This is a genomic window from Mesorhizobium sp. M0139, assembly GCF_040322455.1.
Taxonomy (GTDB): Bacteria; Pseudomonadota; Alphaproteobacteria; order Rhizobiales; family Rhizobiaceae; genus Mesorhizobium.
On sequence record NZ_JAMYTN010000009.1, the window covers coordinates 1 to 56,321 of the forward strand.

Consider the following 56,321-nt stretch of genomic DNA (forward strand, 5'->3'; position numbering starts at 1 on the left):
AAGCGGCTATTTTATGGTTTGTGTGTCAAATTGGGGTGTTGGTGGGGCCGGTATCCAAGGGCAACCCCTGGTCCTAATTCAACGGTTGCCCCGCGGGTTTTGTGTGCTCAACCCAGGCGGGCTACCTGTTTCTAAAAGTTGAGGTCGTTGACGAGTTCCCGGTCGGCCTTGTCGGCTCGAACCGACTCCATTTCCGAGTGGGTGCGCGGAAGGATGAACTGCCCGTCGAACCCCACACGAGGGGTCTTGATGCCCTTACGACCGTAGTCGACTACGAATGAAAGATCGTGCGTAATTGGCTGCGAATCCAGGCACCAAAGTGGGCGAGGTTTATAGCCTGAATAGCGGAACTGCTCGTGATGAAAATGGTCGTCGAGCGTCTGAGTCATGCGTGTGTCGGGAGGCATTACAGCGATGACGTGGATATGCCGCCCGTCATTGTTCACGATGGTGCGAAAGTTGTCTTTGTGGCGCTTAAAAACTGGATAGTCGGGCGTACAAATCCAAAACGGCATTTTGATCGTCGGTATGTTCTTAGGCTTCTTAAAACAGCGTGTCAGAATTTGCGAATAAACCTTCTCCACCGTTTCCTGCATCTTCTTGTTGACGGTCGATGTCGAGCCGCTGAGGTGGTTGAACTGGAAGGTAAGCAGCGTCGCTGTCGCGCCGCACACCATTCGCTCTTCTACCATTGAGGTGTATCCGTACGTTAGGTCCTCGATGATTTTCGGTGTCAGCTCTATAGCCATCGTCTCCTCCTTGGATTGGTTGGTTGTGTTGGGGTTGTCCTCCCGTGTGAGGTGTCTTCCCGTGGGTAGTGGGGGTCGGTGGCCTGCCTCCAATACCGTGTTGCCGTAGCCTCCTCAGGCAGCCCCAATCGCCTCCCACCGACAAACACAGCCATATGCGGGTCCAGTGGAACCGACATCCAAAAGGGTGAAGAACAGGTCGGCTATGCGTGGCGATTCCGCGCGTGGCGTGACTGTTCGATGTTCGACAATTGGGATTGGGCCGTGGCTGGCAATGAGCCTTTACCGGCGACCTCGGCGCGTTGCCAAGACATCGCGACGAGAGGCAGGTTAAAAAAAGGCCGGCGGAGCTTTAGCTCGACCGGCCTTTGAAGAACGTCTTAACTGCAATTTCGGACCGTCCGAAATGATCGACCTCCACAAGTTTGCCTGCGGAAAGACGGCTCGGCTGACCGTGATGACCTAGTCGCGAGGGTCTGGGTCAAGGAAGGCCTCGTTGATAGCAATCTTGAAGGGATTCCCAAGGCTGATAACCCGAGCCCGCAAAATGAAATCCTTGTTCCTTTCCAAACCAAGAAAGGGCTGCGTGTTGCCAACGAACTCCACCTTGATGGAGCCATCGTAGTGCGCCCGCGTCGTCGTCGGCGTATCGGCTTTTGATGCCTCTGGTTTGTTTGCAATCTTGCTATCCAGTTTGGATTGGCAGGTAGCTTTGTTAGATGGACTATTAGGCTTGCTCGGTCGCGTACGGTGGCCGACAATCTTCTTTTTTTCTCGCTTCGACGAGGCACCAGTTGCAGCGAGTTTCTTGAGTGTACTTCGCTTCAAATGCTCTTCAAGCTCCTCAACCTCGACGCCTTCGTTGAGCAGCGCCTGCACCGCGCGACTATAAAGGCTGGCATTCTTGGCCGCGGCGCCTCCCAGACCAAAAATCCAACGAAAAACATGGTAGAGATATTTCTTACCATTCGATGGTGGCGCGTTTTCGCCCCACTTCGGTTCGTTAATGAAATCCGCCCACGCACGCGGCCCCCCTTGTCTGATTTCTTGGGCCACAGACGTGGCCTGTACGATGCAGAGGCGAAGGCCGTCATTGCGGAGGTCCTCGTAGGTTCCGACAGCCCTTTCAATGCCGTTAAGTTGCTTTGCAACCGAACTCTCGGGAGGTTGATTGTGTCCGAGGACGGCTCGCGTATTGGATAATTGATTCGGTGCAGTCGGTACCATTGTTGCTGACTCCTTTGAACTTGGAGTCGAGCCGCCGACGAGCATCTAAATGCCGTTCGCCAGCCCGACTCATGCTGAGCTAGGACTTGACGAGACGGGCCGTTCGGTCATCCGGAGGCGGTGTGAACGCCGTTGGCCATGTTCCTGCTGACCGAGCAACTACAGAACAGGGATCGCTGTCTCTAAGCTGGGCCAAGGGAGCCCTGCTCACGCTCGTTGAGCGAGGCGGCATCTGCCGCGACCTTCCTCGTAAGTCAGAATCACGTAACTTTCAAGATGGGAACTGAGCGTTCTTGAGGCAGCAACGCATCCGAGGCGCAGGCTTATAGTAGACCTTTCTACACACCGGTGTTACACAGCGAGTGCAAATCGGTCAGCCGCGTCGTTGATTTTGTTGTCTTTTTTCAGCGATCTGCCCATTCCGCCTCTGGGCACCAGTTTTCTCTGAACATCAAGGGCTTGACTTCCTGGCGCCGCACCGACGGATTCCTGATTTCGGCCTGCCGGCTGTGCCGGCAAGCCTGCGCAACCGAGTTATGAACTTTCGGGGCGCACGGTCTCCACGCGCAGCGAGCCGGCTGGAAGCGGCTGCAGCAGTTCGGCTTCCGGCTTCGTCAGACTGAGCCAGGCGGACCAATTCTCAGGCCGAAGCACCACGACCTGCCGACTGTGATAGGGCGCAATATCCGGTCCAGGCTCGGTTGTCAGCATGGTGAAGGTTGGCGGCTTGTTGCCGGCAGCTTCACGCCAAAGCCCTGCGATGGCCATGAACGGCGAGCCGTTGAGCGTGAAGCGATGCTTTGCCTTCGGATACTTCGTGCCCGTGAACTCGAAGAAGGCGGATGCCGGCACGAGGCAGCGTTTGCTGCCGGCGAATTGCCGGCCTTCGGAGCGGAAGTTGAACACTGGTCCGCCTTTCGGGCCGGCCGGCGGAAATCCAAACGTCATCGACGTCAGTTCAACAACGCCAGTGTCGCCGGCGGCGCGCATGATCGGGGCTGGATCGTTGATATGGATGTCATCAACCCGCGGCAGGTCAAGTTCGGTCTGATGGGTCGGGATCTCGAGTGCCAGCGACTCCAGCATCCGGCAATATTCAGCCCAGAGAATATGCTGCTCATAGTCGTTGCACATGGAAGGCTCCCGACCGGTCTGCCAGTTTACCTCACGCCAAACAAAGAGGCGATGGACCGCTCAACCCTCGCGGTCGCGCTCGAGCAGTATATCGGCCTCGATCGCCGCGTTGACGAAGGCGGCGCGGGCATAGCGCGCCTCTTGAAGGCCTTCCAGAACGCCAAGGCAGGCTTTGCGGGCGGCGACGTGATAGCCGCCTGTCTTCACGGGCCATCGGTTCATGAGGATGTCAGCGGCCTGCGCGACACGCTCCACCTTGTAGATCGTGTTTCTGGACCTGCCGAGCGCCACGCGAACCGGCTCATCGAAATGCTGATCTTGCATGCTTCCCCTCCCGAACGCGATCGCGAGTCAATTCGGGGGAGGCAAGTTCGGTTCCACGGGAGCGATTTGCCAACGCAATAAACCCGCCTTCTGAAATCACTTTGCGCGCATCGGCCAAATGGCGGATTTGATTTACTTGGTGATCCCCTCTCCCTGGGGCAAACTGCCTGCCGGGGCTGCAGGAGGAGAAATGCGAGCACGCGCAGCTACGATCGGCGATCTCGAAAGTGTCTTCCGTGATCTGTCCACGCGGATGTCGGACGAGTATGTGGCCGCCGGCAAGGACAGCAAGGTCGCCTACGACAATCTGATGATGAATTTGAAGGAAGGCCGAGCGCACGCGCTGGTCGAGGGCGACAAGACGGTGGCGATCGTCGCCTGGCACGAGAACAGCGACGCCGCCGACACGCTGTTTGCCGCGCAGGAGGGTTTCTTCAGCGCCGCGACGGTCCGCTTCTGCAGGCGCCACATCCGCCACATTCAGGCGCTGGCCGGCAACCTTCCCATCCACTCGCGCAGCTGGCTGCAGCGGGCCGACGTCGGCAAATGGTTCCGTGTCATCGGTTATGTCGAACGCGGCCGAGAGAACGGCGCCACTGTGTTCGAATTGCCGCCGGCACGGGGAGCGTCAGCTGCGCGGGCTGCCTAGGGCTGCGCACCCACGGATGCCATCACGGAAAAGCCCCCGCCAGGATGGCGATGGGCCAATATCGCCTGCAATGGGCTCATATCGGGGGCTCAGATATCGGGCTGATCCAGCGCCTCGAAAATCACCCGTTCCAGCGGACCGAGATCCTCTTCGATCTCGCTGACCTCAAGGCCTAAATGCCGAGCATCCAGGGCAGCTCGCGTGGTTAGGGTTCGAGCCGTTGCCTTGTCGGCAGGCAGTTCGCCCGGCAGGTGCTCGTGGATCCAGCCCTGCAGGAAATCAACGCCGCGCTCGCTCATCGATTTATCCCTTCCGTTATCTGGGGGATCATTCCCCCAGAATGACCCCAGAAGCGACGATCTGAGCCGTCAGGCTGGTGAGCCTGCCTCGCTTCACGAGCGTCGGCTTTTGGTAGATTTTCTTCATGGCGGTGCCTTTCGCGACAAATCGCTCGTCGGCAACAACGTCCGTCGCGGGGCAGCGTTCCATGGCGGGCTGTTGAGCCCGACCCCCTGACACATCGTATTTGAGAACAGCCCCGCTCCCGCGACCCGTGATGTTGATGCCGCGGCAGGTTGCGAAGCCAATGCGGGGCGTGGCATTTGTCGATGCCGATCATTGGGATGGCAAGCAGGACATGGCACGGCCACCAGACACCGCCCAACACCAGACCGCGAGCGCAGGCGTCAGCCTGAACCGGGCGCTTTCCAAACTCGGCCTGTGTTCGCGCAAGCAGGCCGAGCTGCTGATCGCCGAAGGGCGCGTGCGGGTTGGCGGCAAGGTGGTGCGCGATCCGTCGCTGCGCGTCGATCTCGGCCGCGACCGCATCAACGTCGACGGCGAGCAGATCGTCGCCGAGGCAAAAGTCTACCTGATGATCAACAAGCCGCGCGGGCTGGTCACCACCCGCGACGACCCACAGGATCGCGGCACCGTCTATGACTGCCTCACCGGGCTCGAGCTGCCTTTCGTGTCGCCGGTCGGGCGCCTCGACAAGGCCAGCGAAGGTCTGTTGCTGATGACCAACGACACGCGCTGGGCGAACGGCCTGCTCGATCCGGCCTCGCATGTCGCCAAGACCTATCATGTGCAGATCGGTGCCGCGCCAGACGAAGCGATGCTGAAGCGGTTTCGCGACGGCGCGATCGTCGATGGCGAGCTGCTGGCCGCAAGTTCGATCGAGCTGCTGCGCAGCGGCGGCCGCACCGCATGGCTGGAAATCGTGCTCGACGAGGGCCGCAACCGCCAGATCCGCCGCCTGCTCGGCGCCTTCGATATCGAGGTGCTGAGGCTGGTCAGGGTGGCGATCGGCGGTTTGCAGCTCGGCGAGCTCGCCATGGGCAAGGCGCGGCATCTGACATCGGAGGAATTGGCGGTGCTCGCGCGTTAAGAGGCAGGCTTGCTGAGAAACACTACTTCTGGTTCCACCTGCGTATCACCGGCTCGCTCAGATCGTGCTCATAGCCGAGGATGCTGAGGCTCGCGGTATCAAGCACGAAGTGCGCACCGCCTTCGGGTGGCAGACCGAGCCAGCGCGCGGCCAGCACGCGCAGGAAATGCGAGCTTGAAAACACCAGCACATTGCCCTCGATTGCCCGCAGCCCGGCGATGATCCTGTCGGCCCTGGCACCAACATCCGCTACCGACTCGCCGTCGGGACAGCCGTCATGGAACAATTGCCAGCCGGGGCGCTGCACAAGAATCTCCTTGGTCTTAACGCCCTCATAGGCGCCATAGTCCCATTCCTGCAGGTCGTCCTTCTTGACGGCAGCAGCGCCGAAGCCGGCAAGCGTGCAGGTGCTGAAGGCTCGCTGCGACGGGCTCGACCACACCGCCTGGAAGGACAGATCCTTGAGCCGGTCCGCCACGCCGCGAGCTGCCGCCTCGCCCTTTGCCGTCAACGGTATGTCGGTGCGGCCGGTGTGTTTTCCCGAAGCGCTCCACTCCGTCTCGCCGTGACGGACGAGGTAGATTTCGGGGTACGGATTGCTCATGCGCCGGCCTTTCGGTTTTACGTCCGCACCCTACCCGGGAGGGCCCGGCCAGCGCCAGCCACGTGCAGGCGGAAAAGGAAAGGCCGCAACCGAATCGGCTGCGGCCTTGTGCTCAAACGTCAGTGCCCGGAGCGGTCAGGCGGGCTGCAGATCGCCCGACAGCGCCAGGTCGGCTTCCTCGGACAATGTGCCGGCCATGGCGGCGGCGAACTTGGTCTGGTCGAGTTCGCCTTCCCAGCGCGCCACGACGATCGTCGCCACTGCATTGCCGACGAAGTTGGTCAGCGCCCGGCATTCCGACATGAAGCGGTCGACGCCGAGGATCAGTGCCATGCCGGCGACCGGCACAGTAGGCACCACCGAGAGCGTGGCGGCCAGCGTGATAAAGCCGGCGCCGGTGATGCCGGCGGCACCCTTGGAGCTCAGCATGGCGACGAGCAGCAGCAGGATCTGGTCGCCATAGGTGAGCGGCGTATCGGTCGCCTGGGCGATGAACAGCGCCGCCAGCGTCATGTAGATGTTGGTGCCGTCGAGGTTGAAGGAATAGCCGGTCGGGATGACCAGGCCGACCACCGAGCGGTTGCAGCCTGCGCGCTCCATCTTGGCCATCAGGCCGGGAAGAGCGGCTTCCGAGGACGAGGTGCCGAGCACCAGCAGCAGCTCTTCCTTGATGTAGCGGATCAAGGCGAGGATCGAGAAGCCGTTGTACCAAGCGACAGCGCCGAGCACGACCAGCACGAAGAGCAGCGACGTCAGGTAGAAGGTGCCGATCAGAAAGGCGAGGTTGGCAATCGCGCCGATGCCGTATTTGCCGACGGTGAAGGCCATGGCGCCGAAGGCGCCGATGGGGGCGGCCTTCATCAGGATGGCGACCAGGCGGAAGATAGGCGAGGTCAGCGCCTGCAGGAAATCGACGACCGGGCGGCCGCGCTCGCCGACCAGAGCGAGAGAGATGCCGAACAGCACCGAGAAGAACAGCACCTGCAGGATGTCGCCTTGCGCGAAGGCGCCGGTGATGGTGTCGGGGATGATGTTGAGCAGGAAGGCGACGATGGTCGTGTCATGCGCCTTCTCGGTGAAGGTGGCGACCTTCGAGGGGTCGAGCGTCGCCGCATTGATGTGCATGCCGGCGCCCGGTTGGACGACGTTGGAGACGACCATGCCGACGACCAGCGCCAGGGTCGAAAAGACCAGGAAATAGATCATCGCCTTGCCGGCGACGCGGCCAACCTTTTTCAGGTCGGAGACGCCGGCAATGCCTGTGGTCACCGTCAGGAAGATGACCGGCGCGATCACCATCTTGACCAGCTTGATGAAGGCATCGCCGAGCGGCTTCAGCGAAGCACCGAGTTCGGGATAGAAATGACCGAGCAGGATGCCGGCCGCGATCGCCGTCAGGACCTGCACGTAGAGATGACGGTAAAAGGGTAGCTTGCCGCGCGGTTCGGCGGCAGCGAATGCTGGCTGCATGACGTCCTCCATGGCGCCCCGATCGAAAGCTCGACCTCCCGGGGCAAGTTGTTTCCGCAGCCTCGCGACTGCTGTACTGGTCACTGCAACTGCCGTGCCAGACTGAGCGGCATTACCGTATCCATTGATTTTGTTGGAGATCTTTGTCGACCGAGCTGGTGCGCCGCAACCGCAAGTGCGGACATCCGCATGACTGAATTGTGCTTTGTGCGAAATCATGCACAAATAGGGAATGCTGCAACGCCCTGCCGCGGTCCTGTCGCCGACGCCCGAGCAACTCGGCAAACGCGCGCGTCGCGCCTGGCTGCTGTTTGCGGCGATCGCGCTGGTGATCGTTGCCACGGCGCTCACCGGCGCCGGCCTCTACGCGCGCCGCGCCGAGGTCGCGGCACTGGCGGCGCAAGGCCGCACCGATGCCAATCTGAAGGTTGCGTTGCTGCGCGCCGTGCTGGAAAGCCCGCGGGCGCTGCCGCTGCTCTTGTCCGAGGACCAGCAGGTGCATGACGCCCTGCAGAACAAGGGCGCTGTCACGATCGACGTGCTCAACCGCAAGCTCGAAGGGCTGGTCTCCGGCACCAAGGCTTCGGTGCTTTACGTCACCGGCGTCGACGGGTTTGCGATCGCCTCCAGCAACTGGCGCGAAACAACCAGCTTCGTCGGCAACGACTATGGTTTCCGCGCCTATTTCTCCGGCGCCATGCAATCCGGAACGGCCGAATATTTTGCGCTGGGCAACATCAGCAAGCGCCCGGGCCTCTATATTTCGCGTCGCGTCGGCAATGCGGCGGCGCCGCTCGGCGTCGTCGTCGTCAAGATGGAATTCGACCAGCTTGAAGCCGACTGGCATGAGGCCAACCGGCCGGCCTATGTCAGCGACGACCACGGCGTCGTGCTGATCACCAGCGTGCCGTCCTGGCGCTTCATGACCACCGCGCCGCTGGCCGGCCCGGTGGCTGCCGCCATCCGGAGCAGCCAGCAATTCGGCAACGCGCCGCTGATCCCCTTGCCGATCACACGCCCCGAGGCATTGAGCCCTGACGTGTCGATGGTGCATGCGATAACACCGGGCGGCAGCGATGCCGAATATCTCAGGCTTTCGACACTGGTCCAATCGACGCCATGGCGGCTCGATTATCTCGTGCCGGTCGAAGCGCCGATCGCGGCTGCGGTGCGTGAGATGCGGCTGCTGGCGCTGGGCGTCGTGGTGCCGTTGCTGGCGCTGGCCGGCTATCTCCTGTGGCGCCGTCAGTCGGCGCAGATGCGCATCGCAGCCGAACAGGCAGCGCGCATCGAGCTCGAGCGCCGCGTCGTCGAGCGTACGCATGACCTCAGCCTGGCTCGCGACCGGCTGCAGGCCGAGATCACCGATCACCGCAGCACCGAAGCCAAGCTTCAGGTCATGCAGCAGGAACTGGTGCAGGCCAACCGTCTTGCTACCCTCGGCCAGGTTGCCGCCGGCGTCGCGCATGAGATCAACCAGCCGGTGGCAACGATCCGCGCCTATGCCGACAATGCGCGTGTGTTCCTGGAGCGCAAGCAGACCGCCTCGGCCGAGGAGAACCTTGGCGCGATTGCCGCGCTGACCGAGCGCATCGGCGGCATCACCGAAGAGTTGAAGGTCTTTGCCCGCAAGGGGCGCACGGCAGCCGAACCGGTCGAACTGCGCGGCGTCATCGAGGGCGCCGTGGTGCTGCTCAGAAGCCGCTTTGCCGGTCGGCTGGACGCACTCGATATCACGCTGCCGCCGGTAACGCTCAAGGTGATGGGCAACCGGCTGCGGCTCGAACAGGTGCTGATCAACCTGTTCCAGAATGCGCTGGAAGCGCTGGACGGCCGCGACGGCGCCAGGGTGGAGGTTTCGGCCCAGGAGACGGCCGAAGGCGTGGCGCTTGCCGTCGCCGACAATGGGCCGGGCATTTCGCCTGCCATCCTCAAGTCATTGTTCACGCCGTTCAACACCTCGAAGGAAAAAGGCCTCGGGCTCGGCCTCGTCATCTCGCAAGACATCGTCGCCGACTATGGCGGACGCATCGAGGTGGCGAGCGACCAGGCCGGCACGCGCTTTACCATTCACCTCGCCAGGGCAGCATGATGGACACCGCACCGGTCGTATTGATCGACGACGACAGCGAATTGCTGAGGGCCACGCGGCAGACGCTGGAACTCGCTGGTTTTTCCGTCTCGGCCTTTGCGGTGGCGAACGAGGCGCTGGCCGGGCTCGACGCCAATTTTCCCGGCGTGGTGGTGTCCGACATCCGCATGCCCGGCATTGACGGCCTGCAGCTCTTCGACCGCGTCTTGCAGCTTGATGCCGACATTCCGGTAATCCTGGTCACCGGGCATGGCGACATCGCGGTTGCGGTCAAGGCGATCAAGGATGGCGCCTACGACTTCATCACCAAGCCTTTCGCCGCCGACCGGCTGGCGCAAAGTGTGGCACGGGCGGCGGAAAAGCGCCGGCTGGTGATGGAGAACCGCGCCTTGCGCGAAAGCGCCGAACAGGCGCAGGACGGCCTGCCGCTGATCGGGCAGACGCTGGCGATGGAGCGATTGCGCCGGACGCTGCGGCAAATCGCCGATACCGATGTCGACGTTCTGGTGACCGGCGAGACCGGCTCCGGCAAGGAGGTGGTGGCGAGCCTGCTGCATCGCTGGAGCCGCCGCGCCAGGGGCAATTTCGTGGCGCTGAATTGCGGCGCGCTGCCGGACACGGTCATCGAAAGCGAGCTGTTCGGCCATGAGGCCGGCGCCTTCACCGGCGCACAGAAGAAGCGCATCGGCCGGATCGAGCATTCGAGCGGCGGCACGCTGTTCCTCGACGAGATCGAAAGCATGCCGGCCTCGACCCAGGTGCAGATGCTGCGGGTGCTGGAAATGCGCGAGGTGACGCCGCTCGGCACCAATGAAATCCGGCCGGTCGACCTGCGCGTCGTCGCCGCCGCCAAGGTCGATCTCGGCGACGCCAGCCGGCGCGGCGCCTTCCGCGAGGATCTCTACTACCGGCTCAATGTGGTGACGATCTCGATCCCGCCGCTGCGCGAACGCCGCGACGACGTCGCCCTGCTGTTCTTCTACTTCGCCGAGCGTGCAGCCGGCCGCTTCCGCCGGCAAATGCCAGCCGTGCCTGCCTCAGTGCACCGCCATCTGAGCCAGCACGACTGGCCGGGCAATGTGCGTGAACTCGCGCATTTCGCCGAGCGTTTCGTGCTGGGACTCGAGGAAGCGGCGCAAGCGCCACCTTCCGCCCCGGCGGAGCCGGATGACGCCAGCTCACTGCCGGAACGGCTGGAACGCTATGAAGCCAATGTCATCCGCGAGGCGCTTGGCCGCAATGACGGCGATGTCCGGCGCACGATTGAAGCGCTCGGCATTCCGCGCAAGACCTTCTACGACAAGCTGCAGCGGCACCGCATCGTGCGCAGCGATTTTTCCAGGTAATTCATTTTCCAGGTATTCAGGCGTGTGGACCCGAAAGCAGGGTAGATTTTGTGAACCGGCGCAAAAAAACCGTGGCAAGTCGGCATCAGAAAGTGTTGAAGACCGCATCGGCGGCCTTCGGCACGGCGCGATCCGGTTGCGCTCGGCAGATGTTGATGATTTGTTGCCGGTCAGCGGAGAATGAATGATGCGAGAACCTGTCGGTCAAGATGAATATGGATCGACCAACCCGTTCGATCCGGACGATCTGACGAATTTGAACGCGATCGGCCCGGCCATGGGCGGCGGCAACGACTTCGAGAAATACGCCGTTGCCGTGATCATCGTCTTCGGCGCGCTGATCATTGGCGGGCTGATGGCCGCTTCCATGACCTTTGGTCACCGGAACGGCTTCCTGTTTGCGCTTGGCGGCGCAACCGCGGCCTGGATATCGGGCAATGCGCTGCTCCTCGACCGTCCCCGCATCTACGCGGCGTTCGTCGTGATCGCGGCGCTGATGCTCGTCGGGTCGACGCTTACGCTCGTCCTCTGATCAATCTCTTGTTTTGATCAGTAGCCAATCGCCTCGCCGGATGCGGCGCGGCTGTCGATGGCGCCGTTGTAGCGGGCGCCGCCGCCCTTCTCGATTTCCGCCAGGCTCTTGCCGCCGACAAGAATGCCGGCCGCCTGACCCCAGGTAGAATCCGCGAGATCGAGGTGGTAGCCCATGCCGGCCAGCAGTTTTTCAGTGTCGGGCGACAGGCCGAACGGTTCGACATAGATCGTGTCGGGCAGCCATTGATGGTGGATGCGCGATGCGTCGATCGCCTCCTGGATGTTCATGCCGTGGTCGATGACGTTGACGATGGCTTCCAGCGTGATGGTGATGATGCGCGAGCCGCCGGGGCTGCCGATAACCATGAACGGCTTGCCGTCCTTGGCGACGATGGTCGGGCTCATCGATGACAGCGGCGTCTTCTTCGGCTGGATGGCATTGGCCTCTCCCTGCACGAGACCGTAGAGGTTGGGCACGCCAGGCTTCTGGGTGAAATCATCCATCTCGTTGTTGAGCAGGATGCCGGTGCCGTCGGCGACCACGCCGGCGCCGAACGAACCGTTCAGCGTATAGGTGACCGCGACCGCATTGCCGTCATCGTCGATGATTGAATAGTGCGTCGTTTCCTTCGACTCGCCGAAGCCCTTCGGCATCAAATCCTGCGAGACGCCGGCGCGGAACGGGTCGATCTTGTCGCGGATCTCCTTGGCGTAACCCTTGTCGAGCAGTTTCGAGACCGGATTGTCGACGAAATCGGGATCGCCGAGCGCCGAGTTGCGGTCCACATAGGCGTAGCGCATCGCCTCGACCATGACATGCACGGTCTCGGCCGAGCGGGCGCCGAGATAAGACAGCGGGTAGCCCTCCAGCACGTTGAGGATTTCGCAGATGATGACGCCGCCGGAGCTTGGCGGCGGCGAGGACGTGATCTCATAGCCCCGATAGGTGCAGCTCACCGGTTGCAGCTCGCGTACCTTATATTGCTCGAAGTCTGAGTTGGCCAGAATGCCGCCCTTGGCGCCGCTCGCCTTGACGATGGCGTCGGCGATGGCGCCTTTGTAGAAGGCGTCGGCGCCTTTTTCGGAGATGGCGGCGAGCGAGGCTGCAAGATCGGGCTGGAGGAGACGCTCGCCGGCGCCATAGGGTTTGCCGTCCGGCTTCAGGAAGATGGCGGCGGCGGCAGGGTCCTTCGCCAGCCGTGCGGCATTGCTCGCGAATGAAGCAGCGTCGCCCTGGTCGAGGATGAAGCCATCCTTGGCATAGGCAATTGCCGGCGCCATCAAATCCTGGCGTGGCAGCGTGCCATATTTTTCACGAGCCATCTCGAACCCTGCCACGGAACCCGGTACGCCGACCGCAAGGTAGCCATCAAGGCTGGCGCCCTTCACCGGATTGCCGTCCTTGTCGAGATACATGGTCTTGGTTGCCGCCAGCGGCGCGCGCTCGCGGAAATCGAGGAAGGTCGATTTGCCGTCCTTGAAGCGGATGGTCATGAACCCGCCACCGCCGATATTGCCGGCATTAGGGTAGACGACGGCGAGCGCATAGCCGACGGCGACCGCCGCATCGACGGCATTGCCGCCCTTCTTCAGCACCTCGACGCCGGCTTCCGACGCCAGATGCTGGGCGGTGACGACCATGCCGTGCTCGCCCTTCGCCGGTTGTGGCGAGGCGGCATGGAGCGCGCCGGATGGCGCGAGCGCAATTGCGAGCGAAAGGGTGACGCCAATCAGCGTCCGGCGGGTCAAGGGCATGGCGGTGCTCCAAGTGCGGTGCCTAGAAGAGCTACATGGAGCGGCCGAGTCCATCATCAATATGAGCGAACACATATTGATGTTCGCCTGCCGGCAGAGGCAAGCTGATCTCCCCCCTGTGGTGGAGATTAGCCAATCTCAAACAATCCCGCCTGAACCGCCCACAACCGCCGGCCGTTCCGCCGCGACCTTCGCCCGGTAGCCCGCCGCCCGATATGCGGCGACTGGATCGATGGCGCCGCCTGTGTTCAGCCGCGCCATGGCAAGGATCGGCTCGACATCGGTGCGGTAGGCAGCTTTCAGCGTCTGCGTCGCCATCAGCGCATCATTGCCGTCTTGGAAACCCTCGAGCGCCTTGCGGTCGACCAGCAGCGCCTGCGCATAGGCGCGCTGCACCTCGACCGCCGACAGCATCAGGCTTTCGATCGGATCGGTGACGTTGTGGCTCTGGTCGAGCATGTGGGCGGGATCGAAACCCTCGGCGCCGGACAGCTCGGCATCGACCAGTTCGTTGAAGACCAGGAACAGCCGATAGGGATCGATCGAGCCGGCATCGAGATCGTCGTCGCCATATTTGGAATCGTTGAAGTGGAAGCCGCCGAGTTTCTTGAACTGGATCAGCCGCGACACGATCATCTCGATGTTGACGTTGGGCGCATGGTGGCCGAGGTCGACCAGGCAGTAGGCCTTGTCGCCCAGCTCCTTGGATATGAGGTAGTTGGTGCCCCAGTCCTGCACGACCGTGGAGTAGAAAGCCGGCTCGTACATTTTGTGTTCGGTGAACAGTTTCCAGTCGGCGGGCAGTCCGGCATAGATCTCCTTCATCGCGTCGAGATAGCGCTCGAAGGCTTTGGCGAAATTGACCTGGCCGGGGAAATTCGAGCCGTCGCCGATCCACACTGTTAGCGCCCTGGACCCCAGCGTCTTGCCGATCTCGATGCATTCCAGATTGTGCTCGACCGCCTGGCGGCGCGTGCCGGCATCGGCATGCGACAGCGACCCGAACTTGTAGGACAGTTTTTGGTCCCTGGCATCCGAGAAGGTGTTGGAATTCATGGCGTCGAAGCCGAGGCCGAAGCGCGAGGCCGCCTGCTTCAGCCGGTTCGGATCGGCCTTGTCCCACGGTATATGCAGCGAGACGGTCGGCGTCGCCTGTGTCAGTTGGCTGATGACGGCGCAGTCCTCGATCTTGTCGAAAATGTCGCGCGGCTCGCCGGCGCCGGGAAAGCGGGCAAACCGCGTGCCGCCTGTGCCGACGCCCCAGGACGGAATGGCGACGGCGAATTTCTCGACCTTGTCGCGGATGGCATCGATGGCGATGCCGCGGCGGTCGAGGCGTTCGCCGAGCGACGCGTAGTCGCGCTCGAGGTCGGGTTTGCGCTGGGCGTTGTGGCTGGAGACGAGATCGGCGGCGATGATGGTTTCGGACAAGTGCTATTCCTCCCAATGCGTTCAGTCAGCGCTGCCCTTCATCCGGCCCTTCGGGCCACCTTCTCCCCGTATAGTGACGGGGAGAAGAGAAGCGCTCCGCCCTTAACTCAGCGCGTAAAGCTCTGCGCGTTGCCGGCGTCGACGTTGATGATGTTGCCGGTGGATTTGGCCGACATGTCGGACGCCAGGAAATAGATCGCTTCGGCGATGTCTTCGGGAAACACCGAGCGCTTCAGCATCGAGCGCGAGCGGTAGTGTTCTTCCAGATCGTCGGTCGACATCTTGTAGGCGGCGGCGCGCTGTTCCTTCCACTCGCCGGTCCAGATCTTCGAACCGCGCAGCACGGCGTCCGGATTGACGACGTTGACCCGGATCTGGGCTTCCGCGCCTTCCAGCGCCAGGCAGCGGGCGAGATGGATTTCGGCCGCCTTGGCGGTGCAATAGGCGGCGGCATTGGGTGACGCGGCAAGACCGTTCTTGGAGGCGACGAAGACGACATTGCCGCCGATCTTCTGGGCCCGGAACAGCCGGAAGGCTTCGCGCGAGACCAGGAAATAGCCGGTCGACAATATGTCCATGTTCTTGTTCCACAGCGCCAGCGTCGTCTCCTCGATCGGCGCCGAGGAGGCGAGGCCTGCGTTGGAGACGAGAATATCAATGCCGCCGAACTCGACGGCTGTCTGGGCGAAGCCGGAAATCACCTGCTCCTCCGCGGTGACGTTGATCAGCACCGGCCGGACGAAGTCCTTGCCATAGGCTTTCGCCAGTTCGTCGTTGGCGTTGGCAAGTGCGGTCTCGTCGATATCGGCCAGCACGACGCAGGCGCCTTCGCGCAGCAGGCGATTGGCGGTGGCGCGGCCGATGCCGCCGGCGCCGCCGGTGACCAGCGCGATTTGGCCGGCGAGCGACTTCGGCTTCGGCATGCGCTGCAGCTTCAAATCCTCGAGCAGCCAGTATTCGATGTCGAAGGCCTCCTGCGCCGGCAGGCCGACATAGGACGAAACGGTCGAGGCCCCGCGCATGACATTGATGGCGTTGACGTAGAATTCGCCAGAGATGCGGGCGGTGGCCTTGTCGCCGGCGAAGGTGAACATGCCGACGCCGGGCATCAGGTAGACCACGGCGTTGGGGTCACGGATCGGGGGCGAGTCCGGATGCTTGCAGCTGTCGTAATAGGCCTGGTAGCCGACACGGTACTCAGCAATATCGTCGGCGAGGCGCGCAATCACGGCTTCGACGTCGGGCTTCGCTGGGTCGAACTCGATAACCAGCGGGCGGATTTTTGTGCGTAGGAAATGATCCGGGCATGAGGTACCGAGTGCCGCCAGCGGGCGCAAATCCCTGGAGTTGACGAATTCGAGCACAGCGGCGGAATCGTCGAAATGGCCGAGCTTGTGGCTCTTCTCCGAAATCAGGCCGCGGATCCTCGGCATCAGTCTCGCCGCGATGGCGCGGCGCTCAGCGGCGTCTAGCGATTTGACGACTTCGCCGCCGAAGATGGCGAGACCCTCGGAGCGGCGCTCGAACCATTCGATCGCCTGGTTGATGACCGAGATCGTCGTCTCATAGCACTCCTTGGGTGTGTCGCCCCAGGTGAACAAGCCGTGGCTTTCGAGGATGACGCCCTTGGCCTCGGGGTGTTCGACGCAGAATTTCTCCAGCCAGAGGCCAAGTTCGAAGCCCGGCCGCTTCCACGGCAGCCAGCCGATGGCGTCACCGAATATCTCCTTGGTCAACGCCTTGGAATCCTTGGCCGCGGCAATCGCGATAATGGCATCGGGATGCATGTGATCGACGAACGGCTTCGGCACATAGGCGTGCAGCGGCGTGTCGATCGAGGCCGCGCGCGGGTTGAGATTGAAGGTGCAGTGGGGAAGATAGCCCACCATGTCGTCCTCATGCGCGACGCCGCGATAAAGGCCTTTCAGCGCCTGCAGTTTGTCCATGTAAAGCGTGGCGAAACCGTCCAGCTTGATCGAGGCGCTGTCGCCGCCCGAGCCCTTGACCCATAGCACTTCGACTTCGGCGCCAGAGAGCGGGTCCTTCTGCCGGATCTTGGACGAGGTGTTGCCGCCGCCATAATTGGTGACACGCTTGTCGGAGCCGAGCGTGTTGGAGCGATAGACCAGAAGCTCAGGCTCGCTCAGCCCCTTGGCTTTAGCATCGTCCCAAAGGTTGGCAAGGCGCGAGCCGGAGCGCTTGTCGAGCATGATTATCCTCCCTGGGACGCAAAAGGCGCGGTCCATTTTGCCGGAAATGTCTACGCAAGCATCTCGGTTGTCAATCATAAACGATCAAGATCGATCATATTGCACTGCACAATGAAATTATATGAGCGGAAATGATTGACACTGGTGGTTTTCTAGTGCCTCATGACCATGCAGGGAGGAACCATGCACGAAAAAGAGCGCCACAGGATCATTCTGTCCGCCGTCCAGGAAAAGCCTGTGGTGACGGTGCAGGAGATGGTCGACCTGACGGACTCCTCCGAGGCGACGATCCGGCGCGATATCGCGGCTCTTCATGTGCAAAAGCGCCTGCGTCGCGTGCGTGGCGGCGCCGAGGCGATCTCGCCACCGCAGTTCATCGGCCTCGCCGGCCGGCCCTTTTCCGTCAACGAAACGCTTAACGCTTCGCAGAAGCGCGCGATTGCGCGCGAAGCGGTGGAGCTGTGCAAGGACGGCGAACCGATCATCATCAATGGCGGCACCACCACCTTCCAGATGGTGCATTTCCTGACCGGACGCCGCATGCCGATCTTCACCAATTCGTTCCCCATCGCCGAGCACCTGCTCAAGCATTCGAAGAACACCGTCATGCTGTCGGGCGGCACCATCTACCGCGAGCAGAACATCATCCTCTCGCCCTTCGACAATGACGTGACGCGTAATTTCTACGCGCGCCGCATGTTCATGGGCGCTCAAGGGCTCGGGCCGCTTGGCCTGATGGAAGGCGACCCGCTGCTGATCCAGGCGGAGCAGAAACTGATCGACCAGGCCGACGAACTGGTGGTGCTGGTCGACTCATCGAAATTCCGCCAGCGCTCGAGCCTGATCCTGTGCGGGCTCAAGCGCATCGCCACCGTCATCACCGATGACGGCATCGAGGATCGCGAAGCCAACATGCTGGAGGCCGCGGGTGTGACGCTGATCGTCGCCCGCAAGTCGGCAAAGGAAGAATCCTCGCTGCAGGCCTGAGGCCAACCGCAGCGACGATGGAATGCAACGCTCAAGGGAGGAAATACGATGAGCTTTCTGAAGAAATTGATGGTGACGGCCGCGTTCTCGGCCGCCATGTTCGTGAATGCCGCCTATGCCGAGAACGTCAAGATCGCGCTGGTGGTGAAGTCGCTCGGCAACGGCTTCTTCGACGCTGCCAACAAGGGTGCCGAAGAGGCGGCCAAGGAACTCGGCGATGTCGACATCATCTACACCGGCCCGACCAAGGCGACCGCCGAAGCGCAGATCGAAGTGGTCAATTCGCTGATCGCGCAGAAGGTCAACGCCATTGCGATTTCGGCCAATGACGCCGACGCGCTGGTGCCGGTGCTGAAGAAGGCGATGGAGCGCGGCATCACCGTCATCTCGTGGGATTCGGGCGTCGCCAAGGAAGGCCGCCAGCTGCACCTCAACCCGTCCGACACCGGCCTGATCGGCGAGACCATCATCAAGCTTGCCGCCGACTATCTGCCGGAAGGCGGCGAAGTCGCCATTCTGTCGGCTTCGTCGACCGCGACCAACCAGAACGCCTGGATCGACGCGGCCAAGAAAATCCTGCCGGAAAAATTCCCCAAGATCAAACTCGTCGCCACCGTCTACGGCGATGACGATTCGGCCAAGAGCACCGACGAAGCCAAGGGCCTGCTGAAATCCTATCCGAACCTCAAGGCGATCATCGCGCCGACCACCGTCGGCGTCGTTGCCGCTGCCCAGGTCGTCACCGACGCGAACCTGATCGGCAAGGTCAATGTCACCGGTCTCGCGCTGCCGTCGGAGTTCAAGAAGTTCATCGACAACGGTTCCAGCCAGGCGGTTGCCCTCTGGAATCCGATCGACCTCGGCTACTCCGCCGTCTACCTCGCTCATGATCTGGCGGTGAAGAAGGAAGAGGCAAAGCCGGGCGCAACGCTGTCGATCGGCCGCGTCGGCAAGGTCACGCTCGATGACAGCAACTCGGCTGCGATGGCTCCGCCCTTCCAGTTCGACAAGTCCAACATCGAAAAGTTCTCCAAGATCTATTGATCTCGGACGTCTCGGACCAAGCGCGGCGGGACCAAAATCCCGCCGCGACTTTAAACGGACCTTGTTTCAGGGCTTGATACGGATATGGACACGACAGCCCAGCACGGCATTGCGAAGGAGGAGCCCACGGGTCCTGCCCCGCGCCTGACGCTGTCCGGCGTCTCCAAAAGCTTTCCCGGCGTGCGCGCGCTGCACAATGTCAGCCTGTCGCTTTACCCCGGCCAGGTTACGGCGCTGATCGGTGAAAACGGTGCCGGCAAGTCGACGCTGGTCAAGATCATGACCGGCATCTACCAGCCCGACGCCGGCACGATCAGCATTGACGGCCAGGCCGTCACCCTGCCCAGCGCGCATGCCGCCTTCGGCCACGGCGTCACCGCCATTCATCAGGAAACCGTGCTGTTCGACGATCTGAGCGTCGCCGAAAACATTTTTCTCGGCCATGCGCCGCGCACGCGGCTAGGCACCATCGACTGGCGCACCATGCGAAAACACGCGCGCGAAGTGCTCGACACCATGCATGCCGGCCATATCAACGCCGATGCGCGGCTGAAAGACCTCGGCATCGCCAACAAGCATCTGGTAGCGGTTGCTCGCGCGATGTCGATCGATGCGCAGATCGTCATCATGGATGAGCCGACCGCAGCCCTTTCGATGAAGGAGATCGAGGAGCTTTTCCTGCTGATCGAATTCCTCAAGGAGGAAGGCAAGGCGATCCTGTTCATCAGCCACAAGTTCGACGAGATCTATCGGGTCGCCGATCGCTACACCGTGTTCCGCGACGGCGAGATGGTTGGCGAGGGCCTTATCAAGGATACCGGCCAGAGCCAGATCGTGCGCATGATGGTCGGCCGCTCGGTCGATCACATCTTTCCGCAACGCAAGGCCGAGATCGGCGCGCCGGTGCTGTCGGTCGCTGGCCTTTCGCACCCGACCGAATTCAACGACATCGGGTTCGAACTGCACAAGGGCGAGATCCTCGGTTTCTACGGCCTTGTCGGCGCCGGGCGGTCAGAGGTGATGCAGGCGATATCGGGCATCACCCGCATATCGGGTGGAACGATCACGCTGGAAGGCAAGACGATCACGCCGAAATCGGCGGCGGATTCCATCGAAGCCGGCATCGTCTACGTGCCGGAGGAACGCGGCAAGCAGGGCGTGGTGATCGGCCTGCCGATCTTCCAAAACGTCTCGCTTCCCTCGCTCAAGCGCACCTCCAAATCCGGCCTGCTGCGATTGTCGGACGAATTCGCGCTCGCCCGCTCCTACACCGAGCGGCTAGACCTGCGCGCCTCGTCGCTGAGCCAGGATGTCGGCACGCTGTCGGGCGGCAACCAGCAGAAGATCGTCATCGCCAAATGGCTGGCGACAGCGCCCAAGGTGATCATCCTGGACGAGCCGACCAAGGGCATCGACATCGGCTCCAAGGCCGCCGTGCACGGCTTCATGGCGGAGCTCGTCGCGCAGGGCCTGTCGGTGATCATGGTGTCGTCGGAACTGCCGGAGATTCTGGGCATGTCCGACCGCGTCGTCGTCATGCGCGAAGGGCTGGTTGCGGCGGTCTACGATAGTAAGGGGCTGGACGCCGAAACGCTGGTCCGGACGGCAGCGGGGATCGCGGCATGAAGGCTCTCCTGAAATTCCGCGAGATCTGGCTGGCAGCGGCGATCGTCGTTTTGATTGCTCTGATCTCGACGCGCTTCCCGGCCTTTGCCGACCCCGGCAATCTCGCCCAGGTGTTCAACGACACCTCGATCCTGATGATCCTGGCGCTGGGACAGATGGTCGTCATCCTGACCCGCTCGATCGACCTGTCGATGGCCTCCAACCTGTGCTTCACCGGCATGGTGGTGGCGATGCTGAACGCCGCACATCCGGCGATCCCGATCCCGCTGCTGATCGTCATTGCGCTGGCCGTCGGACTGGTGCTCGGCGCCATCAACGGCCTGCTGGTGTGGCGGCTGAACATCCCTTCGATCGTGGTGACATTGGGCACGCTCACCATCTATCGCGGCGCCACCTTCGTCCTCTCCGGCGGCGCCTGGGTCAATGCCGACAAGATGAGCCCGGACTTCATCGGCTTCCAGCGCGCAGCTTTCCTGGGCATTCCGGTTCTGTCCTGGATCGCCATACTGGTCATCGCGCTGTTCTTCGTGGTGATGACGCGAACCGCGCTTGGCCGTTCGATCTATGCCATCGGCGTCAACCCGACGGCGTCGGTCTATGCCGGCATCGATGTCGGCCGAACCAAATTCATCGTCTTCTGCATTTCCGGCATGATCGGCGGGCTCGCCGGTTATCTCTGGATTTCTCGTTATGTCATCGCCTCGGTCGAGGTCGCCAATGGCTATGAACTCAATATCATCGCCGCCTGCGTCATCGGCGGCATTTCGATTGCCGGCGGCATCGGCTCGGTCGGGGGCGCGGTGTTAGGGGCGCTGTTCCTCGGCATCATCTCCAACGCACTGCCGGTGATCAACATCTCGCCCTTCTGGCAGATGGCGATTTCAGGCAGCGCCATCATCCTGGCCGTCGTGCTCAACGCGCGCGGCGAACGCCAGCAGGGGCGGATCATTCTGAGGAAGGCGGAGGCGGCATGACCGACACCCCCGCCCCGCGCCACATTCCCGACCGGCTCGACAAGCCGCTCTCTTCAGCGATCTTTTCCTGGGAAGCGCTGCTGGTCTTCGTGGCGGTCGCCATCTTCGCCATCAACAGCTTCGCATCTCCCTATTTCCTCGATGCCTATTCGCTGTCGGACCTGACCTTCAATTTCACCGAGAAAGGCCTGATCGCCTTCGCCATGGCGCTGCTGATCATTTCGGGCGAGATCGACCTGTCGGTCGCCGCCATCATCGCGCTCGCCTCGACCATGATGGGCATGGCGGTACAGGCCGGCGCCGACACGCCGGTGCTGGTGGCTATCGGCATCGTCGTCGGGCTCGGTTGCGGCGCCTTCAACGGCCTGTTGGTGACGAGGCTCGGCCTGCCGTCCATCGTCGTTACCATCGGCACGATGAGCCTGTTTCGCGGCATTGCCTTCATCATCCTCGGTGACCAGGCCTACAAGGGCTATCCCGAGAGCTTCGCCTTCTTCGGCCAGGGTTACGTCTGGTGGGTGGTGTCGTTCGAACTGGTGCTCTTCCTCATCGCGGCCGTCGCCTACTGGTTCCTGCTGCATCGCACCAGCTTCGGCCGCCGTGTCTTTGCCATCGGCAACAATCCGGTCGCGGCACAGTTTTCCGGCGTTCGCGTCGGCCGCATCAAATTCATCCTGTTTTGCCTGACAGGGCTGATGGCCGGCATCGCCTCGGTGCTGATCACCTCGCGGCTCGGCTCGACGCGACCGTCCATCGCGCAGGGTTACGAGCTTGAGGTCATCACGATGGTGGTGCTGGGCGGCGTCAGCATTCTGGGTGGCTCCGGCAGCATTGTTGGCGTCGTGCTCGCCGCCTTTATCATGGGGCTGGTGACCTTCGGCCTCGGCCTGCTGAACGTGCCCGGCATCGTCATGTCGATCTTCATCGGCCTGCTCTTGATCGTCGTCATCGCGCTGCCGATCGTCTGGCGACAGCTGCGTGGTAACAGCTGATGCCTGAGAAATACGCCTTCAAGATGCAGCTCAAACCCGGCATGAAAGCCGAGTACAAAAAGCGCCACGATGAGATCTGGCCGTCGCTGGTGGCGCTGCTGAGAGAGGCCGGCGTCGCCGATTATTCGATCCATCTCGATGAAGACACCAACATCCTGTTCGGCGTGCTGTGGCGGCGCGACGACCATGGCATGGCCGACCTGCCGAAGCACCCGGTGATGCAGCGCTGGTGGGCGTACATGGCCGACATCATGGAGACCAGGCCGGACAACCAACCGGTGGCCATCCCCCTGGAAACAATGTTCCATATGGCATGAGTGCGCTGCGCCACATCGCCGTCATCGACATCGGCAAGACCAACGCCAAGGTGGCGCTGGTCGATCTCGTCACGCTGAGCGAAGTGGGGTTGCGCCGCATGGCGAACGCGCCGCTGCGGCAAGCGCCCTACCCGCATCACGATGTCGAGTCGCTGTGGAGGTTCATCCTCAACAGCCTTGCCAGCCTCAACCGCGAACAGCGTATCGAAGCGATTTCGATCACCACGCATGGTGCGACCGGCGTGCTGGTCGACGCAGCGGGCGAACTGGTGCTGCCTGTCCTCGACTATGAGTTCGACGGCCCCGACAGGCTGGCTACAGAGTATAGTGCGATCCGTCCGCCCTTCATTGAGACTGGGACGCCGCGCCTGCCGCTCGGCCTCAATCTCGGTGCGCAATTCTTCTGGCTTGAGAAGCGTTTTCCCACCGAATTCGCCAGGGCCGCCGCGATGCTGATGTATCCGCAATACTGGGCGCTGCGCCTGACCGGCGTTGCCGCCAACGAGGTGACCTCGCTCGGCTGCCACACCGATCTGTGGAGCCCTTGGGAGGCGGACTTTTCCTCGATGGTCGACAGGCTGGATTGGCGCAGGCTGATGGCGCCGGTGCGGCCGGCCAGGGACCAGCTCGGCCCGATCCTGCCGGCGCTTGCCGCGCGCACCGGGCTCGATCCGCAGACCCCGGTTTTCTGCGGACTGCACGATTCCAACGCCTCCCTATTGCCGCATCTTCTGTCCGACGAGCCGCCCTTCTCGGTCGTCTCGACCGGCACCTGGGTGGTATCGATGGCGGTCGGCGGCAGAGAGATTGCGCTCGATGCTGCGCGCGACACGCTGGTCAATGTCAGCGCGCTGGGCGACCCCGTGCCCTCGGCGCGTTTCATGGGTGGCCGTGAGTTTTCCCAGCTGACCAAGGACAAGCCGCAGGACTGCAGCGGCAGCGAGGTGCTGGCCGTTCTGACAAAAAAGATGCTGCTTTTGCCTTCTACCCAGCAGGGATCAGGACCGTTCCCGCACCATGCCGCGGCATGGCTTGGTGCCGAGGGCATCAGCAAAGGCGAGCGGTTCGCCGCCATTTCCTTCTATCTAGCACTGATGACGGCGACCTGCCTCGAGCTGATCGGCGCCGACGGCCCGACCACCGTGGAAGGACCGTTTGCTCGCAACCGGCTCTTTGTCGGCATGCTGGCGGCAGCGACCGCGCGCATCGTCATCGCCTCCGAGGCGGCCACCGGCACCAGCATCGGCGCGGCACTGCTCGCATCCGATCAGCCAGTGACGCACGGCAAGGGCGAAAGAATTGAGCCGCAGACCGACCCGGTCTGGGCGGCCTATGTCACCGCGTGGCGCGCGGCAGTCGACGCGCAAGGCTGATCACAAAATCCGCTTGCCAAAGGCCGACATGACGAAGTTGATGGCGTCGGCGCCGATCCGCGGCTCCAGACCGGCGGTCAGCCCGGAAACATCCATCGACAGCAGACCGCCGGACAGCGAGATCGCCTCCATTGCCTGATGCGTCTCGCGCACCGTCAGCCCGCCCGAGCCCGCAGCCCAGCCGGCGAATTCGGTCGCCGTCGGCGAATAGCTGAGATGGAAGCCTTGCGTGCCCGAGGTGGCGATGCGGATCGCCTCGTGCATGAGGTCGCGCATGCCCATGGCGTCGATGTCGGTCATGGTGAAGGCCGAGACACGCGAATCCTTGAGCACCCTTGCCTCCGCCGGATCGGCATGGCGCAGGCCGACGATGACGACATTTTCCGGCGACAGCTGCGGCTGCAGCGCGCCGGGCTTGTGATCGAGACCGAGCGCGCGGGCCAGCACCGAGACTTCAGGCATGTCTTCGGCCTCCTCGTCCTCGGGCATCAGGGCGGCGAGGGAATCGACCCAGATCAGGCCGAAGGAATGCGTGGCGCGCGCCGTTGCGGTCAGCGCCTTGTGGGCGATACGGCGATCTGCGCCGGCGGCGAGACGGACGAGGCCCGAGGGCGGCCGCTCGACGTCGGCGAGTTCGACCACGTCGAAATTCATTGCCTCCAGCCGCGCGCCGGTTCCCTCGCGGGCGATAATCCCGCCGGCTTCCGGTTCGGCCGAGATCGACACCATCTTGCGGCCGGAGAAATCCGCGACGTCGTGCATCGGCGCCTTCTCGACATATTCCGAGGTCATCGCCAGAAGCATGGCGCCATAATTCATGCGGAAGGCGACACGGTCGCCGACGGTAGGCCGCGGATCGGCATCCTGCACATCGAGCAGCAGATGGTCGCTGGAAGCGCCGAGCACCCTCACCCCCTTGGCGATCGGCGTCAGCCCTTCGACCAGCACGTCCTCGCGGCCTATATTGGCGATGGCGCGCAGCCGGTCGCCCTCGTCGGCGAAGACCGGCTGGTTGCCGAAGGCGTCGTAGCCGGATGTGCCGATCGGCCGCGAAGGCTTGAGTTTGACCTCGATGATGTCGCTGGTCAGCCGGCAGGCATCGGGTTCGAGTTCGGGCCACGGCACGTCGCGAAAGGTTTCGACACCGCCTTGCAGGATCGCCTCGCCCACGCGCAGATTGTTGATGCCGGGCGGCAGCTTGCCTTCGAGCAGCAGCGTCAGCGATGACGAGGCGCCGCCGGAAATGAAGTCGAGGCTTTTGCCGGACAGGCGCTCGGTTTTGTAGGCATGGGCGACGAGTTGGCCAAGGTTCTCCGGCGTCGGCATTATGGCGCCGAAGCAGCCGAGATTGGTGCCGATGCCGGCGATGCGCACGCCCTTGAATTGTAGGATCTGCTCGACGGTGGGGATCAGGTCGCTTGGCCAGATGCCTTCGCGGAGATCGCCGAGATCGATCATCAGCATGATATCGTGGACGCGGCCCATGCGCTCGGCAATGCGCGATATCTCGCGGATGGTGGTCAGTTCCGACTGCAGGCTGATGTCGACGGTGCGCACGACCTCCTCTACGCGCGCCATGGGCGGGCTGCGCAGCAGCATGACCGGCGCATTGATGCCGCTGTCGCGCAGCCGGCGGATGTTTTCGAAGCGCGATTCCGCGATGCCGGCAACACCGCCGCGCAGCATGGCCCGCGCCACTTGCGGCATGCCGCATGTGCCCTTCGTAACTCCGAACACCTTGATGCCGGACAGCGCGCAGCGCTCGACGATGGTGCGGGCGTTGCGCTCGATGCGGCCAAGGTCGATAGCGACTTGCGGTCCCGACATTTCGTCACTCAGGGTTTGTAGAATCTGTCAGCCAGATGCATCTTCCAGATCGTCGTACGATATTTGTCAAACTTTGCGCAGTGACGGCCTCAATGTTGGAAACCAGAGCAATTGTATGTGGGCACGTCTTTCGATCGGAGAGGCCGGTGACGCTGGTCGTTCATCATTTCGATGGTGAGTGGCAACTGACCTGCGGCGAACATGATCATCCCGCGGACTGTGGAGATTTCGAAGTTATCGGTCTCGGCCATTTGACCTCCAGGCAGGAAAACTTGGCACAGATTGGCCAGCTTGAGCGCGGATGGCTTGCCGAATGGGTGCACGGCGAATGGACTCGATGCCAACACGACGACTAGAGCTCCCTCAGTTCCCGTAGACCAGCCCTTGCGGGTCGATCTCCGGCTTGCGGCCGGCGACGAGGTCGGCCAGGAACTTGCCCGAGCCGCAGGCCATGGTCCAGCCGACATGGCCGTGGCCGGTGTCGAGGTAAAGGTTCTTGTATTTCGCCTTGCCGATGACCGGCACCGAGTTGGGCATCATCGGCCGCAGACCTGCCCACAACAGCGCCTTCTTCTCGTCGAAAGCGCCAGGGAAAAGGTCTTTGCCGGTGCTCAGCATGGACTTGAAGTCGCTGGGCTTGAAGCTGCGGTCGAAGCCGGTGAACTCGGCTGTCGAGGACATGCGCAGGCGGTTTCCGAGCCTGGAGTAGCCAACCAGCCGGTCCTCGTCGGCGCCGCCCATGGTCGGTCCCTTGCTCTCGTCCTCCAGCGGGATGGTCGCGCTATAGCCTTTAACCGGATAGACGGGCAGGTCGATACCGTAGCGGCGGCCGATCAGGCCGCTCTCGGGGCCCATGGCGATGACGACGGCGTCGCCCGTCACCGGGCCGGCCGACGTCATGACCGCACGCACCCAGTCGCCCTCTATGTCGAGCCCCTCGACCGTGGTGTCGAACAGGAATCTGACGCCGAGCTTTTCGGCGGCATAGGCGGCGAGCCCGTCGACGAATATCCTGGAATCGCCGGTCTGGTCGATTGGCGAATAAACGCCGCCGGCGATCTTTTCCTTCACTCCGGCGAGCCCGGGCTCAAGTTCGACCAGCCGGTCGCGGCCGACGATCTCGATCGGCAGGCCATGCTTTGCCAGAAACTGGTAGTTGTCGGTGCCGGTGTCGAGACTGTGCTGCGAGCGGAAGAAATAAAGAATGCCCTTCTTGCGCTCGTCATAGTGGATGCCGGTGGCGTCGGAGAGCGCGTTGATGCAGTCGCGCGAATAGAGCGCCAGGCGCAGTTTGACCTGGCTGTTGGCGCGCAGCCGGGCCACGGTGCACTGGCGCAGGAAACGCAGGCTCCAGGCGAGGAAATAAGGATCGAAGCGCAGCCTGACCTTGATGCCGAGATCATGGTTCCAGAGAGCGCGCAGGAAGGTCTTCAGCGCCGCCGGCGAGGCCCAGGCGGTGGCGTCGCCCGGCGACACCAGACCGGCATTGGACTGGCTGGTGCCGCGCGCCGGCGCCGGATGGCGCTCGATCACGGTGACCTCATGGCCGTCGGCGGCCAGATAATAGGCGGCCGCGGTACCGACAACGCCGGCTCCAAGCACCGTTATCTTCATGCCACCCCCTCTTCGCGGCACAGCGCCTCCACGCCGCACCGCCATTGCTTCAATAGCGCTTCGCCGCGCGCCTTGCGAGCCCTCGGAAGTGCCCGGCTCAGCCCCGCGCGGAGTTCTTGCCGGTGAGGATACGCTCCCAGGCGAGTGCATCGGCGACGATCTGGTCGAGGTCGTCGCGTTGCGGGGTCCAGCCGAGTTCGGCGCGTGCAAGGTCCGAATTGGCAACCACGGCGGCGGCGTCACCGGGGCGCCGGTCGCCCATCTTGACCTCGAAATCCCGGCCGAAGGCGCGCCGCACGCTGTCGATGACCTCGAGCACCGAATAGCCGTGGCTGTAGCCGCAATTGGCGACGAGGCTGCCGCCGCCGGCGCGCAGCCGCTGCAGCGCCAGCCGGTGCGCCGCAGCCAGGTCGCTGACATGGATATAATCGCGCATGCAGGTGCCGTCCGGCGTCGGATAATCGGTGCCGAACACCTGCATGAAGGGGCGTTTGCCGAGCGCGGTCTCGCAGGCGACCTTGATCAGATGCGTGGCGCCAGGCGTCGACTGCCCCGTCCGGCCCCTGGGATCGGCGCCGGCGACGTTGAAGTAGCGCAGCGCCGTGTACCGCAAGGGATGCGCAAGCGCTGCATCGCGCAGCATCCATTCGCTCATCAGCTTGGACAGGCCGTAGGGCGATTCCGGCGCCAGGCGGGCATCCTCGCGCACCGGCTCCAGGCCGGCGCCGCCATAGACGGCGGCGGTCGAGGAGAAGATGAAATGCGGCACGCCCTCGCGCACGGCGGTTTCGATCAGCGTGCGGGTCTTGGAGGTGTTGTTCTCGTAATAGGCGAGCGGATCGGCAACCGATTCCGGCACCACGATGGAACCGGCGAAGTGGATGATCGCGTCGACCTTGTTATCCCGGATGATCTGGCCGACCAATTCCCTATCGGCGACATCGCCGACGACAAGCTTGGCTTCCGGCGCTACCGCCCATTCGAAGCCCGTGGAAAGGCGGTCGAGAACGACGACGCTCTCGCCGGCATCCAGCAGTTCCCAGACCATGTGGCTGCCGATATAGCCGGCGCCGCCCGTTACCAAAACCGTCATCCGCGTCCTCTTTTACTCATGATTTATCGGAAACTGTCTCAATCACCGACTTACTGGAAAGCCTGCGGCAAGGCCATTAGAAACGCCTGAATGTTAAATCCGTAACAGTCTCACCGGCCTGTGGCATCGTACGGAAACAAAATTGATCCACATCAAGGGAATAGGCCACGATCTGGCATCGTTAGGAACAGGCTTGGGGCGTGGCATTTTGACCAAAACGGCCCGGTGGACGACGAATGGCCCAACGATTATGATCCCGCGCAAAACTGGGAAGGCGACATGAACTATCAGCGGTTCTTCGAGGAAGCGATCGACCAGCTCCACGCCGAGCGGCGCTACCGGGTTTTCGCCGATCTCGAGCGCATTGTCGGCAAGTTTCCGCGCGCCATCTGGCGTTCAAACGGCCGCGCCGAGGAAATCACCGTCTGGTGCTCCAACGACTATCTCGGCATGGGCCAGAACCCCGATGTCATTGCCGCGTTCCAGAATGCAGCCGGCAAGATGGGTTCGGGCGCCGGCGGCACCCGCAACATTTCCGGCACCTCGAACCCGCTCGTCGAGCTCGAGCTGGAACTGGCCGACCTGCACGACAAGGAAGCGGCGCTGGTCTTCACCTCCGGCTTCGTCTCCAACGAGGCCTCGATCTCGACCATTGCGCGGCTTTTGCCCAATTGCCTGATCATTTCGGACGAGTTGAACCATGCCTCGATGATCGAAGGCGTACGGCGCTCGGGCGCCGAAAAGAAGATTTTCCGCCACAACGACGTCGCGCATCTCGAAAGCCTGCTGCAGGTGGCGGGCCGCGAACGCGCCAAGCTGATCGTGTTCGAGAGCGTCTATTCGATGGATGGCGACATCGCGCCGATCAAGCAGATCGTCGAACTGGCCGAACGCTACAACGCGATGACCTATATTGACGAGGTCCATGCCGTCGGCATGTACGGACCGCGCGGCGGCGGCATCACCGAGCGCGAGGGGCTGGCCGACCGTATCGACATCATCGAAGGCACGCTGGCCAAGGCGTTCGGCACGCTGGGCGGCTATATCGCCGGCAACAGCGCCGTCATCGACGCGGTGCGCTCCTATGCTCCGGGCTTCATCTTCACCACGGCGCTGCCGCCGGCGATCGCCGCCGCCGCCACCACGTCCATCCGTCACCTCAAGCGCTCGCAAGCCGAGCGCGATGCGCAGCAACAGCAGGCATCGCGGACCAAGGAGGTTCTTTCTGCAGCCGGCCTGCCGGTGATGGAATCACCGACGCATATCGTGCCGGTGCTGGTCGGTGACCCCGAACTCTGCAAGATGGCCAGCGACCGTCTGCTCGGCGTGCACGGCATCTACATCCAGCCGATCAACTATCCGACCGTGCCGCGCGGCACCGAGCGGCTGCGCATCACGCCGACGCCGTTCCATACCGATGCGCTGATTGCGGGACTTCAGGACGCGCTGGTCGAGACATGGGATGCGCTCGGCATTCCCTATGGCTCCGCAGGGCGGCCCACTGTCGCCAAGAGCGACCGGATTGTGCCGCTGCTTGTGCCGAAGTCGGGCGGCTGAAGCCGCCGCCCATTTATCTCAAACCGTCCTCATCCATCCCGCCAAGCGATGTGCCGCTTCCTCGAGCTGGTCGAGGCGGCGGTGGAAGCACAGGCGCAAAAACGCCTCTCCGCCAGGGCCGAAGGCGGTGCCCGGCGCCAGGCCGACATTGGCCTTGTCGACGATGTCGAAAGCAGCCCGGCGCGGATCGGTGATGCCGTCGACCGTGAAAAACAAATAGAACGCGCCTTGCGGCACGGTGAAGCGCGCTTTGCCGGTTGCGCCTAGAATATCGCAGACCAGGTCGCGCGCCTTTCGCGCCCGCTCAACCTGTTCGACGATGAACGCATCACCGTGGTCCAGCGCCGCGACGGCGCCGCGCTGCATGAACTGGGCGACGCCTGAGGTCGAATACTGGATCAGGTTCTCGAACACCTGCTGCAGCTCGGGATGGGTCTTGATCCAGCCGACGCGCCAGCCGGTCATCGCCCAGTTCTTGGAAAAGGAGTTGACGAACAGGATGCGGTCTTCCGCGGTCGAAATGTCGAGGAAGGACGGCGCACGGCCGTGGCCGTAGTGGAACAGCGAATAGATCTCGTCGGCGATGATCCACAGGCCCTTTTGGCGGGCGAGATTCAGGATCGCCTGCAGCGTTTCCTTATCGGCCGTCCAGCCGGTGGGGTTCGATGGCGTGTTGACGAACAGCGCCTTGGTGCGCGGCGTCACCGCAGCTGCAATCTTGTCGACATCGCAGGACCAGCCATTGCCCGACTGGTCGAGCGTGACCGCAACCGGGGTAGCGCCGGAAATACCGGCGGCGGCGGCGAAATTCGGCCAGGCCGGGGAGAGATAGACCACCTCGTCGCCGCTGCCGGCGACCGCGGCTAATGCCAACTGAATGGCATGCATGCCGGAACCGGTGGCGATGAATTCCTCTTCGGCGAAGCTCTTGCCGAAATGCCTGGCATAGTAGCGAGAAAGCGCTTGCCTCAGCTCCGGAATGCCTTTCTGCCAAGTATAGAAGGTCTCGCCATTGGCGAGCCCCTTGGCGGCGGCTTCCGAAATGAAGGCAGGCGTCGGCAAATCGCCTTCACCGGCCCAGAGCGGGATCATGCCCTCGCGCGTACGGCCGTAATTGACGACGGCGACAATGCCGCTTTCGGGGGCGGCCACCGCTTCGCCGCGCAAGCTATCGATCAGGGTCATGGACAGATCCGTTTTGATGTCTGCTTTGATGCATGTCGTTATCCCAGAACCGCTGCACACTTCTGGGCGACATGCATTGGCGGATGCTCTTAGCAGATGCGGCAACAGAAAACCCCGGCCGCGAACGACCGGGGTTTTGGTCCAGAAATCTGGCCTTGTCTATTTCCTGGCGAGGAGATCGCGAATTTCGGTGAGCAGTGCGACGTCAGCCGGCGGCGGAGCCGCAGGTGCGGCCGGCTTCTCCCGCTCGAGCCGCTTGCGCATGTTGTTCACGGCCTTGACCATCAGGAAGATGATGAAAGCCAGGATGACGAAATTCAGCGCCACGGTGATAAAATTGCCGTAGGCGAACACCGCGCCTTCCTTACGCGCGTCGGCAAGATTGGTCGAATGCACTGTTGATGAGAGGCCTATGAAGTAGTTGGAAAAGTCGACGCCACCAAGTGCGCCGATGAAAGGCATGATGATGTCGTTGACAAGAGAATCGACGATCTTGCTGAAGGCCGCGCCGATGATGACGCCGACCGCAAGGTCCATCACATTTCCTTTGGAAATGAATTCCTGGAATTCTTTCAGCATTCGACCCTCCTTGTCATGACGGACCGCGCTGCCGCCGTCCCTCCGGCGTCGGCCCGTGCGCACCATAACAAAAACCTGCGGTTGCAACAGAAGCAAAAGTTGGAAAACACCGCTTTCTCCTTACCTTGGTTCACGGTTCGACAGGGCAGCGTCGCGACCATGCGCCGAAAGCCGCGATGGACTTGACCTTAGAGCTGTGATTGCCTCTGGGCAGGCCGGGGTGAAAGCTGGCCGAGGAGGATTTTCGGGCCGTGCAGGGCTGGTTCATCGTCATCATTGCCGTCGCCTATGTGACGCTGCTGTTCGCCATCGCTAGCCTTGGCGACCGGCGGTCGACGGCGTCGGGACCCGGCCACGCCCGGCCCTTCATCTATGCACTCAGCCTCGCCATCTACTGCACCTCCTGGACCTTTTTCGGCTCGGTCGGCCTGTCCTCCGAGCGCGGCCTCGAATTTCTCGGCATCTATACCGGCCCGGTGCTGGTGTTCGTGTTCGGCTTTCCGCTGCTCAATCGCATCGTGCGGCTGGCCAAGAGCGAGAAGATCACCTCGATCGCCGACTTCCTGGGCGCCCGCTATGGCAAGAGCTTTGCCGTCTCGGCGATCGCCACGCTGATCGCCACCATCGGCGCGGTGCCCTATATCGCACTGCAATTGAAGGCGATCTCCGGTTCGGTCGGCCTGATGGTCGAGCATTATACGGGATCGCCGCCCTCCTTCGATCCCTTCGTCAGCGACATCTCGCTGGTGGTGGCCATGCTCTTGGCGCTGTTTGCGGTGCTGTTCGGCACCCGCCATGCCGACGCCACCGAGCACCAGGACGGGCTGGTGCTGGCGGTGGCGGTCGAAACCGTGGTCAAGCTCGCCGCCTTCCTGGCGATCGGCCTGATGGTCACCTTCCTGATCTTCGGTGGCCCGGGCGACATGATCGACAAGCTGGCCGAAAACAGCCAGGTGCGGCAAGCCATGGGCTACAACACCTCGCTCGCCACCTGGCTGGTGCTGACTTGCCTGAGCGGCTTTGCCATTATCATGCTGCCGCGCCAGTTCTACGTCACCATCGTCGAGAACCGCGGCGAGGCCGAACTGCGCACCGCGACCTGGGTGTTTCCGCTCTATCTCGTGGCGATAAACCTGTTCGTGCTGCCGATCGCCTTCGCCGGCCTGGCGCTGGTCGGCGCCAAAACCACCAGTGACCTCTATGTGCTGGCGCTGCCCTTGTTCGGCGGCCATGACTTCCTCGCCATGGCCGCCTTCATCGGTGGGCTGTCGGCGGCGACCGCCATGGTGATCGTCGAAAGCGTGGCGCTGTCGATCATGATCTCCAACGACCTCGTCATCCCGCTGTTCGTGCGCCGCCTGCTCAAGACCACGACCTCTGAGAATGAGGATTGGTCGACGCTGATCCTCAACGTGCGGCGCGGCGCCATCTTCATCCTGTTGTTCATCGCCTTCCTCTACTACCGCGAAAGCACCAACTCGGCGCGGCTGTCGTCGATCGGCCTGATGTCGTTCGCGGCAATCGCCCAATTCGCGCCGGCGCTGATCGGCGGGCTGATCTGGCGCGGCGCCAATGGCCGCGGCGCGGCCCTTGGCATGGTCGCCGGCATCCTCGTCTGGGGCTATACGCTGCTTTTGCCGTCGCTCTCGGCAGCCGACGCGGACATCGTCGTGCAGGGGTTGTTCGGTTTCGAGGCGCTGCGGCCGCAGGCTCTGTTCGGCACCGTCGCCGAACCGTTGAACCACGGCGTGCTCTGGAGCCTGTCGGTCAACACGCTGTTCTTCGTGCTCGGCTCGCTGTCGCGCGCGTCAGTGCCGCTGGAGCGGATCCAGGCGTCGATCTTCGTGCCGCGCGAATCCGGCCCGATGCCCAGCCTGCGCCGCTTCCGCACCGCCATCACCGTCAACGTGCTGAAGGACACCATCTCGCGCTACCTCGGCGTCGAGCGCACCGAGCGCTCCTTCCAATCCTTCGAGAAAAGCAATGGCGTCTCGCTGCACGGCAATGAGCAGGCCAGCATGGATGTCATCCGCTTTTCCGAGCAGCTGCTGGCGAGCGCGGTCGGCTCGTCTTCGGCGCGGCTGATCCTGTCGCTGCTGTTTCGCCGCAACGACCGCGAGTCCAAGGACGCCTTTCGCCTGCTCGACGACGCCACCGAAGCGCTGCAGCACAATCGCGACCTGCTGCAGATCGCGCTCGACCAGATGGAGCAGGGCATCACCGTATTCGACCGCGATTTTCGTCTGATCTGCTGGAACAGACAATATCGCGCGCTGTTCGACCTGCCCGACGAGATGGGCCAGGTCGGCGTGTCGCTCGACCGCATCCTGCGCCACCTCGCCGAGCGCGGCGATATTCCGGCCGACCAGCGCGTGGCGATGCTCAACCGGCTGACCAGCTTCGTCAGCCCATGGCAGATGGAGTTGAAGACCAGTGGCCGTATCCTCGAACTGCGCTCCAACCCGATGCCGGACGGCGGAATCGTCGCCACCTATGCCGACATATCAGGACGCGTCGAACAGGATTTGGCGCTGAAGCGGGCCAATGAATCGCTGGAGCAGCGGGTCAAGACGCGGACCATCGAACTGACTAGGGTTAACGAGGAGTTGACCCGGGTCAATGAGGAGCTGGCGCAGGCGCAGATGCTGGCCGAGGAGGCCAATCTGGGCAAGACGCGCTTCCTCGCCGCCGCCGGCCACGACATCCTGCAGCCGCTGAACGCCGCCCGTCTCTACTGCTCGTCGCTGATCGAAAAGGCCGGCAAGGGCCCGGCCGGGAAGGCTGCTATCAACATCGAATCCTCGCTGGAATCGGTCGAAACGATCCTGGGCGCCGTGCTCGACATTTCCCGCCTCGACGCCGGCGCGATGAAACCCGATGACAGCGCCTTCCGCCTGGACGGGCTGCTGCGCCAGATCGGCAATGATTTTCAGCCGCTCGCCGCCGAAAAGAAACTCGATCTGACGATCATAGCCTCGTCGCTCAGCGTGTTGACGGACCGCAACCTGCTGCGCCGGCTGATCCAGAACCTGGTCTCCAACGCCATCAAATACACCCCCCATGGCCGCATCCTGGTCGGCGTGCGACGGCGCGGCGAACTCGCCGAAATCCAGGTGATCGACACTGGCATCGGCATTGCCGGCGACAAGCTGAACACGGTCTTCAACGAGTTCACCCGGCTGGACGAAGGCGCGCGCGAGGCCGAAGGTCTCGGCCTTGGCCTGTCCATCGTCGACCGCATCGCGCGGGTGCTGCGGCTCGAGATCCAGATCTTTTCCAACCCGGGCAAGGGTACGCGCTTTTCCGTTATCCTGCCGGTTGCGGCGGTTGAGGCGCCGCGGCGCGAGGTCGAGCCGAAGGCGCCTGCCCGCACCGCGAATTCGCTGGCCGGCCTGCGCGTCATGTGCATCGACAACGACGCCCGCATCCTCGACGGCATGCGGCTTCTGCTCGAGGGCTGGGGCTGCAGCATCGGCACGTTTTCGGGTTCGGAGGATTTTGGCGGGGCCGATCGTCCCGACATCGTGCTTGCCGACTATCATCTCGATGGCAGAAGCGGCCTCGACATCATCGCCCGCCTGCGTGACATCCATGGTTCGGACCTGCCGGCCGTGCTGGTCACCGCCGACCGCTCCACCGAGGTCCGTGCCGCTGCCGCCGCCCTGGACGTGCCGGTGATCAACAAGCCGCTGAAGCCGGCCGTGCTGCGTTCCATGATGGCAAGGGTCAGGCCGCTGGCATCGGCGGCCGAGTAGGGTTCAATGCATGTCGCCCAGAAGTGTGCCCCGGTTCTGGGACCACGACATGCATCGAACAAGAGCTAAAGCGGGTCGCATGAATCCGTTCAGCGCGATGCGCTTTAGCCTGCTGGCTGCAACGGATCGCTGCCGATCTTGGACAGCTGGATCACCGCCTGGGTGCGGCTGTCGACGCCGAGCTTTTGCAGGATGGCCGAGACATGCGCCTTGACCGTCGCTTCGGAGACGCTGAGTTCGTACGCGATCTGCTTGTTGAGCAGGCCTTCGGCCAGCATGCCGAGGACACGCGTCTGCTGCGGCGTCAGCGCCTGCAGCCGCTTGATCAGGTCGGATATTTCGGGGTCGCGCTCGACGCCGAGGTCGATGCCGACGGGTGCTGCGATGTCGCCGGCCAGCACCGTCTGCACGGCGCTGCGGATTTCCTCCATGCTGGCCGATTTGGAGATGAAACCGGACGCGCCGAGATCGAGCGCGCGCCGGATGGTCACCGGGTCGTCGTGCGCCGACACCACCACCAGCGGCACCGCCGGGTGGATGCCGCGCAACGCGATCAGACCGGACAGGCCGCTGGCGCCCGGCATCGACAGGTCGAGCAGCACCAGGTCGACATCCTCATTGGCCACGACCAGGGCCTTGGCGCTTTCGAAATCGCCGGCCTCGTGAATGGCGGCGACATCGCCGACGCCGGCAAGCGCCTCTTTCAAGGCGCCGCGGAACAGCGGATGGTCGTCGGCAATGACGAAGGTGTAGCCCGACGGCAAATGTTCCTCCCCAAATCCCGTTGTTGCCCAAACTTCGTTATCGATTGACGGCTTTTACGGGATCGGACGATTATGCGGCGAAGCGCTTTGTTTTCAAGCGGCAATGGCCGGACGGCACTTTGCGCCGGGCAGCTCAGGTCTTTTGCGAGTTGAGCTTGGCGCCGTCGCCATTGTCCTTGTCCATCTCCTTGACGATGCCCATGAAGCCACGCAGCATGCGCTCCATATAGCTCATGGTCTTGTCGAAATCCTCTTCGCTCGGCAATTTCGACTCGAGACGGGCCGACAGCGAATTCTCCAACCTGGCGACGCGTTCGTCCATTGCCTTCATCGAGGCCTGCAAACGGTCGACTTCGTCCTGGAAGGCGGCGCGTTCGTCGGCGGCCATCTTGCAGACGAGCTGGCCGGAGCGCTCCTCGCAGATCGACATGGCGCCGGTCCGGGTATCCATGCGGACATAGCCGTTGGCCGTTTTCTCCAGCCGGTAGCGGTCGGTCTCTTCGGACCAGGCCGACGCCGCGACCAGCGAGACCAGTGCGGCGGGGATCAGTATGTGCTGCAGACGCATGTTCCATCCTCCACGAGCCAGTATGCGCAACCTATCACAGCTTTGCGCCGTAAATGCGGACGAGTTGCCCTTCCCCGCATGATCGGTTCGGATTATAGCGCAACCATGTCTCAGATTATCTACAAGATCGCGCCCGAAGCGCTTTGGCGCGAGGCCGAGAAAAACGGCCGTTTCACCGGCGCTCCGATCGATATCGCCGACGGCTTCATCCATTTCTCCACCGCTGATCAGGTCAGGGAGACGGCGGCGAAGCATTTCGCCGGCCAGATGGATTTGCTGCTGATCGCCATCGACGGGGCGCTGCTCGGTGACGCGCTGAAATACGAGGTCTCGCGGGGCGGCGCGCTGTTCCCGCATCTCTATGGCGTGCTCGATATGAGCGCCGTGCTGTGGGTGCGGCCACTGCCGCTCGGGGCCGACGGCGCCCATCAATTCCCGGCGCTGGAGGCCGAATGATCGTGTTCGATCGCATCGGCCAGAAACTGCTGTTCACCTTCGATCCGGAAACGGCGCATGGCATGTCGATCGCGGCGCTGCGATGCGGTCTGCCGGTCGGCGCGCGGACGGTGCGCGACGACAGGTTGAAGCTCAGCCTCTGTGGCATCGCCTTCCCCAATCCGCTCGGCATGGCCGCAGGCTACGACAAGAACGCCGAGGTGCCCGACGCGCTGCTTGGCCTCGGCTTCGGCTTTGCCGAAGTCGGCACCGTGACGCCGCTGCCGCAGGCCGGCAATCCGAAGCCGCGCATTTTCCGGCTGACGGAGGATGATGCGGTGATCAACCGCCTGGGCTTCAACAATGAGGGCCACGAGGCGGCGGAAAAACGCCTTGCCGCGCGCCAGGGACGCGGCGGCATTGTCGGCGTCAACATCGGCGCCAACAAGGACAGCGCCGATCGTGTCCGTGACTATGAGTTGGGCGTTTCCCGTTTTGCGAAATACGCCAGCTATCTCACCGTCAACATCTCGTCGCCCAACACGCCCGGCCTGCGCACCATGCAGGCGCGCGAACAGCTCGGCGAACTGTTGTCTCGGGTCATGTCGGTGCGTGCAGCAGCTTCGGCGCAGCCGCCCCTCTTCCTCAAGATCGCGCCCGATCTGGTCGAGGCCGAGCTTGAAGACATCGCCGCCGAAGTCAGCGAGAAGCAGATTGACGGCGTCATCGTCTCCAACACGACGCTGGCGCGAACCGGATTGCGTAGCACAAGCGGCGAGACCGGCGGTCTCTCGGGAAAACCGCTGTTCGAGCGTTCGACCATCGTGCTGGCCAAGATGCGTCGGCTGCTCGGGCCGGAGCGCGCCGTCATCGGCGTCGGCGGCGTCGATTCCACTGATGCCGCGCTGGAGAAAATCCGCGCCGGCGCCGACCTCGTGCAGCTCTATACCGGCATGGTCTATGCCGGGCCGGCGCTGCCGGGGCGCATCCTTGCCGGGATGGTGCGATTTGCCGACAAGGAGCGGCTGAAATCATTGCGCGAACTGCGCGACAGCCGGCTCGATCAGTGGGCTGCCAGGCCGCTCTAAAACGCCGTGCGCAACCGGAGCCGCAGGATGGCCAGCAGGCTGAAGCCGCGCACCAGCAGGAAGACGTGCAGCGCCGCCCACAGGCCGTGATTGCCGAGAGACGGCGCCAAGCTGAACAATGCGGCGCTGAAGGCCAGGAACGACACCAGCATCATGTTGCGCATCTCGCGCGACCAGGTAGCGCCGATGAAGACGCCGTCCATCTGGAAGGCCAGCACGCCGCTCAGCGGTGTCAGTGCCGCCCACGGCAGATAGATGTCGGCAACAGCACGAACATCCGGCGACGTGGTGATCAACGAAATCAGGCCGGCGCCGCCGAGCCAGAAGATCAGCGTGGCGGTTCCGGCGAGGCCGAACCCCCAGAATAAGGTCAGACGTACCGCCCGGCGGAACGCCGTCTCGGCACGTGCGCCGATCGCGCGTCCCGCCAACTGTTCGGCCGCGGTGGCGAAACCGTCGAGAAAATAGCCGGCGACGAGGAAGAAGTTCATCAGCACGGCATTGGCGGCCAGCGTCAGCGTGCCGAACTGCGCGCCCTGGCGGGTGAACAGCGCGAAAGCGGCGAGCAGCGAGAACGAGCGGATCATGATATCGCGGTTGAGCGACAGCATGCGCAGGAAAGCGGGCATGTCGAGCAGGCGATGCCGCGGCAGGCGGGGTGCGGCCCGGAAGCGCCAGACAACGATGGCGAGACCCAGCAGCATGGCCAGACATTCGCCGGTGACGGTCGCCCAGGCCACGCCGGCGACGCCCCAGCCAAGCTTCAGGCCGAGCAGGATGCAAAGCACGATGTTGATGCCGTTGAGCACCGCCTGCAGCATCAGCCCAAGCCCGCCCTCGCCGCGTCCAAGGACATAGCCGAGGATGGCGTAGTTGATCAGCGTGAAGGGGGCGGCGAGCATTCTGATGTGGATATAGACGCCCATCGCCTCGCCGACGCGCGCTTCGCCGCCGATGAATTTCTGGCCGGCGATGGCAATCAGCGGCGCAAGGACGACAAGCACGATGCCGGCGGCGACCGCGATCAGCACGGCGCGCCAGAACACCGCCTGCTCCTCGGTTTCGTCGCCGCGCCCAAACGCCTGGGCGACGAGGCCGGTGGTGCCGGAGCGCAGGAAATTGAAGGTGCTGAAGACGACGTCGAAGACCAGGGCCCCGGCCGCCAGGCCGCCGAGCAGGGCGGCATCGCCGAACTGCCCGACCACCGCCGTGTCGACGATGCCGAGCAGCGGCGTCGTCAGATAGGCGAGCGTCATCGGCACGGCGATGGCGAGCACCGAACGGTTGGTGACGGCGAAGGGTCTCGCGTCGGCTGGGGTTGCACCCGTGTCCAGGGGATTGCTGCCTTGCTGGTTGCGGCTTGATCGAACAGCCGATGTGCCCCATTTTCCCGCCACCGCGCAATCACTCTTGCCGTGACGGCCAACCGAAATGTTCTTCTGGCGCGAGCCCGCCGGATCCCAGTACTGGTTTTAAGCAATTCCCAAAGGGAAGCGCTACGCGCTTCTCCCGGGAAAACCGCTGCACACTTTTCCTGGAATTGCTTTAGCCATGCCCCTGCAGATCGTCCATCATCCCGACTACGATGCCGGCTTCGCCGTCAATCATCGCTTTCCGATGAGCAAATATCCGCTGCTGATGCAGGCCTTGCATATCAGGGGCCTGATCCATGCCGGGGCGCTGTGGATGCCCGAGCCGGCGCCGGCCTCCTGGCTGAAGCTCGCCCATGCGGCTGATTATGTCGACCAGGTCATCACGTGTTCAGTGCCTGAAAAGATCGAGCGCGAGATCGGCTTTCCCGTGGGACTGCGCGTTTCGCTCAGGGCGCAACTCGCCGCCGGCGGCACGGTGCTGGCGGCGCGACTGGCGCTTATCAATGGCATTGCCTGCAACAGCGCCGGCGGCAGCCACCATGCGCGGCGCGCGCAAGGCGCGGGCTTCTGCACCTTCAACGATGTTGCCGTCGCTTCGCTGGTGCTGCTAGCCGAAGACGCGGTGAAAAACATCCTGATCGTCGATCTCGATGTGCATCAGGGCGACGGCACGGCGGATATACTGAGAGACGAACCACGCGCCTTCACCTTCTCCATGCATGGCGGACGCAATTATCCGGTGCGCAAGATTGCCTCCGATCTCGACGTTGCCCTGCCGGACGGCACCGGCGATGGCGCCTATCTCGAACGGCTGGGTGTCCTCCTGCCGGAGCTCTCGGCCAAGGCGCACTGGGACATCGTCTTCTACAATGCCGGTGTCGACGTGCATGCCGAGGACCGGCTCGGCCGGCTATCGCTCAGCGATGACGGCGTGCGTGCCCGCGACGCCATGGTGATCGGTCATTTCCGCGCGCTGGGCATCCCGGTCTGCGGTGTCATCGGCGGCGGCTATTCGACCGATGTCGCAGCGCTCGCGGCGCGCCACGCCATCCTGTTCGAGGTGGCGTCGGACTTTGCCTGAGTGGCCTTTGGTTTGAGCACAATCTTTTCCGAAAACCGGTTTCCACTTTTCGGGATCGTGGTCCGCTTCACTTCCGGTAGTTCGCGAGCCTGAGCAGGATGAACACCGGCACGACGATCGCGGCGCCGAGCAGGATATAGCCCAAGAAGCGATAGACCGCGTTGAAGCCGAGGTTCCAAAGATCGATGAAGAAACCCTGGATGCGGTAGAAGACGTCCATCGGCGTCCAGCCGAACGCATTCATGACCAGGCCGACCAGGAACGACACGACCAGCAGCTTGACGATCACCCTGACGGGCGAGTCACCGAGAAAGCGCGTCACTGTGGACAAGGGGCCTGCCTCCAGATTGGTTTGCCCGGATTCGGGGTACAAACCCACGAATACGCACTTGCTGCGCCCGCATCAAGGCGGGCGGACGGCGCAATCGGTCGGGTTTCCAACAGCCGTTTCCGAACAGCTGTCCAAGGGCGATTGCCCGAAGCACGCCCATCATGATATCGAGAGGCCGACGCGGGTATGATGTAATGGTAGCTTGTCAGCTTCCCAAGCTGAACGCGAGGGTTCGATTCCCTCTACCCGCTCCAGTTCCTATCCCACTTCCCGCAAGATAAAATCGTGCAGCATCTTGGCTGCCGGCGACAGCACGCGGTTCTTCACCGTGATCAGGCTGTAGGGGCGGACCTCGATGTCGAACTCGGTCTGGACGACATCGATGGCGCCGGCGAGACCGTCGGGGTTCTGGATGAATTTTGCCACCTGGATCGACACCGGGGCGATGGCGTCGGACTGCGCCACCATGACCAGTGTGAGCAGCAGCGACGAGGTGTTGAGGATGCGGTCCGGCAGGGCGATGTTGCGGTTCAGGAAATTGCTCTCCATCGCCTGGCGCAGCGGCGACCCGCCCGACTGGAACACCCAGTCGAAGGCGGCGGTGTCCTCCAGCCTCACCGCCTTCCCATTGTTTAGAGGATGGCCGTTGCTCAGCGGGTGGCCTCGGCGCACGATCAGGCAGGCCTTCTCGACGCCGATGACGCGCGATTCGAACAGGCGCGGATTGAGGTCTTCGGGGACACGGGCGATGATGAAATCATGGCGCGTGGCGATCAGTTCGCGCGCCAGCACATTCGACGTCTCGACCTGCATGGTAATCTCGATGCGCGGATAGAGGCGGCGTATCTCGCGGATCGCCGGGACCGCCAGTTCGATCGCCGGCGCCGTCACCGCGCCAAGGAACACCGAGCCGCCCTTGCCGGCCTTGAGCTCCGATATTTCGCGGTCGGCCTCGCGCATTTCGAGCAGGATCGAGCGCGCGCGCCGGGCCAGCGCCTTGCCGTAAGGGGTGAGCGTGATGCCGCGCGGCAGCCTTTCGCAGAGCTTCACCTCGAGCACCGCTTCCATCTCGGAAATCATGCGCGAGGCCGCCGGCTGCGAGATGTTCATCACCTGGGCGGCAGCACTCACCCGACCGTGATCGTCGAGTGCTGCGATCATGCGCATGTGACGCAGGCTCAAGCCGCTACGCAGAAGTGTCTCGCCATCGCCCGGCAATTCATCGTAACCGCTTGAAATTCCCTGAGGACCTCGTAAAGCCGCCATGCCTTTTCCCGCTTCCGCCACTGTTCCAGCCCGGTTTAGTCATATACCGGTTTTGGTATAGCAACCACCGAAGATCGCATTTGACAGTTATGGCAAAGGGTCACACTTTCGCGCGTCCTCAAGACTTGACGGTCGATGACGAGCAAAATCGTATCGATTTAAATCTGAGGGCCGATTGGGAGGATACCGGAGATCGATTATGACGGCGGCGGCGCTTTGGCGCATCCGCCCGACTGCGCGGCCCGCGAAGCCCCGAGGTGTCGCGTCCATCAACCAGGGAGAGTTTTACGTGAAAATCATCAAGACACTGGCCGCCGTCGCGGCCCTTGGCATCGCTGCCATGACCTACTCGGCGCATGCAGCCGACAAGGGTCTTGTCGGCGTGCTGATGCCGACCAAGACCTCGCAGCGCTGGATCAATGACGGCGATGCCGTCAAGTCCCAGCTCGAAGCTCTCGGCTACACGGTCGACCTGCAGTACGCTCAGGACGACATCCCCAACCAGCTCAGCCAGCTGGAAAACGAAATCACCAAGGGCCCGAAGGCGCTGATCATCGCTTCGATCGACGGCACGACCCTGTCGGACGCGCTGCAGAAGGCCGCTGACGCCGGCGTCGTCGTCGTCGCCTATGACCGCCTGATCAAGAAGACCGCCAATGTCGATTACTACACCACCTTCGACAATTTCGGCGTCGGCGTGATCCAGGCGAACTCGCTGGTCAAGGGTCTCAAGGAGCGCTTCCCGAACACCAAGCCGTGGAACGTCGAACTGTTCGGCGGCTCGCCGGACGACAACAACGCATTCTTCTTCTACAACGGCGCAATCTCGGTGCTGCAGCCGCTGATCGATGACGGCTCGATCAAGATCAAGTCCGGCCAGACCGGCATGGACAAGGTCGGCACGCTGCGCTGGCTCGCCGCCACCGCCCAGGCGCGCATGGACAACCTGCTGTCGGCCAACTACTCGGACGGCAGCCGCGTCGATGGCGTTCTTTCGCCCTATGACGGCCTGTCGCGCGGCATCACCGCTTCGCTGCGCGCCGTGGGTTACGGCACCGACGCCCAGCCGTGGCCGATCGTGACCGGCCAGGACGCCGAGACTGCTTCGGTCAAGCTGATCATCACGGGCGAGCAATACTCGACCGTGTTCAAGGACACCCGCGAACTGGCCAAGGCCACCGTCGAGCTCGTCGACAAGGTGCTCTCGGGCGGCAAGCCGGACGGCCTCGACGAAAAGACCTACAATAACGACGTCAAGGTCGTCCCCTCGATCCTTTTGACGCCGCATGAGGTCGACAAGTCGAACTACCAGGCACTGGTCGTCGACTCCGGCTACATCAAGGCCGACGAACTGAAGTAATCCGTTTATAAAGACAGGGGTCCTGCGCGACGCAGGACCCCTGTCCGTTCACAAGCGACCCCGGTATTGTTTCTACCGGACTTAGTTTGCGTGCATGTCGTTGTCTCAAACCGCAAGCACTTTGGAGCGACATGCAACAGGAGGAGCTTGCCCTGATGACGACGATTTTGGAGATGCGCGACATCACCAAGACGTTCCCCGGCGTGAAGGCGCTGTCGAACGTCAACCTCAGCGTCGAAGAAGGCGAGATCCACGCCGTGGTTGGCGAGAACGGCGCCGGCAAGTCGACGCTGATGAAGGTCCTGTCGGGCGTCTATCCCGCCGGCACCTATGACGGCCAGATCATTTTTCAGGGTCAGGAATGCCAGTTCAAAGGTATCCATGACAGCGAACACAAGGGCATCGTCATCATCCACCAGGAGCTAGCGCTGGTGCCGATGCTGTCGATCACCGAAAATATCTTCCTCGGCAACGAAAACGCCCGATACGGCGTCATCGACTGGGATGCCAACGAGGCGCGCACCGCTGCCCTGTTGAAGAAGGTGGGCCTCAAGGAGGACCCCAAGACACTGATCACCAATATCGGCGTCGGCAAGCAGCAGCTGGTCGAGATCGCCAAGGCGCTGAGCAAGGACGTCAAGCTTTTGATCCTCGACGAGCCGACCGCGTCGCTCAGCGAGAAAGACAGCCAGGCGCTGCTCGATCTTCTGCTCGAATTCAAGCGCCAAGGCATGACCTCGATCCTGATCTCGCACAAGCTCAACGAGATCAACCGGGTCGCCGACAAGGTAACCGTCATCCGTGACGGGCGCACCATCGAGACGCTGGCCAAGAAGGATATCTCCGAAGACCGCATCATCACCTCGATGGTCGGCCGTTCGCTAGACGACCGCTATCCGCCGCGCGAGCCCAAGATCGGCGAAGTCGTGTTCGAGGTGAAGAACTGGTCGGTCTATCACCCGCTCCATGCCGAGCGACAGGTGATCAAGGGCATCGACATCAATGTGCGCAAGGGCGAGGTGGTCGGCATCGCCGGGCTGATGGGCGCCGGCCGCACCGAATTCGCCATGAGCCTGTTCGGCCGCTCCTATGGCCGCCGCATCACCGGCGAAGTGCTGCTCAAGGGCAAGCCGGTCGATGTCTCCTCGGTAAGCAAGGCGGTCCAACACGGCATCGCCTATGTCACCGAGGACCGCAAAACCTACGGCCTCAACCTTATCGACCATATCAAGCATAACATTACGCTGGCCAATCTCGACGGCGTGTCGCGCCACAGCGTGATCGACGACATGCGCGAGCTTGCGGTCGCCAACGACTATCGCAAGAAGACCAATATCCGTGCGTCAAGCGTCTATCAGATGACCGGCAATCTTTCCGGCGGCAACCAGCAGAAGGTGGTGCTGTCGAAATGGTTGTTTGCCGACCCTGACGTGCTGATCCTCGACGAGCCGACACGCGGCATCGATGTCGGCGCCAAATATGAAATCTACACGATCATCGCGCGCCTTGCCTCGGAGGGTAAGGCGATCGTGGTCATCTCGTCGGAAATGCCGGAATTGCTGGGGATTACCGACCGCATCTACGTCATGAACGAAGGGCGCATGGTGGGCGAAATGCCGGCGGCGGAAGCAAGCCAGGAAAAGATAATGCGCGCCATCGTCCGGGGAGAAGGAAAAGCAGCATGAGCACCGAAAGCGCCCCCGCCCCGCAGGGCAACGTCGCCGACGAACAGCGCCCGCGCATCGCCGTCTCGGCGCTGGCGACGAATTTACGCGAATACGGACTGATCATAGCCCTGATCGTCATCATGCTGTTCTTCCAGTTCACCACGTCGGGGACGTTGTTCAAGCCGGTCAACCTCAGCAATCTGGTGCAGCAGAACTCCTTCATCATCGTGATGGCGCTGGGCATGCTGCTGGTGATCGTATCGGGCTATATCGACCTCAGCGTCGGATCGGTCGCCGGTTTCATTGGCGCGCTGGCGGCAAACATGATGGTCATCTGGCAACTCGGACCGCTGAGCAATCCCCTGGTGGTTTCGATCGTCTGCCTGGTCGCGGGTGGCCTGATCGGCGCCGCGCAAGGGTATTGGATCGCCTATCACCGGATACCGAGCTTCATTGTCACGCTGGCCGGCATGCTGATCTTCCGCGGCATTTGCCAGGCGTTGCTTGGCGGCGGCTCGTCGGTGGGTCCGCTTCCCGACGACTTCAAGATGCTCAGCTCCGGCTTCATCCCGGATGTGATCGGCCCACTGACGCTCGTCCCGCCGGTCGTGAACGCAGCCGGCAAGACCATCATGGGCAGCGGCGTGACCCTGCACATGACGACGGTCGTGCTGGGGCTGATCGCCGTGCTCGCCTATGCCTATTTCGGGGTCCGCACCCGGCGCAAACGAGAACGCCATGGTTATGAGGCCGAGCCCTTCACCCTGTTCGTCGTCAAGACGCTGGTCGCCAGCGCGCTGGCGCTGTTCCTGGTCTATGAGTTTGCCAGCTACCGCGGCCTGCCCGTGGTGCTGCTGGTCATGGGCGTGCTGATCACGCTGTTCGTCTTCGTCACCAAGCGCATGACCATCGGGAGGCGCATCTACGCCATGGGCGGCAATCCCAAGGCGGCGCAGCTGTCGGGCATCAACACCGAGCGGCTGACGCTGATGGTGTTCATCAATATGGGCGTGCTGTCGGCGCTTGGCGGCCTGATCATCGCGGCTCGTCTCGGCCAGGCGGTGCCGGCGGCGGGTCTCGGCTCGGAGCTCGACGTCATCGCCGCCGTGTTCATCGGCGGCGCCTCGGCGATGGGCGGCGTCGGCCAGGTTATCGGGGCGGTCGTCGGCGGCTTCATCATGGGCGTGATGAACAACGGCATGTCGATCATGGGCGTCAATGTCGACTGGCAGCAGGTGGTCAAAGGCCTGGTGCTGCTCGGCGCCGTGATCTTCGACGTCTACAACAAGAACAAGGCCTGACAAGCTTCAGCGAGGCAAGCAGGAGGCATACGGTCGCGGCGCAGCCGGCAAGTTGTCGGCATAAGAAGTCCCCCGAGGGATGGAGCTCGCGAGCGCAATCCGGACGAAGAGTTCAACCCGTGGCGCGGCGAGGTCCGAGCCGCGCAGGTCAAGGTTTGCCAAGGGGCAACCCGGCCAAGGCACATGAGAGAGGATTTCATCATGCTAATCTCCCAGATCCTCGACGACGCCGAGACCATCCGCGTCGTCGCCCGCAATGGCGGCGGCAAGACCAGGATCATCAACGGCGCCCGCAGCGTCTATTCGCTGGCCATGGAAGCCGCGCGCACCGGAACGGGCCTCGCCGCGCTGATCGAGCGCAAGGGGTTCGGTGAAGCGATAGACCTCGACGCCGTCTACAAGAAGGGCCGGCTGGTGTCGCCGATCAACCATCCCGATCCTGCGCATCTGCATCTGACCGGCACCGGCCTGACCCATCTCGGCTCGGCGGCGACGCGCGATTCCATGCACAAGAAGCTCAGCGATGGCGGCGAGGAGCAGCTTACCGATTCCATGAAGATGTTCCGCATGGGGCTCGAAGGCGGCAAGCCGGCCAAGGGCCAGACCGGCGTGCAGCCGGAATGGTTCTACAAGGGCAACGGCACCATGGCGGTGGCGCCGGGCGCCGCACTGATGTCGCCGGCCTTCGCGCAGGACGCCGGCGAGGAGCCGGAAATCGCCGGCATCTATGTCATCGGCGACGACGGCGCGCCGTTCCGCGTCGGCTTCACGCTGTCGAACGAGTTTTCCGATCATGTTACCGAGCGGGTGAACTATCTGTTCCTGGCACATTCCAAACTGCGCAACGCCTCGTTCGGGCCGGAAATCCTGATCGGCGACCTGCCGGCCGACGTCAGGGGCTCATCGCGAATCTATCGCGACAGCAATTTGCTGTGGGAAAAGCCGTTCCTGTCGGGCGAAGCGAACATGTCGCACACAATCGCCAATCTCGAACATCATCACTTCAAATATTCGGCCTTCCGCCAGCCGGGCGACGTGCATGTGCACATGTTCGGCACGGCGACGCTGTCCTTTGCCGACGGCATCAAGACTCAGGCCGGCGACGTGTTCGAGATCGAGGCCGGGGATTTCGGCCTGCCGCTGCGCAACCCGCTGGAGATCGAGCAGCCGGTGAAGGTGGCGGTGAAGGCGCTTTGAGACGTAATCTCCCCTTGAGGGGGGAGATTGGCAGCGCCCACCGTCAATAAATATCGAAGTCGAAATACTTGGCCTGGATCTTCTTGTAAGTGCCGTCGGCGACGATGGCGTCTATCGCCGCATTCAGCTTGTCGCGCAGCGCCGTGTCTTCCAGGCGGACAGCGATGCCGGCTTGCGTCTCGGTGCCCTTGACGTCGCCGACAAGCTTGCAGCAGCCTTCGCTCGCCTTCTTCAGCCAGTCCATCAGCACGAACTTGTCGGAGATGACGGCGTCGAGACGGCCGTTCTGCAGGTCGGTGATCGCCTCTTCCTGGGTGGGGTAGAGTTTCGCCTCGGCGCCGGCCTTGCCATAGGCGTCCTGCGCATAGTCGGCCTGGGTGGTCGAGGCCTGCGCGCCCACCGTCTTGCCGGCAAGGGCTGCCGGTTCGGTGGAAGTGAGGTCGCTGTCCTTGGGCGCCACCAGCGCCAGCGGCGTCGTGTAGTATTTGTTGGTGAAGGCGACCTGTTTCTTGCGCTCCTCGGTGATGCTCATCGAGGCGATGATGGCGTCGAACTTTTTCGCCTGCAGCGCCGGGATGATGCCGTCCCAGTCCTGGGTGACGATCTCGCACTCGACCTTCATCTGCGCACACAGCGCATTGGCAATGTCGATGTCGAAGCCCTCGATCTTGCCGTCCGCGGTGATGGTGTTGAAGGGCGGATAAGCGCCCTCGGTGCCGATCTTCAATTTCTCCTGCGCCTCAGCCAGCGAGCCGGCCGATATCACCAGCATGGCAGCGCCCGCTGCCGATATGATCCATCTTGAAATCTGCATTTTGGTTCCCCTTGCGCGCCGTTCTCTTGCCGGCCACCGAAAGGCAGCCAAGCATGGTGAGGCAGCGCAGGCAAGTATTTTGCCTGACGGTGATCGAAGGTTCAGCCGGCGGGGCGGAAATGCTTGGAGAGCTTGAGGCCTTGCGCCTGGTAATTCGAGCCGAGATCGGTGCCGTAAAGCGCCTGCGGCCGCTTCAGCATGTGTTCGTAGACCAGCCGGCCGACGATCTGGCCGTGGTCGAGGATGAACGGCACTTCGTGGCTGCGCACTTCGAGCACCGCCCGGCTGCCGGTGCCGCCTGAGGCCGAATGGCCGAAGCCCGGATCGAAGAAGCCGGCATAGTGAACACGGAATTCGCCAACCAGCGGATCGAAGGGCGTCATCTCGGCGGCGTAGAGCGGCGGCACGTGCACGGCTTCGCGGCTGACCAGGATGTAGAACTCGTCCGGGTCGAGCACCAGTTCGCCGGCGCCGCTCTTATAGAGCGGCTCCCAGAAATCGACGGCATCCTGGGCGGCGCGCTTGTCGACATCGACCAAGCCGGTGTGATGCTTGCCGCGATAGCCGACCAGGCCGTTCTGGTCGCCGTCAAGATCGATCGACAGCGCAATGCCGCCGCCGGAAATGTTGGGCGGCTCGGTCGCCACCAGCATCTCGGCGCGGTGCAATTCGTTCAGTTCTGCCTCCGACAACAGCGCGTTGCCGGTGCGAAAGCGGATCTGCGACAGCCTCGATCCGGCGCGTACGACGATCGGGAAGGTGCGTGGACTGACTTCGAGATAAAGCGGCCCGTGATAGCCGGGGGCGATCTTGTCGAACTCATGGCCGCGATCGGTCATCACCCGGGTGAAGATGTCGAGCCGGCCGGTCGAGCTCTTCGGGTTGGCCGAGGCCGACACGTTTGCGGGCAGCGCCAGGCTTTCGAGCAGCGGCACGATGTAGACGCAGCCGGTTTCCAGCACCGCGCCCTCGGCGAGACTGAACTCATGCAATTTCAGCCGGTGAAGCTTGTCGGCCACCAGATGATCGGGACCCGGCAGGAAGGAGGCGCGCACGCGAAAAGCCTTGTCGCCGAGCCTCAGATCGAGGCTCGCCGGCTGCACCTGGTCGACATCGAGCGCGCGCGGCGACTCCAGCGCGCCGGACTGAAACAGCGCGGAAATGTCCTGATCGGGAAGAATGCCTGTCTGCCGCAAAAGGCTGGCTCCGCTCCAAGGTCGGTCTCTTTGTGGCAGGTTCTTGCCGCAAAACCGCTGGATATTATTGCGGAACCTGCCTGGTACAAACCTCTTAATGAAGCCGGCAATTGACGCAAGCGCAGGTGAGGTCTAAAGGGTCGTTATCCCGTGGTGATTTGGCCGGTCGGCTTGCAGCCACGTTAAACAAGTCGCTAAAGGACCGTCGGGCCGCAAGGCCATATGGACCGGTTGCGACTTTCGCGGCCGGTTTTTTTGTGTCTGGAACAAAAGCGATGAGCACCAAGAAGCGTAACTGGAAGCCTCAGACCGCACTCGTGCACGGGGGAACACTGCGTTCCCAGTTCGGCGAGACGTCGGAAGCGATGTATCTCACCCAGGGCTATGTCTATGAAACGGCGCAGGCCGCGGAAGCCCGTTTCAAGGGCGAGGAGCCGGGTTTCATCTATTCGCGCTATGCCAACCCTACCGTCGACATGTTCGAAAAGCGCATGTGCGCGCTGGAGGGTGCCGAAGATGCGCGCGCCACGGCGTCCGGCATGGCGGCGGTGACGGCAGCGCTCCTGTGCAGCGCCAAGGCCGGCGACCATATCGTTGCGGCGCGCGCGCTGTTCGGCTCCTGCCGCTGGGTGGTGGAGACGCTGGCGCCGAAATACGGCATCGAGGCAACGCTGGTCGACGGCACCGACATCGCCAACTGGGAAAAGGCGGTGCGGCCGAACACGAAACTGTTCTTCTTGGAAAGCCCGACCAATCCGACGCTGGAAGTGGTCGACATCGCAGCGGTGGCGGCGCTCGCCACCTCGATCGGCGCCAGGCTGATCGTCGACAATGTCTTCGCCACGCCCTTGCAGCAGAAGCCCTTGCAGCTCGGCGCCCATATTGTCGTCTACTCCGCGACCAAGCACATTGACGGCCAGGGACGCTGTCTCGGCGGCATCATCCTGTCGGACAAGAAATGGATCGACGAGAATTTGCACGACTATTTCCGCCACACCGGCCCGAGCCTGTCGCCGTTCAACGCCTGGACGCTGCTCAAGGGCCTGGAGACGCTGCCGGTTCGGGTGCGCCAGCAGACTGAAAGCGCGGCCAAGATCGCGGATTTCCTGGCAGGACGGCCGGAAATCGCCCGCGTCATCTATCCCGGCCGCGCCGACCACCCGCAGGCCGACATCGTCAAGAAGCAGATGACAGGCGGATCGACGCTGATCTGCCTCGACGTCAAGGGCGGCAAGCAGGCGGCCTTCGCCTTGCAGAACGCGCTCGACATCGTGCTGATCTCCAACAATCTCGGCGACGCCAAGAGCCTGATCACCCATCCGGCGACCACCACGCACAAGAACCTCAGCGACGAAGCTCGCGCCGAGCTTGGCATCGGGCCGGGAACGCTCAGGCTGTCGGTCGGTCTTGAGGATACGGACGATCTGCTGGAGGACGTTGCGCAGGCGCTGAAGGCAGCCGGATAGGCCGCGAGGCGTCACGCTCCCGACGAAACCTCTTCCAGTTCGGCCGTCTTGGTGCCGATGGTCATGATGTTGCCGCGCCAGTCGACGGCGCCGCTCAGCCAGCCGCGCGCCCAGATGGCGGGAAGCATCATGTCGCGCACCATCATCGCCGGGACCATGCGCAGCGACAGGTGCCAGCCCTTGGCCGCGGCCAGCGCGCATTCGGGAATGTAGGCCGCCGTCAGCACGGCCAACACCGTGGCCGGCAGGCTGATGCCGGCACTTGCGGCCGCCACCAGCGCCAACGCCAACGGCACGGCGACGCCGGTCAGGATCTCGGGTGCGAAAAACAGCGGGAAAGTGACGCGGCGCAACCGCGCCCAGCGCGCCTGGCGCGACCAGATGTCGGCAAGTCGGCGCTGCCCCAGTGGTTGCTCGAAAGGCGAGGCAACGAGATTGACGCGCAGGCCCAGTCCGTTGACCAGCTTGGTTGCAGCAGCATCCTCGGCGATCTCGGCGGCCAGCGCGCGGATACCGCCACTGGTATCGAGCATCGGCTTGTTCCACAGCATGCTCTTGCCTTGGGCAAAGCCGAGACCGAGCGCCTCGCCGGCATATTGCCAGCGCGCCTGCAGCGTGTTGAGGAACGCGCATTCGACCTCGGCCCAAAAGCCATCCGGCCGAGAGCCGATCGGCGTCGAGCAGATAAGCCCGGTATTGGTCCGCCAAGCCGCCATCATGTGCTGGACGTAATCCCTAGGCATCAGCACGTTGGAATCCGCGAGAATAACCCAATGATAGAGCGCCGCTTCCCAGCCCTTGACGCAGTTGTTGAGCTTCGGGTTGCTGCTGACGCGGTCGTCGCCGATCAGCAGCCGGGCCGGCACGTTGGGAAACAGGACGATCGCCCTGTTTATCAGTTTGACGACGGGATCGTCGGCGTGAGCGACGCAGAAGATCAGTTCGTAGCGCGGCCAGTCGAGCGAGAAGGCTCGCTGCAGCGTCTCTTGTGTGAACGGCTCCACGCCGCGCGACGGCACGACGATCGAGACCGGTGGCTGCTCGCCGGACGGCGGAGGGATAAGGCGACGCGCTTGCAGTTTCGACGAAGCAAGCAGGATGCTTGCGAGATTGGAAAGAAGCAAAGCGGAGGAAGCGAAGGCGGCTGTGAGAGCTGGTTCCATCGAGATCTGGTCACTCCGGAAAAGCCGCTCGCGGCTGCTTTGTCAGTCGACAGATGGGCCTTGAGTCGCCGGCAAGGTTTGCGCACACCAACATTGTCATGTGTCACTTAAATGACATTGTTTGTCGGCACTGCGCTTTGAGGCTGGCAGGACATGCCGCTCTGCGCGTATCAAACCGCATGGCGCGACAAATGTTCCCTGCTGCGCAACCGGAGCAGCCCATGTACCGCGCCGTCACGCGCAACATCGAAGTGCAGGTCAGACCGTTCTACCTGGAGGACCGCTCGGATCCGGCGGAGAACCGTTATGTCTGGGGCTACCAGGTGACGATCGACAACCAGTCGGACGATTTCGTGCAGCTTATGGCGCGTTACTGGCACATCACCGACGGCAGCGGCCGGGTCGAGGAAGTGCGCGGCGCCGGCGTGGTCGGCGACCAGCCTGAGCTCAATCCCGGCGACAGCTATCAATACACGTCAGGCTGCCCGCTCTCGACGCCCTCCGGTTTCATGGTCGGCCACTACACCATGCGCAACAAAAAGGGCGAGACGTTCGACGTCGCTATTCCCGCGTTTTCGCTGGATCTGCCGGGGACCCGACGGACGGTGAATTAGGGGTTTTCTCCCCGTCACTATACGGGGAGAAGGAAGAGATGCTACTGAGTTGCAAACTCCGCCGGGTCGAAGTCGTACTGCTTCGAGCAGAACTCGCAGGCGACGTGGATGCCGCCATCTTCGGTGCTGTCCTTGATTTCCTGCGCGGAAAACCCCTCGAGGATGCCGCGTATCTTGTCCCTTGAGCAGGAACATTGGTCGGCAACCGGCACGCCGCCGAAGACGCGCACGCCATGTTCGTGGAACAGCCTGTAGAGCAGCCGCTCGGCGCCGATGGTCGGGTCGATCAGCTCGGTCGGCTCGATGGTGCCGAGCAGCGCCACCAGCTCGCGCCAAGAATTGTCGGCCGGCTCGTTCATCACGTCGCGCGGATCGCCGTCGCCCCCCGAAATGTCGGGCACGCGCATGCGCTCGGGCGACTGCGGCAGGAACTGCGCCAGGATGCCGCCGGCGCGCCACTGCTCACGAGCGCCGCCGGGACCTGGCGTCAGCAGCTTGGCCACCGACAGCCTGAGGTCGGTCGGGATCTGCTCCGACTGGCGGAAATAGGTGCGCGCGGCGTCTTCCAGCGTCTCGCCGTCGAGCTGGACGATGCCCTGATAGCGCTGCGTGTGCGCCCCCTGGTCGATGGTCAGCGCCAAAACGCCGCTGCCCAGCAGCGTCTGCTGCGAGGTCTGGCCTGCGGCCACCAGGGCCTCCAGCCGGTCGGCATCGAAGCGCGCATAGGCGCGCAATGCCGAGGGCGTGGAGAAATCCGCGACCAGCATGTCGACAGGCCCGTCGGTGCGGGTCTGCAGGATGAACTTGCCCTCGAATTTGAGCGAGGTGCCGAGCAGCACCGTCAGCACACAGGCTTCCGCCAGCAGGCGGGCGACCGGCTCGGGATAGTCATGACGGTTGAGGATGGCGTCGAGCATCGGCCCGAGCTGCACGGTGCGGCCGCGCACGTCGAGCGGGCCTACCTCGAAGGGCACGACATGATCGTCGCCGGCATAGCCGAACTCGCCGAGTTTGGGGTGATGTTCAGTCACTTGATGCGTTTCCAACATGACAAAGCTCCAGGGCGCGGCCATGCGGCCCGGAGGGGTGCATGCGTCCAAACGCGCTTGATTTGCGTGATGGGACGCAAATAGGCATCGCGCCGCCCCGGATCAAGCGCTTGGAGATCAAGCGCCCAGACACCAGGCCAAAACCGCCTTCTGGGCGTGGAGCCGGTTCTCGGCTTCGTCGAAGACCACCGAATGCGGACCGTCGATGACCTCGTCGGTGACTTCCTCGCCGCGATGCGCCGGCAGGCAGTGCATGAACAGGGCGTCGGGCTTGGCCCTCGCCATCAGCGCCGCATTGACCTGATAGGGCGAGAAGACATTGTGGCCGCGGGCGCGGTGTTCCTGGCCCATCGACACCCAGCAGTCGGTGACGATGCAGTCGGCTTGGTCGACGGCTTCCTCGGGCGAGCGGGTGAAGTGCAGCTTGCCGCCATTGCTCTTCGACCAGTCGATATGCTTTTGCGCCGGCTCGCTGCCTTCCGGCACTGCGACGTTCAGGTTGAAGCGGAACCGCGCCGAAGCTTCGAGCAGCGAATGCAGCACGTTGTTGCCGTCGCCGGTCCAGGCGATGGTCTTGCCGGCAACCGGACCGCGATGCTCCTCGAAGGTCATGATGTCGGCCATCAGCTGACAGGGATGGGTGTCGTCGGTCAGCCCGTTGATGACCGGAATCGTGGCATTCTCGGTCAGCTCGAGCAACCGCTCATGCGACGTGGTGCGGATCATGATGGCGTCCACATAGCGCGACAGCACCTTGGCGGTGTCGGCAATGGTCTCGGAGCGGCCGAGCTGCATTTCGGTGCCGGTCAGCATGATGGTCTCGCCGCCGAGCTGTCGCATGCCGACGTCGAAGGACACGCGCGTGCGCGTCGACGGCTTGTCGAAGATCATGGCCAGCACCTTGCCTTCGAGCGGTTTGGTCCGTTCGCCGGCCTTGAGGCGCGCCTTGCGCACCACCGCATCGTCCAGCATCAGGCGCAAATCGCCTTCGGAAACGGCGGAAAGATCGGTGAAATGGCGAAGGCTCATCGGGAATGGTTCTCGGGATTACTTCGCGGCGGCCGCGGCGATGGCGTCGGTCAGGCCCTTGGCGCCGGCGCGGATGCGATCGAGCGCTTCGCCGATCTCGGCGTCGGTGACGGTCAGCGGCGGCAGCAGACGAATGACGTTGTCGCCGGCCGGCACCGCCAGCAGATGCTGGTCGCGCAGCGCCATGTTGACCTTGGTGTTGGGCATGGCGCATTTCAGACCAAGCATCAGGCCGCTGCCCCTGATGCCTTCGATGACATCAGGAAATTCGTCGGCGACCGCCGCCAGGCCCTGCTTCATCAGCAATGCCTTGCGCTGGACGTCTTCGAGGAAGCCGTCTTCCAGCACGACGTCGAGCACAGCGTTGCCGACCGCCATGGCCAGCGGATTGCCGCCGAAAGTGGTGCCATGCACGCCTGCCGTCATGCCGACGACAGCGTCGTCGGTGGCGAGGCACGCGCCCATCGGGAAGCCGCCGCCAATGCCCTTGGCAATCGCCATGATGTCGGGCGTCACGCCGGTCCATTCATGCGCGAACAGCTTTCCGGTGCGACCGATACCGCACTGGACCTCATCGAAGATCAGCAGCAGGCCATGCTGGTCGCAGAGCTGCCGCAGCCGCTTCAAGGATTGCGTCGGCACCGGGCGGATGCCGCCCTCGCCCTGTACCGGTTCGATCAGGATCGCGGCGGTCTCTGGTGTGATCGCCTTCTCGGCGGCG

General features: G+C 63.1%; 51 protein-coding genes, 1 tRNA gene and 1 riboswitch (1 of these 53 running past the window's edge). Of the genes, 25 read left to right on the forward strand and 27 right to left on the reverse strand.

The window, feature by feature from the left end; all coding sequences use genetic code 11:
• Positions 1–131: 131 nt before the first annotated feature.
• From NKJ58_RS16630 to NKJ58_RS16645, 4 genes are all read right to left on the reverse strand, one after another.
• A complete protein-coding gene (locus tag NKJ58_RS16630) occupies positions 132–749 on the reverse strand; it encodes a hypothetical protein (protein WP_352853484.1) in 618 nt (205 codons plus the stop codon).
• Between the two features lie 462 nt (positions 750–1,211).
• Positions 1,212–1,976: a hypothetical protein gene (locus NKJ58_RS16635; protein ID WP_352853486.1), complete on the reverse strand. Its 765-nt coding sequence runs from the start codon at positions 1,974–1,976 to the stop codon at positions 1,212–1,214.
• Between the two features lie 534 nt (positions 1,977–2,510).
• A complete protein-coding gene (locus NKJ58_RS16640; protein ID WP_023681912.1) occupies positions 2,511–3,110 on the reverse strand; it encodes an SOS response-associated peptidase in 600 nt (199 codons plus the stop codon).
• Between the two features lie 60 nt (positions 3,111–3,170).
• Entirely contained in the window at positions 3,171–3,434 is a 264-nt protein-coding gene (locus tag NKJ58_RS16645) for a DUF982 domain-containing protein (protein WP_023681913.1), read from the reverse strand.
• Between the two features lie 190 nt (positions 3,435–3,624).
• On the opposite strand from NKJ58_RS16645, the gene NKJ58_RS16650 reads away from it, so the two are divergent.
• Positions 3,625–4,083, forward strand: coding sequence for a hypothetical protein (locus tag NKJ58_RS16650; protein WP_023669674.1), 459 nt, complete (start codon positions 3,625–3,627; stop codon positions 4,081–4,083).
• An 89-nt stretch (positions 4,084–4,172) separates the two neighbouring features.
• Here NKJ58_RS16650 and NKJ58_RS16655 read toward each other — a convergent pair whose 3' ends face one another.
• A complete protein-coding gene (locus NKJ58_RS16655) occupies positions 4,173–4,382 on the reverse strand; it encodes a DUF768 domain-containing protein (protein WP_023669673.1) in 210 nt (69 codons plus the stop codon).
• Between the two features lie 28 nt (positions 4,383–4,410).
• Positions 4,411–4,572, reverse strand: coding sequence for a hypothetical protein (locus NKJ58_RS16660; RefSeq protein ID WP_023669672.1), 162 nt, complete (start codon positions 4,570–4,572; stop codon positions 4,411–4,413).
• 148 nt (positions 4,573–4,720) lie between these two features.
• Between NKJ58_RS16660 and NKJ58_RS16665 the strand changes: the two genes are divergently transcribed.
• Positions 4,721–5,473 carry a pseudouridine synthase gene (locus NKJ58_RS16665; protein ID WP_023681914.1) on the forward strand — a complete coding sequence of 251 codons (753 nt, stop codon included), beginning with the start codon at positions 4,721–4,723 and terminating at the stop codon, positions 5,471–5,473.
• A gap of 22 nt (positions 5,474–5,495) precedes the next feature.
• On the opposite strand, the gene NKJ58_RS16670 is transcribed toward NKJ58_RS16665, so the two are convergent.
• Both NKJ58_RS16670 and NKJ58_RS16675 read right to left on the reverse strand, forming a co-directional pair.
• A complete protein-coding gene (locus tag NKJ58_RS16670) occupies positions 5,496–6,077 on the reverse strand; it encodes a histidine phosphatase family protein (protein ID WP_023681915.1) in 582 nt (193 codons plus the stop codon).
• A gap of 135 nt (positions 6,078–6,212) precedes the next feature.
• Complete coding sequence (locus tag NKJ58_RS16675; protein ID WP_502900874.1) at positions 6,213–7,547, reverse strand: dicarboxylate/amino acid:cation symporter; 1,335 nt, start codon at positions 7,545–7,547, stop codon at positions 6,213–6,215.
• A gap of 232 nt (positions 7,548–7,779) precedes the next feature.
• On the opposite strand from NKJ58_RS16675, the gene NKJ58_RS16680 reads away from it, so the two are divergent.
• The 3 genes from NKJ58_RS16680 (at position 7,780) to NKJ58_RS16690 (ending at position 11,517) form a co-directional block, all read left to right on the forward strand.
• Positions 7,780–9,639, forward strand: coding sequence for a sensor histidine kinase (locus tag NKJ58_RS16680; RefSeq protein ID WP_352519428.1), 1,860 nt, complete (start codon positions 7,780–7,782; stop codon positions 9,637–9,639).
• Positions 9,636–10,985, forward strand: coding sequence for a sigma-54-dependent transcriptional regulator (locus NKJ58_RS16685; protein WP_352519427.1), 1,350 nt, complete (start codon positions 9,636–9,638; stop codon positions 10,983–10,985). The genes NKJ58_RS16680 and NKJ58_RS16685 overlap by 4 nt, the downstream gene beginning before the upstream one ends.
• Before the next feature lie 184 nt (positions 10,986–11,169).
• A complete protein-coding gene (locus NKJ58_RS16690; RefSeq protein ID WP_032885862.1) occupies positions 11,170–11,517 on the forward strand; it encodes a hypothetical protein in 348 nt (115 codons plus the stop codon).
• Between the two features lie 17 nt (positions 11,518–11,534).
• On the opposite strand, the gene ggt is transcribed toward NKJ58_RS16690, so the two are convergent.
• The 3 genes from ggt to NKJ58_RS16705 all read right to left on the reverse strand — a co-directional run bounded on the left by ggt (position 11,535) and on the right by NKJ58_RS16705 (position 16,915).
• Positions 11,535–13,274: a gamma-glutamyltransferase gene (gene ggt, locus NKJ58_RS16695; RefSeq protein ID WP_023669665.1), complete on the reverse strand. Its 1,740-nt coding sequence runs from the start codon at positions 13,272–13,274 to the stop codon at positions 11,535–11,537.
• A 138-nt stretch (positions 13,275–13,412) separates the two neighbouring features.
• Positions 13,413–14,705 (reverse strand): L-rhamnose catabolism isomerase, encoded by a 1,293-nt coding sequence (gene rhaI, locus NKJ58_RS16700; RefSeq protein ID WP_023669664.1) that lies wholly within the window; start codon positions 14,703–14,705, stop codon positions 13,413–13,415.
• Between the two features lie 107 nt (positions 14,706–14,812).
• The gene (locus NKJ58_RS16705) at positions 14,813–16,915 is read right to left on the reverse strand and encodes a bifunctional rhamnulose-1-phosphate aldolase/short-chain dehydrogenase (RefSeq protein ID WP_023732397.1); all 2,103 of its coding nucleotides are present in this window, start codon (positions 16,913–16,915) and stop codon (positions 14,813–14,815) included.
• 183 nt (positions 16,916–17,098) lie between these two features.
• Here NKJ58_RS16705 and NKJ58_RS16710 point away from each other — a divergent pair, with 183 nt between their 5' ends.
• From NKJ58_RS16710 to NKJ58_RS16740, 7 genes are all read left to right on the forward strand, one after another.
• Positions 17,099–17,902 (forward strand): DeoR/GlpR family DNA-binding transcription regulator, encoded by an 804-nt coding sequence (locus tag NKJ58_RS16710; protein WP_023669662.1) that lies wholly within the window; start codon positions 17,099–17,101, stop codon positions 17,900–17,902.
• Between the two features lie 48 nt (positions 17,903–17,950).
• Positions 17,951–18,946 (forward strand): rhamnose ABC transporter substrate-binding protein, encoded by a 996-nt coding sequence (rhaS, locus tag NKJ58_RS16715; RefSeq protein ID WP_023669661.1) that lies wholly within the window; start codon positions 17,951–17,953, stop codon positions 18,944–18,946.
• An 84-nt stretch (positions 18,947–19,030) separates the two neighbouring features.
• Positions 19,031–20,572, forward strand: a complete 1,542-nt coding sequence (locus NKJ58_RS16720) for a sugar ABC transporter ATP-binding protein (protein WP_352519426.1) — start codon at positions 19,031–19,033, stop codon at positions 20,570–20,572.
• The gene (locus tag NKJ58_RS16725; protein WP_023681925.1) at positions 20,569–21,546 is read left to right on the forward strand and encodes an ABC transporter permease; all 978 of its coding nucleotides are present in this window, start codon (positions 20,569–20,571) and stop codon (positions 21,544–21,546) included. The genes NKJ58_RS16720 and NKJ58_RS16725 overlap by 4 nt, the downstream gene beginning before the upstream one ends.
• Entirely contained in the window at positions 21,543–22,538 is a 996-nt protein-coding gene (locus NKJ58_RS16730; protein WP_023681926.1) for an ABC transporter permease, read from the forward strand. The genes NKJ58_RS16725 and NKJ58_RS16730 overlap by 4 nt, the downstream gene beginning before the upstream one ends.
• The gene (gene rhaM / locus NKJ58_RS16735; RefSeq protein ID WP_352519425.1) at positions 22,538–22,855 is read left to right on the forward strand and encodes an L-rhamnose mutarotase; all 318 of its coding nucleotides are present in this window, start codon (positions 22,538–22,540) and stop codon (positions 22,853–22,855) included. Before NKJ58_RS16730 ends, rhaM begins: the two co-directional genes overlap by 1 nt.
• The gene (locus NKJ58_RS16740; protein WP_023681928.1) at positions 22,852–24,228 is read left to right on the forward strand and encodes an FGGY-family carbohydrate kinase; all 1,377 of its coding nucleotides are present in this window, start codon (positions 22,852–22,854) and stop codon (positions 24,226–24,228) included. Before rhaM ends, NKJ58_RS16740 begins: the two co-directional genes overlap by 4 nt.
• Here NKJ58_RS16740 and NKJ58_RS16745 read toward each other — a convergent pair whose 3' ends face one another.
• Positions 24,229–26,055 (reverse strand): alanine racemase, encoded by a 1,827-nt coding sequence (locus NKJ58_RS16745; RefSeq protein WP_352853491.1) that lies wholly within the window; start codon positions 26,053–26,055, stop codon positions 24,229–24,231.
• A gap of 146 nt (positions 26,056–26,201) precedes the next feature.
• Between NKJ58_RS16745 and NKJ58_RS16750 the strand changes: the two genes are divergently transcribed.
• The gene (locus NKJ58_RS16750) at positions 26,202–26,411 is read left to right on the forward strand and encodes a hypothetical protein (RefSeq protein ID WP_031203497.1); all 210 of its coding nucleotides are present in this window, start codon (positions 26,202–26,204) and stop codon (positions 26,409–26,411) included.
• Between the two features lie 7 nt (positions 26,412–26,418).
• Here the strand turns inward: NKJ58_RS16750 and NKJ58_RS16755 are convergent, their stop codons facing one another.
• Together NKJ58_RS16755 and galE are read right to left on the reverse strand one after the other, a co-directional pair.
• Entirely contained in the window at positions 26,419–27,669 is a 1,251-nt protein-coding gene (locus NKJ58_RS16755; RefSeq protein ID WP_023669653.1) for a D-amino acid dehydrogenase, read from the reverse strand.
• A 97-nt stretch (positions 27,670–27,766) separates the two neighbouring features.
• A complete protein-coding gene (gene galE, locus NKJ58_RS16760; protein ID WP_023669652.1) occupies positions 27,767–28,762 on the reverse strand; it encodes a UDP-glucose 4-epimerase GalE in 996 nt (331 codons plus the stop codon).
• A 279-nt stretch (positions 28,763–29,041) separates the two neighbouring features.
• Between galE and hemA the strand changes: the two genes are divergently transcribed.
• Positions 29,042–30,319, forward strand: a complete 1,278-nt coding sequence (hemA, locus tag NKJ58_RS16765) for a 5-aminolevulinate synthase (RefSeq protein WP_023699526.1) — start codon at positions 29,042–29,044, stop codon at positions 30,317–30,319.
• Positions 30,320–30,337: 18 nt separating this feature from the next.
• Here the strand turns inward: hemA and NKJ58_RS16770 are convergent, their stop codons facing one another.
• Complete coding sequence (locus NKJ58_RS16770; RefSeq protein ID WP_023806884.1) at positions 30,338–31,504, reverse strand: pyridoxal phosphate-dependent aminotransferase; 1,167 nt, start codon at positions 31,502–31,504, stop codon at positions 30,338–30,340.
• A 159-nt stretch (positions 31,505–31,663) separates the two neighbouring features.
• Positions 31,664–32,083: a large conductance mechanosensitive channel protein MscL gene (mscL, locus tag NKJ58_RS16775; RefSeq protein WP_023681933.1), complete on the reverse strand. Its 420-nt coding sequence runs from the start codon at positions 32,081–32,083 to the stop codon at positions 31,664–31,666.
• Between the two features lie 251 nt (positions 32,084–32,334).
• On the opposite strand from mscL, the gene NKJ58_RS16780 reads away from it, so the two are divergent.
• Entirely contained in the window at positions 32,335–35,838 is a 3,504-nt protein-coding gene (locus NKJ58_RS16780; protein ID WP_352518518.1) for a PAS domain-containing hybrid sensor histidine kinase/response regulator, read from the forward strand.
• A gap of 104 nt (positions 35,839–35,942) precedes the next feature.
• Here NKJ58_RS16780 and NKJ58_RS16785 read toward each other — a convergent pair whose 3' ends face one another.
• Both NKJ58_RS16785 and NKJ58_RS16790 read right to left on the reverse strand, forming a co-directional pair.
• Positions 35,943–36,602, reverse strand: coding sequence for a response regulator transcription factor (locus tag NKJ58_RS16785; RefSeq protein WP_023806886.1), 660 nt, complete (start codon positions 36,600–36,602; stop codon positions 35,943–35,945).
• A gap of 133 nt (positions 36,603–36,735) precedes the next feature.
• Positions 36,736–37,170 (reverse strand): hypothetical protein, encoded by a 435-nt coding sequence (locus NKJ58_RS16790; RefSeq protein WP_023816195.1) that lies wholly within the window; start codon positions 37,168–37,170, stop codon positions 36,736–36,738.
• Positions 37,171–37,275: 105 nt separating this feature from the next.
• Here NKJ58_RS16790 and NKJ58_RS16795 point away from each other — a divergent pair, with 105 nt between their 5' ends.
• Positions 37,276–37,626 carry a DUF952 domain-containing protein gene (locus NKJ58_RS16795; RefSeq protein WP_023669645.1) on the forward strand — a complete coding sequence of 117 codons (351 nt, stop codon included), beginning with the start codon at positions 37,276–37,278 and terminating at the stop codon, positions 37,624–37,626.
• Entirely contained in the window at positions 37,623–38,693 is a 1,071-nt protein-coding gene (locus NKJ58_RS16800) for a quinone-dependent dihydroorotate dehydrogenase (protein WP_023740731.1), read from the forward strand. Before NKJ58_RS16795 ends, NKJ58_RS16800 begins: the two co-directional genes overlap by 4 nt.
• Here the strand turns inward: NKJ58_RS16800 and NKJ58_RS16805 are convergent.
• Entirely contained in the window at positions 38,690–40,027 is a 1,338-nt protein-coding gene (locus NKJ58_RS16805; protein ID WP_023746699.1) for an MATE family efflux transporter, read from the reverse strand. The two genes, NKJ58_RS16800 and NKJ58_RS16805, sit on opposite strands and share 4 nt — an antisense overlap.
• Before the next feature lie 217 nt (positions 40,028–40,244).
• On the opposite strand from NKJ58_RS16805, the gene NKJ58_RS16810 reads away from it, so the two are divergent.
• Complete coding sequence (locus NKJ58_RS16810) at positions 40,245–41,147, forward strand: histone deacetylase family protein (protein ID WP_023816194.1); 903 nt, start codon at positions 40,245–40,247, stop codon at positions 41,145–41,147.
• A gap of 67 nt (positions 41,148–41,214) precedes the next feature.
• Here NKJ58_RS16810 and NKJ58_RS16815 read toward each other — a convergent pair whose 3' ends face one another.
• Entirely contained in the window at positions 41,215–41,478 is a 264-nt protein-coding gene (locus NKJ58_RS16815; RefSeq protein WP_023696688.1) for a DUF6460 domain-containing protein, read from the reverse strand.
• 180 nt (positions 41,479–41,658) lie between these two features.
• On the opposite strand from NKJ58_RS16815, the gene NKJ58_RS16820 reads away from it, so the two are divergent.
• Positions 41,659–41,732, forward strand: a tRNA-Gly gene (locus NKJ58_RS16820).
• Positions 41,733–41,736: 4 nt separating this feature from the next.
• Here NKJ58_RS16820 and NKJ58_RS16825 read toward each other — a convergent pair.
• Complete coding sequence (locus tag NKJ58_RS16825) at positions 41,737–42,744, reverse strand: LysR family transcriptional regulator (RefSeq protein ID WP_023681942.1); 1,008 nt, start codon at positions 42,742–42,744, stop codon at positions 41,737–41,739.
• Between the two features lie 289 nt (positions 42,745–43,033).
• Here NKJ58_RS16825 and chvE point away from each other — a divergent pair, with 289 nt between their 5' ends.
• The 4 genes from chvE to araD1 all read left to right on the forward strand — a co-directional run bounded on the left by chvE (position 43,034) and on the right by araD1 (position 48,269).
• Positions 43,034–44,104: a multiple monosaccharide ABC transporter substrate-binding protein gene (chvE, locus tag NKJ58_RS16830; RefSeq protein WP_023681943.1), complete on the forward strand. Its 1,071-nt coding sequence runs from the start codon at positions 43,034–43,036 to the stop codon at positions 44,102–44,104.
• Between the two features lie 152 nt (positions 44,105–44,256).
• Entirely contained in the window at positions 44,257–45,789 is a 1,533-nt protein-coding gene (mmsA, locus tag NKJ58_RS16835) for a multiple monosaccharide ABC transporter ATP-binding protein (RefSeq protein WP_027049369.1), read from the forward strand.
• On the forward strand, positions 45,786–47,072 hold the full coding sequence (gene mmsB / locus NKJ58_RS16840; RefSeq protein WP_023669637.1) for a multiple monosaccharide ABC transporter permease: 1,287 nt from the start codon (positions 45,786–45,788) through the stop codon (positions 47,070–47,072). Before mmsA ends, mmsB begins: the two co-directional genes overlap by 4 nt.
• A gap of 201 nt (positions 47,073–47,273) precedes the next feature.
• Positions 47,274–48,269: an AraD1 family protein gene (gene araD1 / locus NKJ58_RS16845; protein WP_023669636.1), complete on the forward strand. Its 996-nt coding sequence runs from the start codon at positions 47,274–47,276 to the stop codon at positions 48,267–48,269.
• Positions 48,270–48,312: 43 nt separating this feature from the next.
• Here araD1 and NKJ58_RS16850 read toward each other — a convergent pair whose 3' ends face one another.
• Together NKJ58_RS16850 and NKJ58_RS16855 are read right to left on the reverse strand one after the other, a co-directional pair.
• Positions 48,313–49,083: an ABC transporter substrate-binding protein gene (locus NKJ58_RS16850; protein ID WP_023669635.1), complete on the reverse strand. Its 771-nt coding sequence runs from the start codon at positions 49,081–49,083 to the stop codon at positions 48,313–48,315.
• A 101-nt stretch (positions 49,084–49,184) separates the two neighbouring features.
• Positions 49,185–50,279, reverse strand: a complete 1,095-nt coding sequence (locus NKJ58_RS16855; protein ID WP_352853495.1) for a 2'-deoxycytidine 5'-triphosphate deaminase — start codon at positions 50,277–50,279, stop codon at positions 49,185–49,187.
• Between the two features lie 140 nt (positions 50,280–50,419).
• Positions 50,420–50,497, forward strand: a riboswitch (SAM riboswitch).
• 57 nt (positions 50,498–50,554) lie between these two features.
• On the opposite strand from NKJ58_RS16855, the gene NKJ58_RS16860 reads away from it, so the two are divergent.
• Complete coding sequence (locus NKJ58_RS16860; RefSeq protein ID WP_023669633.1) at positions 50,555–51,745, forward strand: O-succinylhomoserine sulfhydrylase; 1,191 nt, start codon at positions 50,555–50,557, stop codon at positions 51,743–51,745.
• 11 nt (positions 51,746–51,756) lie between these two features.
• Here NKJ58_RS16860 and NKJ58_RS16865 read toward each other — a convergent pair whose 3' ends face one another.
• Positions 51,757–52,908, reverse strand: coding sequence for a ceramide glucosyltransferase (locus NKJ58_RS16865; protein ID WP_023715336.1), 1,152 nt, complete (start codon positions 52,906–52,908; stop codon positions 51,757–51,759).
• 221 nt (positions 52,909–53,129) lie between these two features.
• On the opposite strand from NKJ58_RS16865, the gene apaG reads away from it, so the two are divergent.
• Entirely contained in the window at positions 53,130–53,522 is a 393-nt protein-coding gene (gene apaG, locus NKJ58_RS16870; protein WP_023669631.1) for a Co2+/Mg2+ efflux facilitator ApaG/CorD, read from the forward strand.
• Positions 53,523–53,563: 41 nt separating this feature from the next.
• On the opposite strand, the gene NKJ58_RS16875 is transcribed toward apaG, so the two are convergent.
• The 3 genes from NKJ58_RS16875 to NKJ58_RS16885 form a co-directional block, all read right to left on the reverse strand.
• Positions 53,564–54,595 (reverse strand): Hsp33 family molecular chaperone, encoded by a 1,032-nt coding sequence (locus tag NKJ58_RS16875; protein WP_031198187.1) that lies wholly within the window; start codon positions 54,593–54,595, stop codon positions 53,564–53,566.
• A gap of 93 nt (positions 54,596–54,688) precedes the next feature.
• Complete coding sequence (argF, locus tag NKJ58_RS16880) at positions 54,689–55,600, reverse strand: ornithine carbamoyltransferase (RefSeq protein WP_023669629.1); 912 nt, start codon at positions 55,598–55,600, stop codon at positions 54,689–54,691.
• Positions 55,601–55,618: 18 nt separating this feature from the next.
• On the reverse strand, positions 55,619–56,321 hold the 3' portion of the coding sequence (locus NKJ58_RS16885; protein WP_023681950.1) for an aspartate aminotransferase family protein. The gene runs 497 nt beyond the window's last position; only the last 703 of its 1,200 coding nucleotides appear in the window; the start codon falls outside the window, past its right edge; it ends in the stop codon at positions 55,619–55,621.

What these genes read in the sequence shown, in the direction of transcription:
- NKJ58_RS16630 (WP_352853484.1), bottom strand. Translation starts at nt 749, where the DNA reads ATGGCTATAGAGCTGACACCGAAAATCATCGAGGACCTAACGTACGGA.
- NKJ58_RS16635 (WP_352853486.1), bottom strand. Translation starts at nt 1,976, where the DNA reads ATGGTACCGACTGCACCGAATCAATTATCCAATACGCGAGCCGTCCTC.
- NKJ58_RS16640 (WP_023681912.1), bottom strand. Translation starts at nt 3,110, where the DNA reads ATGTGCAACGACTATGAGCAGCATATTCTCTGGGCTGAATATTGCCGG.
- NKJ58_RS16645 (WP_023681913.1), bottom strand. Translation starts at nt 3,434, where the DNA reads ATGCAAGATCAGCATTTCGATGAGCCGGTTCGCGTGGCGCTCGGCAGG.
- NKJ58_RS16650 (WP_023669674.1), top strand. Translation starts at nt 3,625, where the DNA reads ATGCGAGCACGCGCAGCTACGATCGGCGATCTCGAAAGTGTCTTCCGT.
- NKJ58_RS16655 (WP_023669673.1), bottom strand. Translation starts at nt 4,382, where the DNA reads ATGAGCGAGCGCGGCGTTGATTTCCTGCAGGGCTGGATCCACGAGCAC.
- NKJ58_RS16660 (WP_023669672.1), bottom strand. Translation starts at nt 4,572, where the DNA reads ATGGAACGCTGCCCCGCGACGGACGTTGTTGCCGACGAGCGATTTGTC.
- NKJ58_RS16665 (WP_023681914.1), top strand. Translation starts at nt 4,721, where the DNA reads ATGGCACGGCCACCAGACACCGCCCAACACCAGACCGCGAGCGCAGGC.
- NKJ58_RS16670 (WP_023681915.1), bottom strand. Translation starts at nt 6,077, where the DNA reads ATGAGCAATCCGTACCCCGAAATCTACCTCGTCCGTCACGGCGAGACG.
- NKJ58_RS16675 (WP_502900874.1), bottom strand. Translation starts at nt 7,547, where the DNA reads ATGCAGCCAGCATTCGCTGCCGCCGAACCGCGCGGCAAGCTACCCTTT.
- NKJ58_RS16680 (WP_352519428.1), top strand. Translation starts at nt 7,780, where the DNA reads ATGCTGCAACGCCCTGCCGCGGTCCTGTCGCCGACGCCCGAGCAACTC.
- NKJ58_RS16685 (WP_352519427.1), top strand. Translation starts at nt 9,636, where the DNA reads ATGATGGACACCGCACCGGTCGTATTGATCGACGACGACAGCGAATTG.
- NKJ58_RS16690 (WP_032885862.1), top strand. Translation starts at nt 11,170, where the DNA reads ATGATGCGAGAACCTGTCGGTCAAGATGAATATGGATCGACCAACCCG.
- ggt (WP_023669665.1), bottom strand. Translation starts at nt 13,274, where the DNA reads ATGCCCTTGACCCGCCGGACGCTGATTGGCGTCACCCTTTCGCTCGCA.
- NKJ58_RS16705 (WP_023732397.1), bottom strand. Translation starts at nt 16,915, where the DNA reads ATGCTCGACAAGCGCTCCGGCTCGCGCCTTGCCAACCTTTGGGACGAT.
- NKJ58_RS16710 (WP_023669662.1), top strand. Translation starts at nt 17,099, where the DNA reads ATGCACGAAAAAGAGCGCCACAGGATCATTCTGTCCGCCGTCCAGGAA.
- rhaS (WP_023669661.1), top strand. Translation starts at nt 17,951, where the DNA reads ATGAGCTTTCTGAAGAAATTGATGGTGACGGCCGCGTTCTCGGCCGCC.
- NKJ58_RS16720 (WP_352519426.1), top strand. Translation starts at nt 19,031, where the DNA reads ATGGACACGACAGCCCAGCACGGCATTGCGAAGGAGGAGCCCACGGGT.
- NKJ58_RS16725 (WP_023681925.1), top strand. Translation starts at nt 20,569, where the DNA reads ATGAAGGCTCTCCTGAAATTCCGCGAGATCTGGCTGGCAGCGGCGATC.
- NKJ58_RS16730 (WP_023681926.1), top strand. Translation starts at nt 21,543, where the DNA reads ATGACCGACACCCCCGCCCCGCGCCACATTCCCGACCGGCTCGACAAG.
- rhaM (WP_352519425.1), top strand. Translation starts at nt 22,538, where the DNA reads ATGCCTGAGAAATACGCCTTCAAGATGCAGCTCAAACCCGGCATGAAA.
- NKJ58_RS16740 (WP_023681928.1), top strand. Translation starts at nt 22,852, where the DNA reads ATGAGTGCGCTGCGCCACATCGCCGTCATCGACATCGGCAAGACCAAC.
- NKJ58_RS16745 (WP_352853491.1), bottom strand. Translation starts at nt 26,055, where the DNA reads ATGTCGGGACCGCAAGTCGCTATCGACCTTGGCCGCATCGAGCGCAAC.
- NKJ58_RS16755 (WP_023669653.1), bottom strand. Translation starts at nt 27,669, where the DNA reads ATGAAGATAACGGTGCTTGGAGCCGGCGTTGTCGGTACCGCGGCCGCC.
- galE (WP_023669652.1), bottom strand. Translation starts at nt 28,762, where the DNA reads ATGACGGTTTTGGTAACGGGCGGCGCCGGCTATATCGGCAGCCACATG.
- hemA (WP_023699526.1), top strand. Translation starts at nt 29,042, where the DNA reads ATGAACTATCAGCGGTTCTTCGAGGAAGCGATCGACCAGCTCCACGCC.
- NKJ58_RS16770 (WP_023806884.1), bottom strand. Translation starts at nt 31,504, where the DNA reads ATGACCCTGATCGATAGCTTGCGCGGCGAAGCGGTGGCCGCCCCCGAA.
- mscL (WP_023681933.1), bottom strand. Translation starts at nt 32,083, where the DNA reads ATGCTGAAAGAATTCCAGGAATTCATTTCCAAAGGAAATGTGATGGAC.
- NKJ58_RS16790 (WP_023816195.1), bottom strand. Translation starts at nt 37,170, where the DNA reads ATGCGTCTGCAGCACATACTGATCCCCGCCGCACTGGTCTCGCTGGTC.
- NKJ58_RS16795 (WP_023669645.1), top strand. Translation starts at nt 37,276, where the DNA reads ATGTCTCAGATTATCTACAAGATCGCGCCCGAAGCGCTTTGGCGCGAG.
- NKJ58_RS16800 (WP_023740731.1), top strand. Translation starts at nt 37,623, where the DNA reads ATGATCGTGTTCGATCGCATCGGCCAGAAACTGCTGTTCACCTTCGAT.
- NKJ58_RS16810 (WP_023816194.1), top strand. Translation starts at nt 40,245, where the DNA reads ATGCCCCTGCAGATCGTCCATCATCCCGACTACGATGCCGGCTTCGCC.
- NKJ58_RS16825 (WP_023681942.1), bottom strand. Translation starts at nt 42,744, where the DNA reads ATGGCGGCTTTACGAGGTCCTCAGGGAATTTCAAGCGGTTACGATGAA.
- mmsB (WP_023669637.1), top strand. Translation starts at nt 45,786, where the DNA reads ATGAGCACCGAAAGCGCCCCCGCCCCGCAGGGCAACGTCGCCGACGAA.
- araD1 (WP_023669636.1), top strand. Translation starts at nt 47,274, where the DNA reads ATGCTAATCTCCCAGATCCTCGACGACGCCGAGACCATCCGCGTCGTC.
- NKJ58_RS16850 (WP_023669635.1), bottom strand. Translation starts at nt 49,083, where the DNA reads ATGCAGATTTCAAGATGGATCATATCGGCAGCGGGCGCTGCCATGCTG.
- NKJ58_RS16860 (WP_023669633.1), top strand. Translation starts at nt 50,555, where the DNA reads ATGAGCACCAAGAAGCGTAACTGGAAGCCTCAGACCGCACTCGTGCAC.
- NKJ58_RS16865 (WP_023715336.1), bottom strand. Translation starts at nt 52,908, where the DNA reads ATGGAACCAGCTCTCACAGCCGCCTTCGCTTCCTCCGCTTTGCTTCTT.
- apaG (WP_023669631.1), top strand. Translation starts at nt 53,130, where the DNA reads ATGTACCGCGCCGTCACGCGCAACATCGAAGTGCAGGTCAGACCGTTC.
- NKJ58_RS16875 (WP_031198187.1), bottom strand. Translation starts at nt 54,595, where the DNA reads ATGGCCGCGCCCTGGAGCTTTGTCATGTTGGAAACGCATCAAGTGACT.
- argF (WP_023669629.1), bottom strand. Translation starts at nt 55,600, where the DNA reads ATGAGCCTTCGCCATTTCACCGATCTTTCCGCCGTTTCCGAAGGCGAT.